General features: G+C 72.8%; 50 protein-coding genes (2 of these 50 only partly in view). 33 read left to right on the forward strand and 17 right to left on the reverse strand.

Annotated features, from left to right (window positions below):
- The 9 genes from Drose_RS13560 to Drose_RS13600 form a co-directional block, all read left to right on the forward strand.
- Nucleotides 1-144, forward strand: partial view of a PhpK family radical SAM P-methyltransferase gene (locus Drose_RS13560; RefSeq protein ID WP_260728537.1) — the final stretch only. The gene continues 1,488 nt to the left of window position 1, outside the view; the window shows 144 of its 1,632 coding nt (coding positions 1,489-1,632); its start codon lies beyond the left edge, outside the window; it ends in the stop codon at nt 142-144.
- A 107-nt stretch (nt 145-251) separates the two neighbouring features.
- Nucleotides 252-983: a GntR family transcriptional regulator gene (locus tag Drose_RS13565; protein WP_260728538.1), complete on the forward strand. Its 732-nt coding sequence runs from the start codon at nt 252-254 to the stop codon at nt 981-983.
- Between the two features lie 95 nt (nt 984-1,078).
- Nucleotides 1,079-1,876 carry a QueT transporter family protein gene (locus tag Drose_RS13570; protein WP_260728539.1) on the forward strand — a complete coding sequence of 266 codons (798 nt, stop codon included), beginning with the start codon at nt 1,079-1,081 and terminating at the stop codon, nt 1,874-1,876.
- Nucleotides 1,876-2,745 carry an energy-coupling factor ABC transporter ATP-binding protein gene (locus Drose_RS13575; RefSeq protein WP_260728540.1) on the forward strand — a complete coding sequence of 290 codons (870 nt, stop codon included), beginning with the start codon at nt 1,876-1,878 and terminating at the stop codon, nt 2,743-2,745. Before Drose_RS13570 ends, Drose_RS13575 begins: the two co-directional genes overlap by 1 nt.
- Nucleotides 2,742-3,578 (forward strand): energy-coupling factor ABC transporter ATP-binding protein, encoded by an 837-nt coding sequence (locus Drose_RS13580; protein ID WP_260728541.1) that lies wholly within the window; start codon nt 2,742-2,744, stop codon nt 3,576-3,578. Before Drose_RS13575 ends, Drose_RS13580 begins: the two co-directional genes overlap by 4 nt.
- Before the next feature lie 6 nt (nt 3,579-3,584).
- Nucleotides 3,585-4,367, forward strand: a complete 783-nt coding sequence (locus Drose_RS13585; protein ID WP_260728542.1) for an energy-coupling factor transporter transmembrane component T family protein — start codon at nt 3,585-3,587, stop codon at nt 4,365-4,367.
- Nucleotides 4,364-5,284, forward strand: a complete 921-nt coding sequence (locus Drose_RS13590; RefSeq protein ID WP_260728543.1) for a carbohydrate kinase family protein — start codon at nt 4,364-4,366, stop codon at nt 5,282-5,284. The genes Drose_RS13585 and Drose_RS13590 overlap by 4 nt, the downstream gene beginning before the upstream one ends.
- Nucleotides 5,268-6,362 carry an SIS domain-containing protein gene (locus Drose_RS13595; RefSeq protein ID WP_260728544.1) on the forward strand — a complete coding sequence of 365 codons (1,095 nt, stop codon included), beginning with the start codon at nt 5,268-5,270 and terminating at the stop codon, nt 6,360-6,362. The genes Drose_RS13590 and Drose_RS13595 overlap by 17 nt, the downstream gene beginning before the upstream one ends.
- Nucleotides 6,359-7,156 (forward strand): BtpA/SgcQ family protein, encoded by a 798-nt coding sequence (locus Drose_RS13600; RefSeq protein ID WP_260728545.1) that lies wholly within the window; start codon nt 6,359-6,361, stop codon nt 7,154-7,156. The genes Drose_RS13595 and Drose_RS13600 overlap by 4 nt, the downstream gene beginning before the upstream one ends.
- Before the next feature lie 142 nt (nt 7,157-7,298).
- Here Drose_RS13600 and Drose_RS13605 read toward each other — a convergent pair whose 3' ends face one another.
- Nucleotides 7,299-7,994, reverse strand: coding sequence for an AfsR/SARP family transcriptional regulator (locus Drose_RS13605; RefSeq protein WP_260728546.1), 696 nt, complete (start codon nt 7,992-7,994; stop codon nt 7,299-7,301).
- 235 nt (nt 7,995-8,229) lie between these two features.
- Between Drose_RS13605 and Drose_RS13610 the strand changes: the two genes are divergently transcribed.
- From Drose_RS13610 to Drose_RS13700, 19 genes are all read left to right on the forward strand, one after another.
- Nucleotides 8,230-10,152 carry a phage tail sheath family protein gene (locus tag Drose_RS13610; protein WP_260728547.1) on the forward strand — a complete coding sequence of 641 codons (1,923 nt, stop codon included), beginning with the start codon at nt 8,230-8,232 and terminating at the stop codon, nt 10,150-10,152.
- A 3-nt stretch (nt 10,153-10,155) separates the two neighbouring features.
- A complete protein-coding gene (locus Drose_RS13615; RefSeq protein WP_260728548.1) occupies nt 10,156-10,650 on the forward strand; it encodes a phage tail protein in 495 nt (164 codons plus the stop codon).
- A gap of 4 nt (nt 10,651-10,654) precedes the next feature.
- Complete coding sequence (locus tag Drose_RS13620; protein WP_260729989.1) at nt 10,655-11,437, forward strand: hypothetical protein; 783 nt, start codon at nt 10,655-10,657, stop codon at nt 11,435-11,437.
- A complete protein-coding gene (locus tag Drose_RS13625; RefSeq protein ID WP_260728549.1) occupies nt 11,434-12,285 on the forward strand; it encodes a hypothetical protein in 852 nt (283 codons plus the stop codon). The genes Drose_RS13620 and Drose_RS13625 overlap by 4 nt, the downstream gene beginning before the upstream one ends.
- Nucleotides 12,282-13,403 carry a DUF4255 domain-containing protein gene (locus Drose_RS13630; RefSeq protein WP_260728550.1) on the forward strand — a complete coding sequence of 374 codons (1,122 nt, stop codon included), beginning with the start codon at nt 12,282-12,284 and terminating at the stop codon, nt 13,401-13,403. The genes Drose_RS13625 and Drose_RS13630 overlap by 4 nt, the downstream gene beginning before the upstream one ends.
- The gene (locus tag Drose_RS13635) at nt 13,400-15,328 is read left to right on the forward strand and encodes an ATP-binding protein (protein ID WP_260728551.1); all 1,929 of its coding nucleotides are present in this window, start codon (nt 13,400-13,402) and stop codon (nt 15,326-15,328) included. Before Drose_RS13630 ends, Drose_RS13635 begins: the two co-directional genes overlap by 4 nt.
- The gene (locus Drose_RS13640) at nt 15,321-15,530 is read left to right on the forward strand and encodes a hypothetical protein (protein ID WP_260728552.1); all 210 of its coding nucleotides are present in this window, start codon (nt 15,321-15,323) and stop codon (nt 15,528-15,530) included. The genes Drose_RS13635 and Drose_RS13640 overlap by 8 nt, the downstream gene beginning before the upstream one ends.
- Nucleotides 15,530-16,180, forward strand: a complete 651-nt coding sequence (locus tag Drose_RS13645) for a hypothetical protein (protein WP_260728553.1) — start codon at nt 15,530-15,532, stop codon at nt 16,178-16,180. Before Drose_RS13640 ends, Drose_RS13645 begins: the two co-directional genes overlap by 1 nt.
- A 1-nt stretch (nt 16,181) precedes the next feature.
- On the forward strand, nt 16,182-16,448 hold the full coding sequence (locus tag Drose_RS13650; RefSeq protein WP_260728554.1) for a hypothetical protein: 267 nt from the start codon (nt 16,182-16,184) through the stop codon (nt 16,446-16,448).
- 5 nt (nt 16,449-16,453) lie between these two features.
- Nucleotides 16,454-17,542: a hypothetical protein gene (locus Drose_RS13655; protein ID WP_260728555.1), complete on the forward strand. Its 1,089-nt coding sequence runs from the start codon at nt 16,454-16,456 to the stop codon at nt 17,540-17,542.
- Complete coding sequence (locus Drose_RS13660) at nt 17,542-18,027, forward strand: phage baseplate assembly protein V (protein ID WP_260728556.1); 486 nt, start codon at nt 17,542-17,544, stop codon at nt 18,025-18,027. Before Drose_RS13655 ends, Drose_RS13660 begins: the two co-directional genes overlap by 1 nt.
- Nucleotides 18,024-18,356: a hypothetical protein gene (locus Drose_RS13665; RefSeq protein WP_260728557.1), complete on the forward strand. Its 333-nt coding sequence runs from the start codon at nt 18,024-18,026 to the stop codon at nt 18,354-18,356. The genes Drose_RS13660 and Drose_RS13665 overlap by 4 nt, the downstream gene beginning before the upstream one ends.
- Nucleotides 18,353-18,724 (forward strand): GPW/gp25 family protein, encoded by a 372-nt coding sequence (locus Drose_RS13670; protein ID WP_260728558.1) that lies wholly within the window; start codon nt 18,353-18,355, stop codon nt 18,722-18,724. Before Drose_RS13665 ends, Drose_RS13670 begins: the two co-directional genes overlap by 4 nt.
- Nucleotides 18,721-21,060, forward strand: coding sequence for a baseplate J/gp47 family protein (locus Drose_RS13675; protein ID WP_260728559.1), 2,340 nt, complete (start codon nt 18,721-18,723; stop codon nt 21,058-21,060). The genes Drose_RS13670 and Drose_RS13675 overlap by 4 nt, the downstream gene beginning before the upstream one ends.
- Nucleotides 21,057-23,573, forward strand: a complete 2,517-nt coding sequence (locus Drose_RS13680; protein ID WP_260728560.1) for a baseplate J/gp47 family protein — start codon at nt 21,057-21,059, stop codon at nt 23,571-23,573. Before Drose_RS13675 ends, Drose_RS13680 begins: the two co-directional genes overlap by 4 nt.
- The gene (locus tag Drose_RS13685; RefSeq protein WP_260728561.1) at nt 23,570-25,606 is read left to right on the forward strand and encodes a phage tail protein; all 2,037 of its coding nucleotides are present in this window, start codon (nt 23,570-23,572) and stop codon (nt 25,604-25,606) included. Before Drose_RS13680 ends, Drose_RS13685 begins: the two co-directional genes overlap by 4 nt.
- Nucleotides 25,603-28,098, forward strand: coding sequence for a DUF6519 domain-containing protein (locus tag Drose_RS13690; protein WP_260728562.1), 2,496 nt, complete (start codon nt 25,603-25,605; stop codon nt 28,096-28,098). Before Drose_RS13685 ends, Drose_RS13690 begins: the two co-directional genes overlap by 4 nt.
- 241 nt (nt 28,099-28,339) lie before the next feature.
- Entirely contained in the window at nt 28,340-33,052 is a 4,713-nt protein-coding gene (locus Drose_RS13695) for a hypothetical protein (RefSeq protein ID WP_260728563.1), read from the forward strand.
- Nucleotides 33,053-33,059: 7 nt separating this feature from the next.
- Nucleotides 33,060-34,532: an eCIS core domain-containing protein gene (locus tag Drose_RS13700; protein WP_260728564.1), complete on the forward strand. Its 1,473-nt coding sequence runs from the start codon at nt 33,060-33,062 to the stop codon at nt 34,530-34,532.
- 63 nt (nt 34,533-34,595) lie between these two features.
- On the opposite strand, the gene Drose_RS13705 is transcribed toward Drose_RS13700, so the two are convergent.
- From Drose_RS13705 to pdhA, 3 genes are read right to left on the reverse strand one after another with little or no spacing between them, the layout of a single operon-like run.
- Complete coding sequence (locus Drose_RS13705; RefSeq protein WP_260728565.1) at nt 34,596-35,912, reverse strand: dihydrolipoamide acetyltransferase family protein; 1,317 nt, start codon at nt 35,910-35,912, stop codon at nt 34,596-34,598.
- Complete coding sequence (locus tag Drose_RS13710; protein WP_260728566.1) at nt 35,905-36,915, reverse strand: alpha-ketoacid dehydrogenase subunit beta; 1,011 nt, start codon at nt 36,913-36,915, stop codon at nt 35,905-35,907. Before Drose_RS13710 ends, Drose_RS13705 begins: the two co-directional genes overlap by 8 nt.
- A complete protein-coding gene (gene pdhA / locus Drose_RS13715; RefSeq protein WP_260728567.1) occupies nt 36,912-38,102 on the reverse strand; it encodes a pyruvate dehydrogenase (acetyl-transferring) E1 component subunit alpha in 1,191 nt (396 codons plus the stop codon). The genes Drose_RS13710 and pdhA overlap by 4 nt, the downstream gene beginning before the upstream one ends.
- A 126-nt stretch (nt 38,103-38,228) precedes the next feature.
- Between pdhA and Drose_RS13720 the strand changes: the two genes are divergently transcribed.
- Entirely contained in the window at nt 38,229-38,705 is a 477-nt protein-coding gene (locus Drose_RS13720) for an Lrp/AsnC family transcriptional regulator (protein ID WP_260728568.1), read from the forward strand.
- A 33-nt stretch (nt 38,706-38,738) separates the two neighbouring features.
- Here the strand turns inward: Drose_RS13720 and Drose_RS13725 are convergent, their stop codons facing one another.
- From Drose_RS13725 to Drose_RS13735, 3 genes are all read right to left on the reverse strand, one after another.
- Complete coding sequence (locus Drose_RS13725) at nt 38,739-42,230, reverse strand: indolepyruvate ferredoxin oxidoreductase family protein (protein WP_260728569.1); 3,492 nt, start codon at nt 42,228-42,230, stop codon at nt 38,739-38,741.
- A gap of 270 nt (nt 42,231-42,500) precedes the next feature.
- Nucleotides 42,501-43,217, reverse strand: coding sequence for a DUF6069 family protein (locus Drose_RS13730; RefSeq protein WP_260728570.1), 717 nt, complete (start codon nt 43,215-43,217; stop codon nt 42,501-42,503).
- An 8-nt stretch (nt 43,218-43,225) separates the two neighbouring features.
- Nucleotides 43,226-44,224: an RNA polymerase subunit sigma-70 gene (locus Drose_RS13735; RefSeq protein WP_260728571.1), complete on the reverse strand. Its 999-nt coding sequence runs from the start codon at nt 44,222-44,224 to the stop codon at nt 43,226-43,228.
- Between the two features lie 311 nt (nt 44,225-44,535).
- Between Drose_RS13735 and Drose_RS13740 the strand changes: the two genes are divergently transcribed.
- The 3 genes from Drose_RS13740 to Drose_RS13750 all read left to right on the forward strand — a co-directional run bounded on the left by Drose_RS13740 (nt 44,536) and on the right by Drose_RS13750 (nt 47,148).
- Nucleotides 44,536-45,339, forward strand: a complete 804-nt coding sequence (locus Drose_RS13740; protein WP_260728572.1) for an ArsR/SmtB family transcription factor — start codon at nt 44,536-44,538, stop codon at nt 45,337-45,339.
- A gap of 52 nt (nt 45,340-45,391) precedes the next feature.
- On the forward strand, nt 45,392-46,000 hold the full coding sequence (locus tag Drose_RS13745; RefSeq protein ID WP_260728573.1) for a class I SAM-dependent methyltransferase: 609 nt from the start codon (nt 45,392-45,394) through the stop codon (nt 45,998-46,000).
- A 131-nt stretch (nt 46,001-46,131) separates the two neighbouring features.
- Complete coding sequence (locus Drose_RS13750) at nt 46,132-47,148, forward strand: YeiH family protein (RefSeq protein ID WP_260728574.1); 1,017 nt, start codon at nt 46,132-46,134, stop codon at nt 47,146-47,148.
- A gap of 126 nt (nt 47,149-47,274) precedes the next feature.
- On the opposite strand, the gene Drose_RS13755 is transcribed toward Drose_RS13750, so the two are convergent.
- The 8 genes from Drose_RS13755 to Drose_RS13790 all read right to left on the reverse strand — a co-directional run bounded on the left by Drose_RS13755 (nt 47,275) and on the right by Drose_RS13790 (nt 54,977).
- Nucleotides 47,275-48,135 carry a LysR family transcriptional regulator gene (locus Drose_RS13755; protein WP_260728575.1) on the reverse strand — a complete coding sequence of 287 codons (861 nt, stop codon included), beginning with the start codon at nt 48,133-48,135 and terminating at the stop codon, nt 47,275-47,277.
- A 180-nt stretch (nt 48,136-48,315) separates the two neighbouring features.
- Entirely contained in the window at nt 48,316-49,329 is a 1,014-nt protein-coding gene (locus Drose_RS13760) for an ABC transporter substrate-binding protein (RefSeq protein WP_260728576.1), read from the reverse strand.
- Between the two features lies 1 nt (nt 49,330).
- Nucleotides 49,331-50,110 (reverse strand): ABC transporter permease, encoded by a 780-nt coding sequence (locus Drose_RS13765; protein WP_260728577.1) that lies wholly within the window; start codon nt 50,108-50,110, stop codon nt 49,331-49,333.
- Nucleotides 50,107-50,835 carry an ABC transporter ATP-binding protein gene (locus tag Drose_RS13770; RefSeq protein WP_260728578.1) on the reverse strand — a complete coding sequence of 243 codons (729 nt, stop codon included), beginning with the start codon at nt 50,833-50,835 and terminating at the stop codon, nt 50,107-50,109. Before Drose_RS13770 ends, Drose_RS13765 begins: the two co-directional genes overlap by 4 nt.
- 127 nt (nt 50,836-50,962) lie before the next feature.
- Entirely contained in the window at nt 50,963-52,378 is a 1,416-nt protein-coding gene (locus Drose_RS13775) for an ABC transporter substrate-binding protein (RefSeq protein WP_260728579.1), read from the reverse strand.
- A 71-nt stretch (nt 52,379-52,449) separates the two neighbouring features.
- The gene (locus Drose_RS13780) at nt 52,450-53,391 is read right to left on the reverse strand and encodes a polysaccharide deacetylase family protein (RefSeq protein WP_260728580.1); all 942 of its coding nucleotides are present in this window, start codon (nt 53,389-53,391) and stop codon (nt 52,450-52,452) included.
- A 42-nt stretch (nt 53,392-53,433) separates the two neighbouring features.
- Nucleotides 53,434-54,171, reverse strand: coding sequence for an HpcH/HpaI aldolase/citrate lyase family protein (locus Drose_RS13785; RefSeq protein WP_260728581.1), 738 nt, complete (start codon nt 54,169-54,171; stop codon nt 53,434-53,436).
- On the reverse strand, nt 54,168-54,977 hold the full coding sequence (locus Drose_RS13790; protein WP_260728582.1) for an IclR family transcriptional regulator: 810 nt from the start codon (nt 54,975-54,977) through the stop codon (nt 54,168-54,170). The genes Drose_RS13785 and Drose_RS13790 overlap by 4 nt, the downstream gene beginning before the upstream one ends.
- A 452-nt stretch (nt 54,978-55,429) precedes the next feature.
- Here Drose_RS13790 and Drose_RS13795 point away from each other — a divergent pair, with 452 nt between their 5' ends.
- Nucleotides 55,430-55,951 carry a TetR/AcrR family transcriptional regulator gene (locus Drose_RS13795; protein WP_260728583.1) on the forward strand — a complete coding sequence of 174 codons (522 nt, stop codon included), beginning with the start codon at nt 55,430-55,432 and terminating at the stop codon, nt 55,949-55,951.
- Between the two features lie 224 nt (nt 55,952-56,175).
- Here the strand turns inward: Drose_RS13795 and Drose_RS13800 are convergent, their stop codons facing one another.
- On the reverse strand, nt 56,176-56,955 hold the full coding sequence (locus tag Drose_RS13800; protein ID WP_260728584.1) for a VOC family protein: 780 nt from the start codon (nt 56,953-56,955) through the stop codon (nt 56,176-56,178).
- Between the two features lie 537 nt (nt 56,956-57,492).
- On the reverse strand, nt 57,493-57,671 hold the end of the coding sequence (locus tag Drose_RS13805) for an SDR family NAD(P)-dependent oxidoreductase (protein WP_260728585.1). Its footprint extends 601 nt past the window's final position; 179 of the gene's 780 nt are visible here — the last part of the coding sequence; its start codon lies off the right edge, out of view; its stop codon occupies nt 57,493-57,495.

The raw sequence follows: 57,671 nt of genomic DNA on the forward strand, positions 1-57,671 counted from the left end.
GCCGTCCTGCGCACGGCGCAGCGGCTGATGAGCGAGCGCGACCACCGCAACGCCTCCCCGCAGACGTTGGGCAAGACGTTCGGCGAGCTGGAACGGCAGATCACCGCGCTGTCCCCGACGCCGGCGAAGTTCACCGTGGACTGAGTCGGCTCCGACCACGCCGGCCTCCACCGCGCCCCGCTCTGGTTAGACCAGATGGTTCATCTGGAGAGACCATTGACGGCCGTGGTACGTACCAATACGCTCCATCCATGACGGCCCCCGCTGACCCGCCAGGCAACCCGTCGCCCCTGTACGCCCAGATGGAGGAGGAGGTTCGCGACCGGATCGAGTCAGGCATATGGAGCCCGGGAACGACGCTCCCGTCAGAGCGTGATCTCTGTGAAGAGTTCGGCCTCAGCCGCGCCACGACCCGGATGGCGCTGGCTCGTCTGGAGCGGGCGGGTCTCGTGCGGCGCATCCCGCGGCGCGGCACGATCGTGCTCGAGAAGAAGGCCAGCCTGAAGGCGCTTTCGCTGCAAGGCTTCACCGCACAGGTGCTGGAGGCGGGATCCTCGCCCACCAGCAAGCTGCTGCACTTCCAGACCGTCGTGCCGACACCCGCCGTGGCCGACCAGTTGGGCATCCCGTCCGACCGGCTCGTCTACAGCCTGGAGCGGCTTCGACGAGTCGACGGCGTCCCGGTGGGCCTGCACCGCAGCTACCTGCCCATCGAGCTGGCCCCCGGGCTGGAGGAGCAGGATCTCGCGTCGAATTCGCTCTACACCGTGCTGTCCCGCAGGTACGGCATCGAGATTTCCGGCGCCCGCGAAACGCTCCAGTCCAGTCTCGCCACCAACTATGAATCCGCGTTGCTCGACGTGCCCGCCGGCGCACCGATGCTGCAGCTTTCGATCGTTCTCAGCGCGGCTGACGGGAGTCCCGTCGAGTTGGTTCGGGTGGCCCTGCGTGGTGACCGCGTGACCCTCACCTCGCAAATCTGAACAGTTCCAACACCCCTCCACCCCGTCATCAACTGCGCATGATCAGCCCCACCGGCGCGGTGGTGCTGCTGGCTGTCTCATAGAGAGGCACAGTTATGGGAACGGACCAGGTTCGTCAGATCGTCGAGGCGCTCGGTACCGGCACGATGAACGTCATCGGGGCCGTCGTTTTCGTCTTGGCGACGATCGTCTTCGTCATGGAGCTGGCCGGATACCGGCCCTACCTCAGGCGGCCGTTCGTCCGCCGCCACACGACCCGGTGGGACGCCATGGCACTGGTCAAGGTGGCGATCACCGCGGCGCTCTTCGGCGCCGGCTTGGCGATCTTCGCCGGCGTCGTGTTCGTGCCCGGAGTCGCGTACCTCCGGCCGGCCCAGGCCTTCACCACCGTGTTCGGCATCCTGTTCGGCTTGCCGGGTGCGTTGGGTGCCGGGCTCGGCAACTTCATCGGCGACATCTTCGCCGGAACCTTGACCCTCGGCTCCATCGCGGGCTTCATCGGCAACTTCATGTCCGCGTACGTGCCCTATCGGATCGTCCACGCCGCCCGCCAGGCCGATCTCTCCGCAGCCCGCGACTTCGTACGCTATGTGTGGGCGGTCATCGCGGGCGCCTTCGTCATCGCCTTCTACATTCCCTGGTGGCTCGCGGTGCTCGGCATCATCCCCAGTGAAGTCGCCTGGACCGCGGTCTTCGGCAACATCTGGCTCAACGGCCTGGTCACGCCGTTGATCCTCGGCACGATCCTGCTGCGCGTGCTGTTTCCCTACGTTCAGCGCTGGAACATGTACTGGGCGGACTCCGAGCGTGCGGATCCCGCGCTGCGCAGTGACGGCCGTGCTCGGCGCGGCGCCGGCGACACCCGGCCGGTGGCCACCGGGGAGGAAGCCTGATGCCGCTGCTCGAAATGTCGGACGTGACGTTCACCTACCGTGGCGCCCCGGAACCTTCGCTGCGTAACGTCACCCTGAACATCGAGATCGGCGACGTCGTCGGTCTTGCCGGCGCCAGCGGTGCCGGCAAGACCACCCTGTGCCTGACGATGGCCGGCCTCGTCCCCCACAGCACCGGCGGCGATCTCGACGGGACCGTCCGCCTCGGTGGACGAGACACCGAAGCCGGACACCTCGGTGACTACCTGTGCCCGGTCGACAGCGACCGTGCCCTGGTCGCCATGACGTTCCAGGATCCCGAGTCGCAGGTGATCGGCATGTCGGTGGAAGAGGATCTCGCCTTCGGCATGGAGAATCTCGGCCTGTCACGCGACGTGATGCGGGAGCGTCTCGATTGGGTCCTGGACTTCGTCGGGCTCGCCGACCTGCGCAGAACATTTCCCTTCGCCCTCTCCGGCGGGCAGAAGCAACGCGTGGCGATCGCGGCGGCCCTGGTCATGCAGCCACGACTGCTCATCCTCGACGAGCCCACCTCGGAGCTGGATCCACAGAGCCGGGCCGAGATATACGACCTCATCCACCAGATGTCCCAGCGCCTGGAGCTCGCCGTGGTGGTTGTCGACCATTCGCTGGAGGACCTGGCCACCACCGCCAACCGCCTGCTCGTCCTCGACCGCGGTGCGCTGGTCTGCCAAGGCGGCCCGGATGAGGTGCTGCGGCAGATACCGCTGCTCCAGCAGGTCGGCATCCGGCCGCCGGACGTCGCCGTGATCGGCGCCGCCTGCATCGAGGCGGGCCTGGTCGAACCGGCGGTCGGCACCTTGAGCGACGAGACTCGACTGGTGGACGCCTTGAGGACCCTTCCATGACCGTGATCCTGCGAACCTCGGGGCTCGTGCACCGCTACCCCGACGGTCGAGAAGCCCTCTCCGGGGTCGACGTCGAGATCCACCAGGGCGAGTTCGTCGCCATCGTGGGCCAGAACGGTTCCGGCAAGACCACCCTGGCCAAGCACTTCAACGGACTGCTACGGGCCACGGCCGGCACGGTCGAGGTCGCCGGCGAACTGGTGCGGCGGCAGAGCACAGTGGAGCTCGCCAGGGTGATCGGCTACTGCTACCAGAACCCTGACCACCAGATCTTCGCCCCGACCGTCCGCGACGAGGTGCGGTTCGGACCCGCTCACCTCGGTCTCGACGAGACCGAGATCGATCGCCGGACCGAGCAGATCCTCGCTCTCGTCGACCTGCTGGATCGCCAGGACGAGTACCCGTTCAACCTGGGCCGGGGAGAACGGCAGAAGTTGGCGGTGGCCTCGGTGCTCGCCATCGAGCCCTCCGTGCTGATCGTCGACGAGCCCACCACGGGTCTCGACTGGCGCGGCGGCGAGGCCATGATGGGCCTGGTCGACGAGCTCAACAGACGAAGCACCACGGTCATCGTGATCACCCACGACATGAACCTGGTGGCGGAGCACGCCCGCCGCGTCGTCGTGATGGCGGGCGGGCGCAAGGTCGGCGACGGCACCCCACAGGACGTCTTCGCGCAGGAGGAGGTGATGCGGCTGGCGCACCTGCGCCCGCCCCAGGCCTTCCGCATCTCCCAGGCCCTTCCACGGTTGTTCGCCTCGCCGACCATGTCCGCCCGCGAGGCGACCGGCCACCTTCCCGCGCGCATGCCGGGCCAACTCGGGAAACGGTAGGGGCACATGCAGTCGTTTCAACTGTACGAGCCGGGCAGCAGCTTCCTCTATCGCATGGATCCGCGGGTCAAACTCATCGCGGTCGCCGCGGTCTTCACGGTCAGCGTCCTGTTCCAGGACGCGAGATACCTGGCCCCCGTGTTCGTGTTCCTCCTCGGGGTGGCGGTGGCCGGCCGGGTCCCGCTCCGGAGGGTCGCCCTGCTGCTCAAGTCCCTCGCCGTCCTGGTAGCCATCTCGATGGTGATGTGGCCCCTGATCTATCGCCAGGGCGAGGTCGTCTTCGAGGTCGTCGGACTCGGGGTGACCGACGCGGGCCTCCGCTACGGCATGGGCATGTCGTTTCGCATCCTCGACATGGTCATCGCGCCGATCATCCTCTTCTTGACAACGCCGCAGTCCGACTTCGTCGCGGGACTCCGTCGGCTCGGACTGCCGTACCGCGCGGCCTTCGCCCTGGCCATGGCGTTCCGCTTCCTGCCAACTGTGGCGGGCGTGGGACAGACCATCGTCGAGGCCCAGCGCGCCCGCGGCATGGACCCCTCCGCCGGAGGCGTGCGGCAACGGATCCGCAACCACAGCCGAATCCTGGGTCCACTGGTCATCACCTCGCTGCGGATCGCTCAGCAGACGATCCTCGCCGTCGAGGCACGTGCCTTCAGCATCGGCCGGCCCAGGACCACGTTCAAGTCGCTGACGTTCCGCCCGGTGGACACCTTCGCTGTCGTCTTCCTCGTCGCAGTGGTGGTGGCCGCCGCGGCGCTTCGCTTGCAGGGGCGGGGAGTCCTGTGATCACCGTGGGATGCGTCGGCGGCCTGACGCTCGACTGGGTGCGTTCCACTGCTGGAACCAGTGGCCCCTTCGTCGGTGGGAACGCGCTCTACAGCGCGGTCGGGGCGTGGCTGACGGGGGCGCGGCCCTCGATCTGCGCGGTGGTCGGCGCTGACTTCCCGGCCGACGTACTCGGCCGGCTGGCCGATCACGGGTTCGACATCAGCGCGGTGCGCCAGGTTCCCGGCCCCTCGTTCCAGGTACTCCTCGACGATTCCGGACCACGGCGTCAGGTCTCCTACCTCCCGTCGTCCGGCCACAACGACACGCTGGACCCCGAGGTGGGGCAGTTGCGGGACGACTGGAACGCGGCCCATCTCGCCGCGATCCCGACGTCGAGCCAGGAGCGCCTCGCCGCCGGGCTGACGCGGCGAAGGATTCCGTACACCCTGGACACCATCGTGATCCCGGGCGAGATCGAGCCGGATGTCGACGCTCTGCTCGCCCTGGCGAGCCGCAGCGGCTGCTTCCTGCCCAGCCGGGAGGAGCTCGACCACCTGTGGCCGGATACGACGCCGAAGGACCAGGTGCTGCGGCTCGTGGCCGCGACCGGAACGCCGGCAGTGGTGACCTGCGGCGCTCTCGGATCCATCGGCTTCGACGGTCACCGGCTGGTCCACGTGCCGGCCTACCAGGGGACCGTCGTCGACACCACGGGAGCCGGTGACGCCTACAGCGGTGCCTACGCTGCCGCCCTCGCCCGTGGCGCGGACCTCGCCGAGGGGATGGCCGCCGCCGCCGCTGCCGCGTCGCTCGTCATCGAAGTGCACGGTGCGGATCAACTTCTCACCCCTGACCGCCAACAGACGGCCCGTCGTCGAGCAGAGTGTCTTCGCCAGATCACCACGGAGGAGAAGCCCTATGTCGTTGAACGCTGACAGCGTCGCTCACAGCCAGGAAGCCATACTGCGCCGGATGCGCGAAGAGATCACCGCCATCTGCGAGCGGGCACCCCAGGTGTGGGAGGAGTGCCTGCGTCACGCCGCCCGGAGCGCGATGACGCCGACCACCACCGTCCTGGCCGGCTGCGGGGACTCCTACTACGCCGGGCTGGCGATGCGGCCGGTGCTGGAGGCGCTCATCGAACATCCCGTCATTAGCTGGCCGGCCATGGACGTCGTGAGCTATCCCAGCCGCATCCTGAACGACGCCGATCTCGTGGCCGTCTCGGTATCAGGCAAGGTGGGCCGAACGATCGACGCCGTCGACCTGCACAACGCCCGAGGCGGGGCGACGTTCGCCGTCACGGCGTACCCTGACAGCGATCTGGCACGCACGGCGGACGCGGCGATCCCGACCGGGGTGCGCGGGACACCCGGACCGGTGCCGGGCACGGCGAACTACGTCGCCTCGCTGCTCGGGCTCCTGGCGTTTGGCGTGGTCCGCGGCGGCGCTCAGCGGCCAGGCGTCGAGGACGCGGTTCCCGCGGTGCTCGCCGAGCTGCCGTCGATCCTCGAACGGGCGACGGACTTCTTCGACGACGTGGTGACCTCGCTGTCCGAGCCGGTCTTCGCGGTCGGCAGTGGCCCCGACTGGGGCACGGCCAACTTCGCCGTGGCGAAGCTTCTGGAGGCGGCGGGCGCGGTCGGTGTTCCGCAGGACCTTGAGGAATGGGCGCACGAGCAGTACTTCGCCACCCGGGACGATCGAACAGTCCTGGTCATCGGACACGAAGAGGTGGCCGCACAGGCGGCACGCCAGGTCATCGACATGGCGACCGCCGTCGGGGGCCGCACGATCGCCATCGGCCAGGACTTCGGCGCTTCGGCGAAACACGCCTTCGACCTACCGGGCACTCCACCGGGTCTCTCGCCACTGGTCACCTGGCTGCCCGTGGCCGTGCTCGCCCTGACCTTCGCACAGCGGCACGGACGGGTGCCCTTCGGAATCGACCGGGCCGGGCGCATGGAGACCGTGGACAAGAACATCTACATCGCTGCCCCGAGCCGGGCATGAAGCACCTCACCGCGACGCGCGCCGGCAAACCCGTCGTTGCCATGATCCACCTGCCTCCGCTACCCGGGGCCGGGAACTACGACGGGCGTGCCGTCGACTCGATGGTGGAGCGGGCGACAAGCGAGGCGCGCCTTCTCCAGCAGTGCGGCTTCTCCTGGTTGCTGCTGCAGAACACCCACGACTACCCGTCACGGGCCACCGTGCCGACCGCGACGCTCGCGGCCATGTCCGCCATAGGCCAGGCCGTCGGCACGGTGTTCTCCGGCACGCTCGGGATCAACGTCCACAAGAACGACGGAGCCGGTGCCCTCGCGGTCGCGCATGCGGTCGGTGCCGCCTTCGTCCGCGTGAAAGTCCTTGTCGGGGCCTGGATCGGCCCGGAAGGGCTGCTGGAGGGCAATGCCGACCAGGTGCGGCGACTCCGGCGGGACCTGGGGTCGGACATCGAGGTCTGGGCCGACCTCGGGGAGCTGACGAGCGTGCCCCTGACCGCCGTACCCCTACAGGTCCAGGCGGACTGGGCAGCCCGGTTCGGATGCGCCGACCGCCTGATCGTCACGGAGGGCGATGTGCGGGGCTCGGCGGACGCGGTCCGGCAGGCACGCGCAGGGACTTCGGCACCGATCTTGATCGGAGGGCGGACGAGCCCCGAAACCGTCGCCGAGGCGCTGTCGGTCTCCGACGGTGTGATCGTCGGTAGCTGCCTGAGGACCGGCGGACGCACCACCGGCGATCTGGACGAGGCGCAAGCGCTCAAGTACCTGGCGGGCGCGCGGTCCGCCGTCCCTCGTTGACGCCCTGACGCCCTCGCACTCATCCCGTCGATCTTGCAGTTGTGGTGCCGAGACACTCCCGGAATGCCCGGCTTTGGTAGGCACCACAACTGCAAGATCGACGCGCGAGTTGCCTGGCGGGGTCACCGGTCGGGCCGGTGGTTCACCGACGGGTGAGCAGGCGGCCGATCTCGGGGGACGGGGCGATGCCCAGCTCCCGGTCGAGCAGGGTGGTCAGGTCGTAGTACGCGCGGACCGCCGCGGCACGGTTGCCGGCGGCCAGGTGGGCCGCGATCAGGCTGCGGTGCGCGCTCTCGCGCAGCGGCTCGTCCTGGATCGCGGCGAGCGCCACGTCGACCGCCTCGCTGTACCGGCCGGCCGTGGCCAGCCGCGCCGCCAGCAGCTCCAGGACGTGCAGTCGCAGCATCCGCCATCGGCCGCGCCAGCCGGCCACCCACTCGTCCGGCCAGTCCGGCAGCAGGTCCATCGTCAGCCAGTCCGGCAGCGGCGAGTGCCGGTCGAGGACCGGTTCGCCGGCCTGCATCCGGCGGACCGCGGCGAACGACTCCAGGACGTCCACCCGGATCCCGGCCTCCAGCGTCAGGTCGGTGCCCGTCACGTCCAAGACCCCGTCACTGACCCGGCGCAGCCGCCACAGCGCGGTGCGCAGGCAGCCGGTCGACCGGGACGGCACCGCGTCCGGCCACAGGGCGCCGGCGACGCGGGCGCGGGAGATCCGGCGGTTGCCGAGGGCGACAAAGGCGAGCAGCCGCTCGACCGCGACCGGGACGGGCAACCGGACCCCGTCACGGCGCAACGCGAATGATGACAGCAACTCCAGCCGCAGTTCAGCCCCCATGGAGCCACCCTGGCGCAGCCGCCGCGCCGGCGGTGTCGGGGTTCCGACCCAGTCGGGGGTATCAATGCGTGCTGTCGGCAACCGGACGATCTGCCCCACGGTGACTGCGCGGTGACGCCGCGGTGACGGTCGGCGCGCAGTGTGGTGCGCGTGCCGTCGGCGTGCCCAGGGCCCGCTGAGCTGCACGGAGCAGGCTGGAGGGAAGCCGATGCCGGTCCGGACCACATACCCAGGCGTGTACGTCCAGGAGGTGCCGTCAGGCGCCCGCACCATCGTCGGTGTCTCGACGTCCGTCACCGCGTTCGTCGGCGCGACCCGGCAGGGGCCGGTGAACCAGCCGACGAAGGTGCGCTCGATGGCCGAGTACGTGCGCACGTTCGGCCCCCTGTGGGACGCGGCGCACCCCGTCGGGCACGCCGTCAACCTGTTCTTCGCCAACGGCGGCGTCGAGGCGATCGTCGTGCGGGCCACCGGCGCCGGCGCGGCCGAGGCGACCGCCACGCTGCGCAACGCCACCCCGGCCGACGTCCTCGTCCTCTCCGCGAACGGGTCCGGCGCGTGGGCCAACCGGATCGGCAGCGTCGGCCTGGAGGCCGCCGTCGACCACGCCGGCACGGCGAACCCGGCCGACCTGTTCACCCTCGTGCTGCGCCAGCGGGCGGCGGACAGCGGCCCCGGCGGCTCGGTCGTCACCGCCGAGGAGACGTTCGCGAACCTCTCGATGGCGCCGAAGCATCCGCGGTACGTCGGCAAGGTGCTGCCCGCCTCGAAGCTGGCCCGGCTGACCGGCCCGGCGACCCCGGTCGCGGGCACCAGCCAGGCCACCTCGACCGGCAAGAACGCGCTGCCGGCCCAGGTGAGCCTCGGCGCGGACAACGGCGTCCTGCGCGTCGCCGTCGACCACGGGCCGGTCACCGACCTCACGATCGCGTCCGGCGCCGCCGCCGACGTCAGCCGGAACGCGGTCGTCACCGCGATCAACACCGCCGCGTCGGCCGCCGCGCTGCCGGTCACCGCGAGTCTGAACGGCAGCAACGTCCTGGTGCTCACCACGACCGGCACGGCCGGTGCCAACCGCTCGGTCGTGGTGCACACCGCGCCGTCCGGCGACGCGTCGGCGACGCTGACCCTGGGCCTCGCCGCCGGCGGCACCGAGGTCTCCGGCGCCGCCGGGCTGCGCCCGGTCCCGACAGCCGCGGGCGCCGAGCGGGGCTTCGGCGGCGGTACCGACGCCGACCCGGTCGCCGCCGACCTCGTCCCCGCCGGCGGCACCGGCGGCATCTACGCGCTCGGCGCGCTGGATCTCCCCCGGTTCAACCTGCTGTGCCTGCCGAGCCTGCCGGCGACCGACCCGGGCGACGCGTCCACGGCCGCCAACAGCGCCGCGCTGTCCACCGCCCTCGCGTACTGCCAGCGGGAACGGGCGTTCCTCATCGTCGACACCACCGACACCTGGCCGGTCGCGAACGCCAACGTCGGCCCGCTGGCCGCGCTCGGCGAGCACGGCGCGATCTACTACCCGCGGGTCACGATCGTCGAGCAGCCGCCTGGCGGGCTGCCGGTCACCGTCAGCCTGCCCGCCTCGGGCGCCGTCGCCGGCGTGCTGGCCCGCACCGACGCGGCCCGCGGCGTGTGGAAGGCCCCGGCCGGCCTGGACGCCGGGATCGCCGGCATCGCCGGGCTGTCGAAGCCGACCGACGACGGGCTCTCCGGCGACCTCAACCCGCGCGGCGTCAACGTGCTGCGGACGTTCCCCGGCGCGGGCAGCGTCGTCTGGGGCGCCCGCACGCTCAAGGGCGCCGACAGCCAGGCGTCCGAGCACAAGTACATCCCGGTCCGCCGGGTCACCGACTACATCGCCGGCTCGCTGTACCTCGGCACGCAGTTCGCCGTGTTCGAGCCGAACGACCCCGACCTGTGGGCCCAGCTACGGCTCGCCGTCGGCACCTTCATGCGCGGGCTGTTCCGGGCCGGCGCGTTCCAGCAGAGCCCGCTCAAGTCCGAGGCGGACAGCTTCTTCGTCGTCTGCGACGAGACCGTGAACCCCCAGTCCGAGATCGACCTCGGCCGGGTCAACGTCGTCGTCGGGTTCGCCCCGCTGAAACCGGCCGAGTTCGTCGTCATCACGATCACCCAGATCTCGAAGCTGGAGGGCTGAGCCATGGCGCAGTTCACCGTGAACGCCACCCGCTACGACCCTTACAAGACGTTCATGTTCCGGGTGAAGTGGGACGGGCAATACGTCGCCGGGCTGTCGAAGATGAGCGCCCTCAAGCGCTCCACCACGCCGGTCGTCCACCGCGACGGCGCCGACCCGTCCCGCGAGCGCAAGTCGCCCGGCGTCACCAAGTACGAGGCCGTCACGCTGGAGCGCGGGGTCACGCACGACACGGCGTTCGAGGCGTGGGCCAACCTCGTGCACTCGGTGGAGAACCCGGTCGCGCTCGCCCGGTTCCGCAAGGATCTCATCGTCGACGTGTTCAACGAGGCCGGCCAGAAGGTCCTGTCGTACACCCTCGAACGCTGCTGGGTCTCGGAGTTCCAGGCGCTGCCGGCGATGGACGCCGCGAACGCCGCCGTCGCGATCGAGTCGATCAAGGTCGAGCTGGAGAGCTGGAAGCGCGACACGTCCGTGACCGAGCCGGCCGAGGCGTGAACCGATGGCCGCGGCGACCCTGCCCGACCGGGCGACCCTGCCCGACCGGGCGACCCTGCCCGACCGGGCGGACCTGCTCGACCGGTCCGACCGGTCCGACCGGTCCGGGTGGTCCGGGTGGTCCGGGCGCGTGCCGCTGGCCGCGCTCGCCGCGGCCCTCGCCGCGCCGACCGAGCTGGAGCAGGCCACGCGGGTGCTGGCAGCGGCCGGACACCCGCCGGCCGGGCTGACCCTCGGCACCGGCGACCGGCTGCTGCTCGGCGTGCACCGGGCGCTGACCGGCCGGGATGTGACGGTCGCCGCGGCCTGCCCCGCCTGCGGGGCGCTCGGCGAGGTCGAACTGGCCGCCGACGCCCTGCCGCCACCGTCCCCGGTCGCGGGGCCACTGCGCCCGCCGACCTACGCGGACCTGGCCGGGCTGCCGCCCGGTGAACGCGGCGCGGCCGAACTCGTCCGCCGCTGCTCGGCGGGTCAGGGAGAGACAGACCTGGGGCACGCGGCCCCGGCCGAACCGACCCCGCCCGAACCGGCCCCGGCCGACTTGGCGGCGGTCGACGACTCCCTGTGCGGGCCGCTGGTCTTCGCCTGCCCCGAATGCGGCGAGCCGGTGCGCTGCCCGGTCGACGCGCAGACGCTCGCGCTGCGCGGGCTGCTGGAGCTTCTGCGCCGGTACGACCGGGAGGTCCACCTGCTGGCCAGCGCCTACCACTGGGATCTGGCGACGATCGAGGCGCTGCCGGACGACCGGCGCGGCCGCCTCGCCCGGCATGTTGAGGCGGAGCGGTGAATCCCCTCGCGGCGCTCGTCGCCCGGGCCCACCGGCCGGCCGCACGGCTCGGCGACGTCAGCGTGGCGGAGTATGGCCTGCCCGAGCCGGTCCCCGCCCTGCCGGCCGCTCCACCGGCCGTGCCGCCCGGCACGCCACCGGAGGCGGAGACCACCGCGCCGCCGGCGGCCGTCATGTCGACAGCGGACACCGGTTCGCCGTCGGCGGGCCTGCCGGACGTGCCCGTCGCGGAGGCCGCGCCCGGCCCGCCCGTCGAGGTCCCGGCGGTGACCACCCCACCGCCCGTGGACCTGGTGCTGCCCCGGCAGCCGCGACCCGGGCCCGTGCTCGGCGAGCCGCTGCCGATCGAGGCGGTCCCGGCCGAGCCGGCCACGGCACGGCCGCTGCCGGCACCGGGCGCCCACCCGGCCGAGCCGGTGATCGCCGAATTCCCCGCCCCGGTCGTGCTGCCGCCCGGGCCGGACGGGCACGAACCACCGGCCCGACCGGCGGCCGCCGAGGCTCCGCCGCGTCCGCTGGCGCGGGCCGAGACACCGGCCGGGACAGAAACCGCGCCGAGAGGGCCGGCCGAGCCGGCCGGGCCACCCGGGCCACCCGGGCCACCCGGGCCACCCGGGCCACCCGGAACGGTCGTCGGGCCGGCGCCGGCGGTGGCGTCGAACCTGACCGATCGGTCGACGCCAGCAGCACCGCCGGAGGCGCCCGCGCCGCAGGCCCCCGCCGTCACGACCGTCCGTATCGAGCAGATCGCCGTCGTCACCCCGCCCGCCCCGGCCGCCGCGCGCGATCCGTTCGGCTCGCTCGGCGCCCGCCGCGCCGGCCGGTCCCGCCACGGCGGTGCCCGATGAGCACGCCGGCCAACGCGATCCAGGTCGCCGACACCGTCCTCAAGCGGCTCGCCGAGGCCGGCATCGCCGACGCCGCCCTGCAGCCCAAGCCCGAGGTGACGATCGGCCCGCTCGACCGGGAGGCCGAGGGTCCGCGCCTCAACTGGTACCTGTACCGGATCTCCCCGCACCCCGGGTTCCGGGCCATGGAGCACCCCGGCACCGGCACCCGGACCGCGCTCGGCAAGCCGCCGCTGGCCCTCGTCCTGCACTACCTGCTGTCGGTGTACCCGGCCAGCCTCACCAGCACCGGCGACCAGGAGCTCGTCGCGCACGTCACCCTCGCCGCGGCGATGCGGCGGCTGCACGAGAGCGCGATCGTCGGGGCCGGGTCGCCGTTCCTGCCGGCCGCCGCGGTCCTCGTCGAACCGCTGCGGATCACCCTGCAGAACCTCGACCTCGAGGCGCTCACGAAGGTGTGGACCGCGGCGGCCCAGCCGCTGCGCCTGTCCGTCGGCTACGAGATCAGCCTGGTCGTCGTCGAGCAGCAGGCCACCCACCGCCCGGGCCCGCCGGTCGGCGCCGCCCGGGCCCTCGTCGGGCCGCTCGGCACCCGCCTGCTCGGCGCCGCACCCGCCCGCCTCGGCGGCGACCAGACCACCACCGTCCGGGTCGTCGGGGCCACCCCGGACACCGCCTACCGGCTCGCGGCCGAGGCCGGCGACCCGCCCGGCGCGCCCGCCGACGGCTGGCCGATGACGGTCGCCGGCCAGGACGCCGACGGAGTCCGGCTCCGGCTGCCCCGCCCCGACCTCGCGCCCGGCGTACGCCGGCTGGACGCGATCACCACCGTGGAAGGGATCCCGGCCGGGCGGGACAGCATCGGCCTGACCGTCGTGCCGATCGTGCTGTCGATCGCCGGCACCGCCACCGCCGGCGCGAGCGTCACCGCGACGACCGCGCACTGCGCCGCCGACACCGAGGTCTTCCTCGACGGGCGGCCGGTCACCCCCGGCGCGGTCGCGGCGACATCGGTGACGTTCACCGTGCCCGCCGCGACGGCGGCCGGGCCGCACACGCTGACCCTGCGCTCCCGGCGGGTCGCCGGGCCGGCGTTCCCGTTCGTGGTGGCGCCGTGACCCTCGACCTGACGGCCCCGCCGACCGCGCCCACGACCGACGCCGGCCTCGACTGCGCGCTCGCCGCCTGGCGGCTCGCGACCGGGACGTACCTGCGGCGACTGCGCGGGGCATGGCGCACCGCGCACACCGAGGACGCCGACGTGACCCGGCTGATCGCCGGGATCGACCCGCCCGGCCCGCCCGACCCGGAAGACGCCGAGGCGTTCCGCGGCCTGGCCCGCGCCGCCGGCACCACCGGCCGGCTCGGCCTGGTCGCCGCCGCGCTCGGGCTCGATGACGCCGCCGTGCTCACCGTCGCCGCCGCCTGGTGGGCCGACGCCGACCCGCAGTTCGGGGTCGCCCTCGGCTGCTGCCACGACGACGGCTCCCGCCGGTATCCGACCGCCGCGCTGGTCCGGCTGCTGCTCGCCGGCCTCGACGTCGCCGCACCGGCCGAACTCGCCGCCGCCGACCCGCTCGTGCACGGCGGCGCCGTGCTGCCGGCGCCCGGGCCGCACGCGCCGCTGCGCCTCACCACGGCCGCCCGGCGGTACCTGTCCGGGGCCGGACCGGCCGGCTGCCCGGACGTGCCCGGCGGTGCGCCGCACACCCTCGACCCCGTGCTGCTCGCCGGGCTCGGCCGCGCCGTGTCCGGGGGCGGCGCCGTGCTGGTGCGGGGCAGCGGCGCGCGGGCCGTCGCGCTCGCCGGGGTGCGGCACGCCGGCCGGACCCCGGTCGAGGACGCCACGGCCGGCGAGTACCGGTTCCTGTCCCGGCTGTGCGCCGCCGTCCCGGTCATCGACGCCGAGGAGGCCGCCACGCTCGGCTGGCACCCCGCCGACGGCCCGCTCGCCGCCTACGGACCCGCCGGCGGGCCGGGCGCCGCCGCCCTCCCGGCGATGCACGTCGTCGACCTGCCGGCCGTGCCGGTCGAGCGGCGGGCCGCCGCCTGGCGGGCCGCGTTCGAGCGGTACGGGCTGCCGGCCGAGGTCGCCGCGGAACTCGCCGCCCGGTTCGCGTTCGACGAGGACGAGATCGCCGACACCATGCACCGCGCGTTCACCCGCGCCCGGGTCGAGGGCCACCCACCCGGCCCCGACGACGTCTGGCACGCCGCCCGGCACCGCCCGGGCCGGGAGCTCACCCGGGTCGCCACCGCGGTCCGCCCGGTCTTCGCCCTCGACGATCTCGTCGTCCCGGCCGAGACGCGCCGGCAGCTCGACGAGCTCGTCAGCCACGTCCGGCTCGCCCACCAGGTCCTGGAACGCTGGGGCTTCACCGCGGTCCTGCCGCGCGGGCGGGGCGTCGTCGCCCTGCTCTACGGCCCGTCCGGCACCGGCAAGACGATGGCCGCCGAAGCGGTCGCGCACGCGCTCGGCCAGGACCTGTACCGCGTCGACCTGTCCGCGGTCGTCTCCAAGTACATCGGTGAGACCGAGAAGAACCTGGCGCTCGCTTTCGACGAGGCCGAACGGGCCGGGGCCGTGCTGCTGTTCGACGAGTGCGACGCGCTGTTCGGCAAGCGCACCGAGCAGCGCGACGCGCACGACCGGTGGGCCAACCTGGAGGTCAACTACCTGCTGCAGCGGGTCGAGACGTTCGCCGGCCTCGCCGTCCTCGCCACCAACAAGCGCACCGCCCTGGACGAGGCGTTCCTGCGCCGGCTGCGGTTCGCGATCCGGTTCGACCCGCCCGACGCGGCGCTGCGCGAACGGCTCTGGCGGCGGGCCTTCCCGCCCGGCGTGCCCCGTGCCGGCGTCGACCCGGCGGCGCTCGCCGACGCGGAACTGGCCGGCGGGCACATCGTGCAGGTGGCGCTGTCGGCCGCGTTCCTCGCCGCCGCGTCCGGCGACCCCGTCGGGCCGGCCCACCTGACCCGCGCGATGCGCCGCGAGTACGAGAAGCTCGGCAAGTCATGGGTGGGGGGTGACGGCCATGGCTGAACCGCCCCGGCACCGGACGCTCACCGTCGCGCCGCTCACCGTCGCGGTCGACGCGGTCCCCGACCCGCACCGGCTGCGGGCCGCCGTCGCCGACGCGCTCGCCGGCCGGCCACTCGGCGCCGGGCCCGAGGCGCAGGTCGGCCGGGCCGTCGCCGCCGCCGTGCGACAGTCCACCACCGACGACGCCGAGGGGAGCGCGTGATGCTGCTCAAGGGGATGCTGCTGTCGTTCTCCGACCCGGTCCTCGGGCTGGTCCCGACGATCGTCTTCTGCCAGTACAACCCGGTCGAGGTGACCCGCACGTTCACCGTCACCAATCCGGGCGGCGGCGGTGCGACCGCCGGCGGCACGGCTGGGGCCCCGGCCCGCACCGCGCCGCTGCCGGCCGGCGAGGAGTACACGCTCAAGCTGGAGTTCGACGCCACCGACGGCCTGGAGACCGGCGGCCCGCTGACCACCGCGCTCGGCATCTCGCCCCGCCTCGCCGCGCTGGAGATGCTCATGCAGCCGGTCGGTAGCTCGCTGCTCGGCGGGCTGGTCGGCGACCTGCTCGGCGCCGGCAAGCCGAAGGGCCACGCGATCCCGGTCGGCCGGCCGCCGCTGGTGTTCTTCGCCTGGGGCCCGGCCCGCATCACGCCCGTGCGGGTCAAGTCGATGGTGATTCGGGAGACCGCGTTCGACGCCCTGCTCAACCCGACCCACGCCACCGTCGACGTCGGGCTGACCGTGCTGCGCACCGCCGACCTGCCCAAGGACGAGAAGCTCGCCCGGCTGGCCGCCGACTACTACCGGGGCGCCCGGGAGGTCAAGTCGGTGCTGCAACTGCCGCAGATGCTGGAACTGGGAGGCTGACATGCCGTCGCGGTACACCGGACTGCCCACCATCACCGTGCCCACCCCGGACGGCGGCACCGTCACGATGGGCGCGCCCCGCATCGCATCGCCGCCCGATCGGGTCGCCGGCGTCTACGTCGTCCGCGACGGCACCCGACTCGACCTGCTGGCCCGCGCCGTCGTCGGGGACAGCACGGCGTGGTGGCGCATCGCCGACGCCAACGCCACCGGCGACGCCACCGACCTGGAGATCCCGGGCCGCCGCGTCGCGCTGCCCGGGGCGTGACCGCGATGGCGAACACCACCCTGCTGCTCGAGATCGACGGCACCGAGGTCGCCGCCGACGACCTGGAGCACATCGACGAGATCCAGGTCGAGGAGGCCACCTGGGAGGCCGACGCGGCCACCCTCTCGGCGAAGCTGGAACCCACCGACGACGGCGAGTGGGTCAGCCCGCTCGACGCGCTCGTGGTGCCCCGCACCGGCCTGGTCATCCAGGTCACCCGCGACGACGTGGTGTACCGCTTCGACGGCTACTCCACCGAGGCCACCTGGGAGATCGACGCCGAGGGCGCCTCGAAGCTCACCGTCAAGGCCATCGACCGCAGCCTCGACCTCGACGCCGAGGAGAAGGTCGTCGGCTGGCCCGGCGCCGGCGACTCGGCGATCGCGTCCGCCATCTTCGGCGCCCACGGCATGACGGCCCAGGTCACCGACACCCCCGCCGGGCCCGACCCGGACGTGCACGTCGCATTCCAGCGCGGCACCGACTGGGCGTTCCTGCGCGCCCTGGCCGGCAAGTGGGGCTACGTCACGTACCTCGACGCCGCCGAGGACGGCGTCACCGGCTACTTCGGCCCGCTCGACCCGACCGCCGACCCGCAGGCCGAACTGGCCCTCGGCTTCGGCGGCGACGCCTACAAGGTCAGCGTCGAAGGGCAGTTGACCGCCGGCCACCGGGTGAAGGTGAGCCGCGTCCCGCCGCTGTCGGACACCCCGGCGACCGGCGACTCGGCCGGCGACGCCGACGCGCAGGGCGCCGCACCGCTCGGCGGCGCCGTCACCGTCCTGCTCGCCCCGACCGACGTCGACGGCGAGGTCGACCCGCAGCGGGCCGCCGATGGGCTGGCCGGCCGCTCCGCGTACGGCGTCACCCTGACCGCCGAGATCGACACCGACCGGCTCGGCGTGCTGTTCCGGGCCCGCCGGCCGGTGCTCGTCAAGGGCCTCGGCAGCACGCTGTCCGGGCAGTACCTCGTGGAGAAGGTCCGCCACCAGGTCACCCTCGCCGCGCACCGGCAGCGGCTCACGCTGCGCCGCAACGCGCTCGGCGTCACCGGCGGCGAACCGTTCGGCGCGCTCGGGGGAGGCCTGTTCTGATGGAACGGTTTCCCGGCCGGTACGTCGGCACCGTCGTCGACAACGACGACCCGAAAGGGCTGTGCCGGATCAAGGCGACCGTCCCCGAGGTCCTCGGCGAGGAGACCAGCGGCTGGTGCCTGCCGTCGACGCCGTACGCCGGTGTCGGCGTCGGCCTCGCGCTGGTGCCGCCGGCCGGCGCGGTCGTGTTCGTCGAGTGGCCCGCCGGCGACCCTTCCCGCGTCCCGGTGTGGTCCGGCGCCGCGTGGGCCGACGGCACCGGCGTCGACGGCGCCGGCCCCGACCGAATCCTGCTGCTGACCCCGGCCGGCAACCGGCTGGAGATCCGCGACACCGCCGACGACGAGGCGATCGTGCTGACCGCCGCGTCCGGCGCCGAGGTCACCCTCGACACCACCGGCGTCTCGGTCGTGTTCGGTGGCCAGTCGATGACCATCACCGACGCGTCGATCTCGTTCAACAACGGCGCCCTGGAGATCTCATGACCGCCTATCTGCTGCACGAGGGGACCAGCATCCTGTGCCCGCACGGCGGCACCGGCGTCGTGGCGCCGGCGGCCGTGCCGGTGCGGGTCGGCGGCCGGCCGGTCCTGCTCGCCGACGCGACGGTGACGATCGCCGGCTGCGCGTTCACCGTCGCCGGCGCCCCGCAGCCCTGCGTCAGGGTCCGCTGGCAGGCCCCGGCCGCCCGGGTCACCGTCAACGGCATCGCGGTCCTGCTGTCCACGTCGGTCGGGCTGTGCGTCAACGGCCCCGGCGCCCCGCAGGGCACCGCCCAGCTCTCCGGCTACCAGACGAGAGTGAGCGGGCAGTGACCCCCGCCCGGCACCCGTACCGGCTGGCCGCCGCCCGCCGGCTCGACGACGCCGACCCGGCCCGCCACATCGCCGACCTGGTCCGCGTCGTCCTGCTCACCGCGCCCGGCGGCCGGCTGCACCGGCCCGACTTCGGCGCCGGCCTCGGCACCGACGTGCTGTTCGAGCCCGTCGGCGGGGCGCTCGGCGGCCTGGTCGAGCTGCGCGCCCGCGGCGCGCTCACCGACGCGCTCGGCGACCGGATCGTCGTCGACTCGCTCACCGTCGGCACCGAGGGCGAGAGCACCGTGACCGCCACCGTCGCCTACCGGCTGCGCGACGGCGGCACACCGGCCACCGTCACCGTCCGGGTGGAGGTGGCGCCGTGACCGCCCCGGTGCATCGTCCCGCGCTGCTGCTCGACCCGGCCACCGGCGTGCACGGCCTGCGCGCCGCCGGCGCCCGCACCGAGGCCGGCGTGCGCCGCGTCGACGTCTGGCTCTACACCACACCACCGGCCGACCTCGCCGCGGCGAACCGCTGGCGGTTCACGGCCCCGCCCGGCGGCCGGCCGGTCCTCGTCGCCGCGGCCACGGCCGACGGCGACCGGATCGTGCTCACCCTGGCCGGCGACCCCGACCCCGGCCGGTACCGGCTCGACGTGCTGCCCGGTCCCACCACCCCGTTCGACCCGCTGCGCACCTGGCTGCCCGTCCGGCTGCGGCCCGACTGCGACGACGGCGCGAGCTGGCTGCCGGCCGCCGACCCGCCGCCCGTCCCGCGACCGTCGCCGGTCCACGACTACCTCGCCCGCGACTGGGCCGCGCTGCGCCAGGCGCTGGTCGAGTTCCTGCAACGCGAGGACCCCGATGCCGACCTGTCGCCGGCCGATCCCGACATCGCCGTCGCCGAGCTCTTCGCCCACGTCGGCGACCTGCTGCACTACCGGCTCGACAGGCAGGCCACCGAGGCGTATCTGGAGACCGCCCGGCGGCGCACCTCGGTCCGGCGGCACACCCGGCTCGTCGACTACCGGCTCGGCGAGGCCGTCGCCGCCCGCACCCGTGTCCTCGTCCAGCCGCCGCCGGGGGCCGCGCCGCTCGCCGTGCCGGCCGGCGCGGTGGCCGCCGACGCACCCGGATCGCCCCTGGCCTACACCGTCGAGGCCGCCCTGACCGTGCGGCCCGAGCTCGGTGAGATCCCCCTCTACGACTGGAGCGGCGACGCCGACGAGCTGCCCACCGGCGCCACCGAATGTGTCCTCGTCCGGCCCGCCCCCGCCGACCCGCTCGGTGACGGCTGGCTCGCCGCCGGAGACCTGCTCGCGTTCGAGGTCGTCGACGCCGGCGACACCGCCCGGCAGCGCGCCTGGGCGGCCCGGACACAGACCTGGCCGGCCGGGGGCGTCGCCGGACCGGCGTTTCGGGACCCGCTGCCCAGCCGGCCCGCGCACGTGGTCCGGCTGACCGCGGTCACCCCGATCACCGACCCGCTCGGCCCGGGACTGCCGCTGTACGCCGTGCGGTGGGCCGCCGCCGAGGCGCTGCCCCGCCCGTACCCCGTGACCGTCGACGAACGCGCCGGCGCGCCCGAGGTGACGGTGGCCCGCGCCAACCTCGTGTCCGCCCACCACGGCCGGCTCGCCGCCGGGCCGGCCGCCCTCGCCGCGATCCGGCCCGGCGACTACCGCCTCGACGCGGCCACCGCCGCGCCGGTCGCCCGCCGGGCCGACGGCCGCCCCTACCGGCTCGACGTCGACGTGACCCTGCCGTCGGGCGGCACCGTCCAACCGGACCTCGTCCCGTCGCTCGTCGAGGTCGCCGATCCGGTCCTCGCCTGCGTGCTGGAGACCGAGGACGGCGAGCCGCCGCTGCTGCGCTTCCGCACCGGCGCGACCGGCCTGCTCCCGCCCGGCGGCAGCACCGTCCGGGCCGCGTACGAGGTCGGCGGCGGCACGGCCGGCAACCTGCCCGCGAACGCGCTGCGGGTGCTCGAGCACAACACCGCCGGCCCCGGCCTCCCGCCCGCCTGGCAGCCGCTCGCCGCCGCCCGCAACCCGGTCCCGGCCGCCGGCGGCGCCGACCCGGAACCGCTCGACCAGGCCCGCCGCGACGCGCCCGAGGCGTACGCGGCCAACCCACGCCGGGCCGTCACCCCGGCCGACCACGCCGCCTACACCGGCGGGCAGCCCGGTGTGCAGCGCGCCGCCGCCACCCGCGAGTGGTCGGGCTCCTGGCCGGTGATCCGCACCGCCGTCGACCTCACGGTGGACACCGCGGAGCCGGCCGAGCGGCGCCTGGAGCTGCTCCGCTCCGCCGTCGACGACGTGCGGATGCTCGGCACCGAGGTCGCCGTCGTCGCCGGTACCCCGGTCGGCCTGTACCTCGGGCTCACCGTCTGCGCGCTGCCCACCGTCGACACCGACACGCTGCGCGGGCAGGTCCTCGCCCTGCTGCGCCCCGGCACCGCGCGCCGGCCCGGCTTCTTCCACCCGGACCGGATGACCCTTGGTGCCCCCGTGTACGTGTCCGCGGTCGTCGCCGCCGTGGCCGCGCTGCCCGGCGTCGACCGGGTCGAGGTGACCCAGGCCCGCCGGACGACCGACCCGCCGGACGTCCGGCTCGACGTGTTGACCGTCGGGCCCGGCGAGGTACCGGTGCTGGACGACGACCCCGCCCAACCCGCGCGGGGCCGGCTCGACGTGAACGTGGGAGGCGGACGTTGACCTTCGATCCACCCGTGGTGCCGCCCGGCCTGACCCGGCTGCGCCGCCGGCTCGCCACCTACGACGACTTCGTCGCGGACCTCGTCCGCACCGTCGAGCGGACCACCGTGGCCGGCGGGCCGCTGGGCCGGCGGTGGGACGTCGAGGGCGACCCGCGGGCGATGAAGCTGGTGCGGCTCTGGGCCTACGTGGCCGAGGGCGTCGCCGCGTACACCGAGCTGACCGCCGGCGAGGCGTACCTGCCGACCGCGCAGGACTGGACCGACCTGCGCCGCATCGCCGCGCTCGTCGGCTACCGGCCCGCCCGGCCGGTCGCCGCGCAGGGCTGGGTCATGGTCGACACCGACCGGGGTGCCGCCCCACTCGTCCCGGCCGGCACCCGCGTCCAGGCCCCCGGCACCCCTACCCGGCCGGCCCAGGTCTTCGAGGTCGCCGAGGACACCCAGTTGCACGCCGACTGGGCCGGTCTCACCGCCACCCCGGTCCCGGTTCCCGCCGCGCCGGCCGGGCGGACCCTGCGGTTCCTCCAGGACCCCGGGTTCCGGGTCGGCGACCGGGTGCTGTTCGTCGAGGAGCTCGCGCCGACCGGGGCCGGCGCACCGCCGCCGTGGAGCCCCGACTGGTCGGCCTGGTGGATCTGGCTGCTGTGGTGGTGGTACCTCTACCAGGCCGCGCTGAACGCCCCCGCCACCCCGCTCGCCGTCGCCCGGGTCGCCAAGCGGGTCGCCGACCTCGGCACCGTCGTGGTCACGTTCGACCGGGAGCTCGGCCCGCTGCTCAGCGACCCGAGCCGGGTCTACGCCGCCTACCGGGTCGTCGCCGCGGCCGGCTCCGCCCGCCGGCAGTCCACCACCGTCCGGATCCCGGCGACCGGCACGCCCAGCGCCACCAGCGACCGGATCCAGCTCGGCGGCTTCTACACCGGGCCGACCAACCTGGAGAGCGCCGCCGTCGTGCTCGACTCCCAGCTCGACGAGCTGTCGCCGGGCCAGCGGGTCGCCGTCGTCGACTGGGGCGTCAGCCGGACCGCGTCCGCCACCACCGACCAGCCGGCCTGCGACGTGGCCGAGCCGGCCGTTCACTCGCGGCTCGACTGGGAGGTCGCGCCCGGCTCCACCGTCCCCGCCTCACACCTGCGCTTCGGCGGCACGCTCGCCCCGCTCGCCCGCGCCGACCTCACCGGCCGCCCGGTCCGGGTCTACGTCGTCGGGCCCCGTATCCCGGCCCAGCACTACGAGCTGCCCACGACCGTCACCGGCGCCCCGGCCCGGTTGCGGCTCTATCCGGCCCCGGCCCACCCGGTCGAGCGGATCGCCCTGCGCGGTCCCGCCGGCACGTGGGACGTGCTCACCTGCGCGCCGGCGCCGGCGTCGGCGCAGGAGCTGCCGCCACCCGGCGACGGCCCGCCACCGCCCCGGGGGCTCATCGTCGACCTGGTCGGCGCAGCGCTGCCGCTGGCCGCCGACCGGGCCCCGGCCAGCGCCAACCTGGTCCGGGTCCGGCACGGCGCCACCACGGTCAGCACCCTCGGCAGCGGCGACGCGAGCCGGCCCGGCCAGCGGTTCCCGGTGCCGAAGGCACCCGTCGCCGCCGACGTCGGGCCGGACGGCACCCCGGCCAGCACCCTGGAGCTGCGGGTCGCCGGACTCGCCTGGGCCGAGCGGCCCACGCTGTACGGCGCCGGCCCCAGCGACGCGTTCACCACCGTCCTCGGCCCCGACGGCGCGCAGACCGTCGTCACCGGCGACGGCACCCAGGGCAACCGGCTGGCGACCGGGCGGAACACCGTCGCCGCCACCTACCGCGTCGGCGGCGGTACGGCCGGCGAGCTGCCCGCCGGCGCGATCACGTCCCTGCTGGGCAGCGTCCACGGGGTCAAGGGCGTCGTCGGCGCCGGACCGACCAGCGGCGGCGCCGACCAGGACGACCCGCGCCGGCTGCGCACGCTCGCCCCCGGGAGGTCCCGCGCCGGCGACCGGGCCGTCTCCCGCGCCGACCTGGCCGACCTGGCCCGCGGCTTCCCCGGCGTCTCCCACGCGGCGGCCTGGCGCGGCGCCGGCCCGGCCGGGTGCGCCTGCGCGGGCACCGGCGAGCACGTCGCGTTCCTGCGGCTCGGGGTCGCCGGGCCGCGCCCGCCCACCGCCGCGGAGATCACGGCGCTCGCCGCCTACCTGGACGGCCGCCGGGACGTCACCGTGCCGTTGTGCGTGGCTGCCGGGACCGTCACCGCGCTGAGGCTGACCGTCCAGGTCGTCCCGGATCCGCGGGCCCGGCCGGGCGCCGTCACCGCCGCCGTCACCGCGCTGCTCACCGCCCCGGGCGGACCGCTCGACCCGCTCGACCGCCTGCTCGGCGTGCCCCTCGATCGGTCCGACGTGATGGTCCACGTGCACGCGGTGCCCGGCGTCACGGGCGTGCCGGCGCTCACCCTCGACGGCACGCCCGCGGCCGTCAAGCGGTACCAGCTCGTCGCGCTGGCGCCGAACCCCGACGTCACGGCGGTGACCCCATGACGATCGCCCGCTGGCTGCCGCCGGTCGTGCGAGCCGAGCCCGAGCCCGGCGCGCCCCGCCTGCTGGACGTGCTGCTCGCCGCCGTCGACGGGCAGGTCGCCGCGCTGCACGAGGACCTCGACCGGCTCTGGGACGACCTGTTCGTAGAGTCGTGCGCCGACTGGGCCGTGCCGTACCTCGGTGCGCTGCTCGGCCTGCCGCCCGACGCCGGCCGCCGCGAGGTCGCCTACGCGGTCGCGCTGCGCCGGCGCAAGGGCACCCCGGCCGCGCTGGAGGACTTCGGCTTCGTCGTCACCGGGCTCACCGTGCGCGTTCTCGAAGGCTGGCAGACGACCGTCTGGGCACAGCGGCCCGGCCACCCGCCGCCGCTGCGCACCGCCGTCGCCGCGCCCGGCGACCGGGTCGCCCGCGCCCGCTTCGGCGGCCCGTTCGAGACCGGCCGGCGGATCTTCACCCCCGGCCGGCGATGGCACCCGCGGGCGGTCACCGCCGTCGTGTGGCCGTGGCAGGTGCGCACGCTCACCGACACCGCCGCCGTGCCGCTCACCCCGCCCGGCCGGTTCGCGCTCGACCCGCTCGGCGGCGAGGCGCCGCTGTACCTGCGGCCCCGCCGCCCCCGGATCGCCGCCGAGGCCGGCGCTCCGGCCACCGCCGCCGAGACCCGCGTCGGCGACGAGACCGACGCGCCGGTCCGCGCCACCTACCGGGTCCTGGAGGCGCTCGGACCGGTCGAGTACGGCCCGCCGCTCGCCCTCGCCGCCGGGCACCCGCTCGCCCAGGCCGGCGCACTGATCGCCCTGACCGTGCAGAGCGGTCCGGTCCCGGCGTCCGCGATCCGGTACGGTGCCGTGCCGGCGACCGGGGTGCTGCCCGCCCCGCCCGCCGCCGGCCAGGTGCTCGTCGACCCGGACCGCGGCCACGTCCAGCTCGGCGCCGGCCTCGCCGGTCCGGTCCGGGCCACCTGGTGCCGTGCCTTCACCGGTCCGTTCGGCGCGCTCGCCAGCCGCGCCGAGGAACACCCCGGCGCGCGGGTCGTGGTCGTCGTCAACCCGGCCTCCGCCACCGCCGTGCCCACCCTGGCCGCCGCGTTCGCGACCGCCCGTACCCTGTCGGCCGGGCTCGACCCGGCCGGCAGCCGGGACGGCGTGCCCGACGTCGAGATCCGCCTGGAGACCTCCGACCGGCTGGCCGCGCCGCCCCCGCAGGCGTTCACGCCGGCTGTGCCGCGCTGGCGGATCGTCGCGCCCGCCCTGGTCACCCCGACGATCGTCGGCGACCTCGGCCTCGACCTGCCCGACGGCCGGGTCGAGCTCGCCGGGTTCCTGCACGCCGGCGCACTGCGGCTCGGCGACCGGCTCGCCGAGGTCACCGTCGACGGCGTCACCCAGGACCCGGCCGCCGGTGGCATCGCCGTCGCCGCGACCGCGTGGCGGCTCGCGCTGACCGTCCGGCGCAGCGTCGTCGGTCCGCTGCGCGCCGACCTGGGCGCGCTGCCGGTCACCGTCACCGACAGCGTCGTCGACGGCCGGCGCCGCCGGGCCCGGCCGTGCGGCGGCGACCCGCAGGCCGCCCCGCCGGTCGCCGCGGTCGACCGCACCAGCCGCTTCGCCCCGGCCCTCGTCACCACCGCCGTGACGTTCCTCGGCCCGGTCGTCGCCGAGTCCGTCGCCGCCGCCGACACGATCTTCGCCGACGGGCTCGACGTGGTACAGCAGCAGGAAGGCGGCGCGAGGTACTGCTACCTGCGGCCACCGGCGAGCGGCCCGGCCCGCTGGCCGGTCACCTACGCCAGCGGCCCGCACCCGCCGCCCCGGTTCGTCGCCGACGGCTTCGGCGCGGCCGGCTACGCCGCGCTGGACTACACCGACGCCGGACACCCGCTGCTCGCCGCCGCCGGCGACGGGGGCGAGGTCGGCGCCCACCATGCCGCCGGCCGGGCGGCACTGATCCGGCGCTTCGCCGGACGCATCGACGAGTTCGTACCGCTGGGGCTGCGCGCGTCGGTGGTCGTGGCCGATTGGGAGGAACGTTGACCGGCGACTACACGAAGGTGCCGCTGCGCCGCGACGACCGGTGGACCGGTGCCCGGCTGCAACAGGGCCGGGTCCTCGTCGAGCACGAGTGGAACCTGAACCTCGACGCCACCGCCCGCGCGCTGGCCGACACCGCCCGGGACCTGGTCGGGCCGGCCGGCGTCCCGCAGGGCAGCACCGCGTTCGCCGTCGGCGTCGTGACCACGCCCGGCCTCGACCTGGAGATCGCCGCCGGCCGGATCTGGGTCGACGGGCTCGCCGCGTTCGCCCCGGCCACGTTCCGCTACTCCCAGCAGGAGCGGATCAGCCCGGCCCTGCCGGCGGGCGGGCGCGTCCTGGTGTACCTGGAGGTGTTCCAGGAGCATGTCCAGCCGGCCGAGGACTGGGCCGCACTCGTGGACCCGGCGCTGCACCCGGTCGACTCGGCCGCCCGCACGCGGGTCGGCTGGCGGGTGCGGGCCGTGCCGACCACGCAGACGAGCTGCGGGCCGGCGATGACCGGCGCGGGACTCGTCGCGCTGTCCACCGGCCGGCTCAGCATCGACCGCACCGCGCCGGCGCCGTCCACGGGCGGCTGCGCGCCGCCCGGCGACCCGCGCGGCACCGTGCCCGACGGGCTGTTCCGGGTCGAGGCCCTCGACGCCGGTACCGCCGGTACCGCCCGGTTCGCCTGGTCGTTCGAGAACGGCGCGGCCGCCGTGCCGGTGCGGACGGTCGCCGCCGACACGGTGACGCTGGCGATCACCGGCGGGGTCGCGTTCGCCCGTGACGAACTCGTCGAGGTCTCCTGGGCCGCCCGCCGGCAGGACCGGGTCAATCACGGCCAGTTGTACCGGATCACCGACGTCACGCCGGGAGCCGGCGGCGACGTGCTCCGGCTCAGCCGCGCCGTCACCGCCCCCGCCGGGGCCGCCGGCCTCGTCGTGCGCCGCTGGGACGGCGAGACGGCCGGCGCCGCGGCCCAGGTGCAGGCGTTGCGCGGCACGCAGAACCTCGGCGTGGTCTTCACCGCCGGTGCCGGCAGCTACGCCGTGGGGGACTGGTGGGGCGCCGCGCTGCGGCCGGAGGCCGACCCGGCCGTCGAGCGGCGGGTCAGCGCGTCACCCGACGGGGTGCCCCGTGCGTTCGTCCCCCTCGCGCTGGTCAACCTCGACACGAAGGTCGTGGAGAGCGACTGCCGGCCCAAGTTCCGCCCGCTCACCGAGATCCGCGACCGGTCGACCTGCACGGTCACCGCGTTTCCCGGCGACGACCTGCAGGCCGCCGTCAACGCGCTGCCGGCCGCCGGTGGCGAGCTGTGCCTCGCCGCCGGGGAGTATCCGGTGCACGCCACCGTCCAGATCAAGCGGCCCCGGGTCACGGTCACCGGCGTCGGGCCGGCGACGGTCATCCGGTCGGTCGGCGGCGAGTGCGCGCTGCGGTTCGACGGCTGCGCCGACGCCCGGATCAGCGACGTGCAGGTCGTCGGCGGGCCGCCCGGCGGTGTCAACCGCGACGGCGCCGTCACCGCCGTCGACTGTGCCGACGTGACCGTGGCCGGCACCGTGCTGAGCTGCCTCGACGCGGCCGAGCCGCAGGCCGCCGCGCTCGCCGCCCGCAACTGCCTGCGGGTCCGGGTCACCGGCAACCAGGTCGCCGTCGGCGCGTGGCAGACCGGCGTGCTCGTCACCGGCGGGCTCGACGTCCTCGTGCGGGACAACACCGTCCGGTACGTCTCGGCGAAACAGGCCGGCGTGGACAGCCTCCCCCGGGAGATGTTCGCGGTCGTGCTCGCCGCGACGATCCGCCTGGTGCCGGCGGCCCAGTTGCAGCCGGCCGTCCTGGCGTTCGCGCAGGAGTTCGATCGGCGCTCCGCCACCCTCATCGGCCAGTACGGCACGCGGCGGCGGGCGTCGGTGGTCTTCGCGCGGTACGTCACCGGTCCCACCCGCCCGGCCGACATCCCCGAGTCGTGGTGGACCGGCCTGCGCGACGCGCTCGCCGGCTACCTCGCCGGCGGGGCCGGGATCACCGCGGCCGGCGCCGTCAACTCGATCCGGGTGCTCGACAACGTGGTGCACGACTGCGCCCAGGGCATCCACGTCGGCTACTCCGGCGGCCAGGGCCGGGCCGTGCAGGTGCGCGGGAACACGGTGCGGGTCATGGTGCCCTTCGACCACCGCCGCGACCGGCACGCCGTCGCGGTCAGCAACGCCCACTCCACGTGGATCACCGACACGTTCGCCGAGCTGGCACTGACCGGCCGGCGGCTGACCAAGCTCAGCACGCCGGTCGACGGCGTCAGCCTCTACGGCCAGCTCGGCCCGTGCGCGCTGGTCCGGCAGAACAGCTTCCTCGGCTTCACCACCGGCGTGCGGTGCGCGCAGAGCGCCGCCGCGCCGAACGTGAACAACCGGGCCTGGGTGGTCGCCGAGACCGTGGCGTCGGGCGGCACCGCGCTCGTCACCGTGCTGCCCGTCGTGGTCGAGAACATCTTCCCGAAGCCGGCGTGAGGCGGTCGAGTCAGGTGTCCGACCGAACACTCCCGAACGGGCCGGCGATGGCGTACCGTCAACGACGCACACGGTTCCGCGTGGTTGCGTTCGGGCTTGATCTAGGCGTCGTCCGTCGTCATCGTCGGCTGCGTTTGTCTGAAGGGTTCGATTCCCTACGCCGTGGCAACAGCGGTGAAGCCGCGTCCGCAAGGGCGCGGCTTCATCCATGCCGGGCGTCCGCTCGGCGACCGCTTCGTCCATGCGGGTCGGCTCGGTGGTCAGCTCGGCGACCGCGGAGCACCGCGTGCCCGGCGAGCTGACCACCGAGCCGGCCCGCGCGCCGGCCAAGCCCGCCGCGGCGAAGCGACCACGCGGCGGCACCGCCGTGCGGACCCAGCAGCCCCGGGGCGCCGGCGCCCAGGTGCTGGCCAAGTCGCCGGCCGGCAACGGACCCGTGCCGGTCGCCGCGGTCGGCAACACCACCGCCGAGGTTCTGCTCGACCTGCGACGCATCCTCGGCGGCGTCCCCGGCATCGACCGGGTCGCCGTCCTGCTCGTCGACGGGCGCACCGCGCAGGTGTTCGGCTGGCCCGACAAGCCGCTCACCCCCCGCCTGCGGCTCATCCCCGGCAAGGCCGAGATCGGCTCGGCCGCCATCGCCATCCAGGTCCCCGGCGCCGGCTTGCAGTTGCACCCGCTCGTGCGCCGCCCCGACGGCCGGCTGTACTTCGCCAGCGACCTCGTCGTCGGGGCCAGCAGCGGCGATCTCAACGCCGCGTTCAGCCCGGACGACCTGGCCACCATCGTGCGGGTCGTCGCCGGCCACACCGACCTCGTCACCGTGTTCCCCGGCCTGCCGTCGGGCCAGGCCGCCGCGCCACCGCCACCGGACAACGCCGACGTCCCGGAGATCTTCAAGCCCCGCAACCCGACGCTCGCCGCCGGGCTGCCCGAGTACCCGGCGGACCTGCAACCGCTCACCCCGCTCGTCACCGCGACGAACAGCACCGGCAGTTTTCTCATGCACCTCGACAAGACCACCGGCACCCGCAACACCCTCGACGCGGTCACCAACATCCTGCAGCCGGTCACGTTCCGCTGGGAGGTCGTGCAGCTACACCCGGACGCCAAGGCACAGGACAGGCTCGCCGCGCTCATCGCCGCCTACCGGGCGGAGGCCGCCGCCACCCGCGACGTCGAGAGGATCGACGGCGTCCGCGCCGGGTTCGAACGGCGCGTCCGCCACGCCGAGGAGGACCGCCAGGTCCTTCTCGGCGAACACCCCGAGGAACAGGGCTACGTCGAACGGGCCGTCCGGCAGCTCGGCGCCGAGATGCTGTACGAGTCCCGGCTCACCCTCGCCGTCGCCGGTGAGATCGCGCTGACCGTCATCCGGGCGCTGCTGCCCGGCGCGGGCATGCCGAGCGTCGACGACATCATCGACATCCCGTTCCGCCAGGAGGGGCTGTACCTGGTGCGCGGGCTGGCCACCCCGCAGCCCGGCGACACGCCGCAGACCACCCGGGCCACCTCCGTCGTCGGCACGTTCGTGGAGGTCCGCGACCTCGACGCCCTCGCCCGCAACGCGATGCCGAGCCAGCAGCGGCAGCGCGACATGTTCACCGACGAGGCCGACAAGCTGGAGCTGCGCATCGGCACCGCGCGGGCGCGCCTCGCCGACCCGGCCACCCCGCCGGAGGAGGTGAAGCTGCTCGGCGAGCAGCTTCCGCAGGCCGAGCTGCGCCTCGCGTACCTGCGGGCGAAGGCCGACGCGGCCGGTGACCCGCGCGCCGACCGCAAGGTCGACCGCGACGAGGCCGTCCGCAAGCTCGCCGAGCTGGAGCAGCGGGCCGCCACGAACGCCAAGGGCGACCCGCAGGAGGAGCGGGCGATCGCCGCCCAGAAGGCCGAGGTCGAGCGGCTCACCGGGCAGCTCGGCCGGCTCGACGCGGCCAAGGGCGACGCCTGGACCACCGTGACCCCGATGGACGCCGTCCTCGTCGACGACGCGACCGGTTCGCCGACGGACCTGCTGTTCACCGTCACGACCCGCACGTACGTCACCCGCTCGCCGATCGTCGAGATCGCCGACGTCACCGCCGCCGAGGGGCGCACCGCCTCCGGCAGCGGCGCCACCCTGCCCGAGGCGTGGGCCGCCGCACTGGCGGACCTGCGGCGCAACCTCGGCCGCGGCCGCGGCTACCTCAACTACCGGCCGCCCAAGCCCTACGACGGCTACCAGGTCGACGTGCCCAACCCGATGCGGCTGCAGATCGGGTTCACCGACCAGCTCGTCGAGACCGTCGACGACACCGCCAACGTGGCGACGATCGCCGCGCTCATCGCCGTGCCGTTCACCGGCGGGGCGTCCCTCGCGATCCTCGCCCCGCTCGGCGTCGTCGGCGCCGCGACCAGCGCCTACCGGATCTTCGACCGTTCCGCCTACGGCAACCTCAGCCTCGACGCCCAGGCGGTCAGCGACCTGCTGAACATCGCCTCGCTCGGGATCGGCCGGATCAGGCCCGCGGGGCAGTTCGCCACCCGCAGCCAGATCATCTTCAGCCGCGCCGGCCGGATCGGCGCGCGGCTGCTCGACGAGGGCGGCTACGTGGTGCTGACCTACCAGACCTGGCAGGCGTTCACCACCCCGAGCGGGAGCCTCGACCCGCGCGTCGACCAGGAGCGGCGGCTGGTCGCGCTCCTGCAGTTCCTCCAGGCGGGCGCGGTGCCGGTGGCCAGCCACCTGTGGCCGGCCGGCCATCCGCCGACGGACCTGCCGACCCACCCGGCGGCGCCGGACGCGCCCGTACCGAAGCCGGGCGACGCCGCGACGCCGGCCGCGCCGGTACCGAAGCCGGGCGAGGCCACCGCGCCGGCCGCACCCGGGCCGAAGCCGCCACCGGAGCCGCGCCTGCCGGTGCCCGCGCCGGAACTGCGGGCCGAGCTGCCGCCCGGCCTCGACGTCGACGTCCTGCGCGACTCGGGGCTGCACGGCGACACCGTCCGCGTGCACTACACCCTGGACCGGCTGGGCCTCGTCGCCAGCGTCCACATCCTGGCCGGCCCGTCGGCCGGCCCGTCCCAGGTCGCGCTGCACGCCGAGACCGCGCGGCTGATGCTGCGGTACCAGGGGATCTCCGGCCTCGCGCGGGTGCTGGCCGACCGGGTGACCAACCTCGTCGCGCCGGGCAAGGCCGCACCACCGCCCGGCTCCCTGGCCTGGGAGGCGATGCTGGAGGTTCGCAAACTCCCGGCGATCATCGAGTACCGCGTGCGGACGCTCGCCCTGAGCGCCGCCCCGGACGTCGTCGACCGCGCGCGGGCCGACCTGGAGTACCTGCGTGCGCAGCTCGACCGCCACCGGTCCACCCTGGACCGCTGGGACCTGGAGCGGGGTGCGGGGTTCGTCGCCGCCGAGGGCTCCCATCACGACGCGGCGATCGCGGCCGGCTACCCGTCCCTCGCCGGCGCGCCCGGCCACTACTACGAGCCGGCGCCCGGCGGCGGATACACGCTGCACCAGCGCGCCGACAGCACCGCCCCGCCCAAGCGCCTCGCCAAGGAGGTGATCGGCGGCAAGGAGACGTGGGTGCTCAAGGACCATGTCACCCCGGCGGCACTGGCCGCCGCGCTGCGCCCCGACCTCCACGACAAACTGCTCAGCCAGGTGACCGCGCACGAGGCGGTGCTGCTGGAGGCATACCTCGGCCCGGCGGCCCTGCCCCGCGCGATCGAGAAGCCCACCCGGGGATACCTCAAGGACCTCGCGGCGATCGCGGTGCAGCTCAACACGCTGGCCGGCGATCAGCAGGTGGCGAAGGGCCTCCATCGGCTCACCACCGGCGGGCCGGCGCCGCGCGGCCAGCTCACCGTCGCCGAGCTGCTCCGTGGCCTCGACCCGGCCGACATCGGCCGGTTCCTGACCGTCGTCGCCCACGACCGGTTCCCGGTCTACCAGACCACGTGGGTGGAGCAGACCGTCGCGCACCCGGAGCTGCTGACCTTCCTGGAGTCGGCCGGCGGGGTCGACCGCTTCAACGCCATGCGGTCCGACAGCAAGCTGGTCAACGGCTTCGTCGCGATGCTGCCCGGGCGGACCGGGCCGGAGGTGCTCGCCCTCGCCGGCCAGATCGAGGCCGCCGCCGGGCCGGCGGCCAAGCTCACCGTCGTCGGGAAGGGACCGCCGCCGCCACCACTGCCCCTGCACCCGGAGCTGCGGCTGGACCAGGCGGCCATCGACGCGCGGGTCGCCGACGCCCAGACGTGGGTCAAGGACCACGCCGAGGACCCGAAGAACCTCGCCTCGAAGCTGCCGTTCCGTGGCACGGCCGACGAGGTCCGCGCCTACGCCGAGGTGCTGGCCCGCATCGACGACGTCCGCCGGCGACCGGCGGACTACCAGCGGTTCGACCACGCCGAGCGGCTGCTCATGCTCGACCGGTTCGAGGTGATGCTGCGGCGGTACTCGTTCAAGGTCCAGTGGGTCAACAACTGGCGCGGGGCGCTCAGCGAACTGCTGTTCATCCCGGTCGACCGCCAGCAGGCCGGGAAGGTCCAGATCAAGCACCCGGTGAAGGGGCACTCCATCCTGGACTATTCGCTGTCCGCCGGCAACGGCGCGCCGATGAAACCGGGCCTGCGGCCGGACGGCTCACCCGCCTACACCCGGTGGGTCGAGCAGAAGTCCGACCTCATCACCGCGCCCGCCGGGCGGACCGACGTCTACGGCTACGCGGTGGAGCGGGCCAAGCAGTACGCCAAGGACGCCGCGGAGGACTACAAGTCGCTGCGGCACAACGCCGGCCACGTCGACGACGTCATCTTCCTCGAGTTCGTCCGCCCGGCCGGCAACCGGGCGACCGAGACGGCGATGCTCCAGGCGCTGTTCGACCACGACCAGCCGGTGCAGGCCGTCCGCTTCGCCACCGGCCCCTGGATCGCCCGTGAGGCGTGGCTCAAGAGGAACCCGTGAGGAGTCCATGATGTCGTACGAGTACGAGGCCGTCCCCGACCGGATCACCGGCGAGCCGCTGGACCCGATGACCGCGCGGGAGCTCGGCGACCGGTTCGGTCAGGACTTCTCCACCGTGCGGGTGCACACGGGCCCGGACACCGGCCGGTCCGCCGCGTACACGGTGGGGGAGGACATCGTGTTCGCCCCCGGCCGGTACGCGCCGCGCACCGCCGAGGGCCGGCGGCTGATCACCCACGAGCTGGCCCACGTGGTCCAGCAGCGCACCGAAGGTCCACATCGGACGGATCAGTGGACGGGCCCGGACGGGGTCCGGGCCGCGCCGGTCGATGACGCCGACGAGGCGTACGCCCATCGGGCCGCCGCGCAGGTCGCGGCCGGACGGCGCCCCGAACCGCCGGCGGCCGGCCGCCGTGCCGGGCCCCGCGCACAGCGGTCGCCGGACGTGCCGGCGGCGCCCCGGCGCGAGGACGTCGCCCAGGAGCTGCCCGAGCTGCAGTTCCGGCTGGCGACCGCCCGCGCCCGGGAGGAGGCCACCAGGACCTCCGGCCCCGACGTGCCCGTACTCGAGGAGGAACTCGCCTGGAAGAGTCAGCTCGCCGCCGAGCCGGACGTCACCAAGCAGCGGATCATCTTCCTGCGCGCCCGGCTCCGGCAACTGCGGCAGCGGCTGCGGGCTGCCGCGCCGGCGGAGCGTGAGGGGCTGCGCGACGAGGTCCACGCCCACGAGACCGCGCTCGGCCGGGCGCTCGACGAGAACGTCGCCCGGCTCGGCACGTACGCGCTGCGACTGCGGGCCCTGCTGGGGACGTCCGGCGACCCGGGGCTGACGACGCTCCTCGCCACGGTCGAGACGGAGCTGCTCGACAACCAGGCCGACCTGGCGTACCTGCGCCGTGTCTTCAAGCCCGCCACCGCGCCGGCGGTCGCCGAGAAGTACCGCAAGGAGGTCCGGCCGCTGCCCGGTGGCGGCTGCATGACGGCCGTCTACAAGGGACTGGAGTCGCTCTACACCCCGCAGACCTCGGCCGACGTGAAGCAGCAGGTCCAGACCGACGCGGCCCGGGTGCTGCGGGAGACGAAGCAGGACACCAACACCTGCGACCGCATCATGGAGACCCTCCGCTCCCGGGGCCTGGCCGGCTCGGTCAACCAGGTCCGCTTCGACCAGCGCCGCGGCGCCTGGGTCCCGACCGTCGAGAAGACGGTGCTCAACCTGGTCAGCGCCGACTATCCCGGCTGGTACTTCTTCGGCCTCTCCGTCTCCGGCGCCTACCACTCGGTGATCCTCGCGGTCGACAACGCCGACGGCGGCACCCCGAAGATCTACTGGATGGACCAGTTCTCGAAAGGCTTCACGAAGGACGTCACCGGCCGGCTCGACGCCGCGATCAAGGAGTACCGCCCCGGCTACGGCTACGCGGACTGCAAGGTCTGGGCGCTGCTGCCCACCCCGGACACGGTCCTCCCGATCCCGTAGCCGCGACCCGCAGCCGTTGGCCGGGCCCGGTCACGCGCGCCCGGCATGACCCGGCCCGCGGCGTCAGAGGTCGCCGAGGGCGGTGATCGGGGCTTCGACGCAGTCCGCGACGTATCGGAGGAAGCCGCCGGCGGTGCCGCCATCACACGCACGATGGTCGAAGGCGAGCGTGAGCTGACTCACCTTGCGCACCGCCAGCGCACCGTCGACGACCCACGGCTTGTCGATGATGCGCCCCATGCCCAGGATTCCGACCTCGGGATGGTTGATGATGGCCGCGGAGCCGTCGACGCCGAACACGCCATAGTTGTTGACGGTGAAGGTCCCGCCGGTGAGCCCCGCGGGGGCGAGCAGGCCGGCCCGGGCGGCGGCGGTGCGGTCCGCGACGGCCGCGGCGAGGTCGCGGGTGCTCATCCGGTGCGCGTCGTGGACCACGGGAACGATCAGACCTCTGTCGGTCTGCGCGGCGAAGCCGAGGTGCACGGCCGCCGGCAGTACCAACTCGTCGCCCTCGATCCGCCCGTTGAGCTCCGGGAAGCGTCGCAGTGCCAGCACCGTGAACCGCGCGAGCAGCGCGAGCACACCGACGGGCCGCCGCGGGTCACCGGCGTTCAGCCGGGAACGCGCGGTCAGCAACTCGGTGACGTCGACGTCGACCCATACGGTGGCCTCGGGAATTTCCCGGCGGGACCGGCTGAGCTTGTCGGCGGTCGCCTTACGCAGGCCTCGAATGGGGATGCGTCGCTCACCCTCGCCCGGCGCCACGGCCTCACGCGCCACGGCCTCAGGAACGTGGCTGTCCGCGCCGGCGCGGGCTGTCAGCGCGAGTTCGACGTCTCGACGCCGCACGAGGCCGCCCGACCCGGTTCCGCGGATCGCGGCCAGATCGAGCCCGGCGTCACGAGCGAGCTTGCGCACGATCGGGTTGATGACCCGGACCGGTCCAGATCCATGGGCGCCGGCGGGCTGCGGTGCCGCGACGAGCGCCGGGTTGCCCGTTCGCGCCGGCCCGCGTCCTCCACGTCGGCGGCCCGGCGAGGAGGCCGGCGTTCCGTACCCGATGAGGACGTTGCCACTGGCTTCGCCGGGATCCCGGGCCGTCACGATGCCGGGTTCACGGAAGCCCTCCCGGCCTCCGCCGGACCCGGCCGCGGTCACCGTGATCAGCGGCGCGCCGACGGCGACCACGTCACCCGGCTCGGCGTGCAGCGTCGAGACGACGCCCGCGAACGGGATCGGTACCTCCACGGCGGCCTTGGCCGTCTCCACCTCGACGACGTTCTGGTCCACCACGACGCTGTCACCGACCTGGACGTGCCAGGCCACGATCTCCGCCTCGCCGAGGCCTTCGCCGAGGTCTGGCAGCCGGAACTCAGGCATCGTCGCCCCACTGCAGTCGGCTGACGGCGTCGAGGATGCGGTCGACGCCCGGAAGGTGGTGCTCCTCGAGCCGGGGCGGGGGATAGGGGATGTCGTATCCGGCGACGCGCAGGACGGGTGCCTCCAGGTGGTGGAAGCACTGTTCCATCAGGCGGGCGGCCACCTCGGCGCCATAGCCGCAGAAGCCCGATGCCTCGTGGATGACGACGGCTCGGCCGGTCCGGCGCACGGATGCGGTCACGGTCGCGTCGTCGAACGGGGACAGGCTGCGCAGGTCGACGACCTCGATGTCCCAGCCTTCGTCGACCGCCACCTCCGCCGCCTCCAGCGCCGTGCCGACCAGGCCGCCGTAGCTGATGAGCGTCACGTCCTTGCCGGGGCGGCGGATCACCGCCTGGTCGAGCCGCGGTCCACCGGTTCGCAGCGCCGTGGTCTCTTTCGACCAGTACCGTCGCTTGGGCTCCAGGAAGATCACCGGGTCCGGGCAGTCGATCGACTGCCGCAACAGGCGATAGGCGTCGGCCGGGGTTCCCGGTGTCACGACCCGCAGTCCCGGAGTGTGGGTGTAGTAGACCTCGGACGAGTCGCAGTGGTGCTCCACGCCGCCGATGCCGCCACCGTAGGGGATCCGCACGACCACGGGCAGCGCGATCCGCCCCCGGGTCCGGTTCCGCAGCTTCGCCAGATGGCTGATCATCTGCTCGAAGGCGGGGTACGCGAACGCGTCGAACTGCATCTCGACGACCGGAACGAGGCCGTTCATGGCCATCCCGATCGCGGTACCGACGATGCCCGACTCGGCGAGCGGCGTGTCGAACACCCGCCGCTCACCGAACCGCTCGGCCAGTCCGTCGGTGATGCGGAAGACGCCGCCGAGCGTGCCGACGTCCTCGCCGAAGACCAGCACCCGGTCGTCGTCCGCCAGCGCGTCGGCCAGCGCCTGGTTGAGGGCCCGCGCCATGGTGACCTCGACGCTGGCCGCGGGGGCCGACGTGCCCGTCATGCGTGTTCCGCCGACAGTTCCAGTTCGGCCAGCACCGCGGCGCGCTGCGCGGCCAGCGCCGCGGTGGGCTCGGCGTAGACGTGGTCGAACAGTTCACCCGGATCCGTCGGCGCGTCCGCGTTCATCCGCTCGCGCAACGCCGCGGCCCGGCGCTCCGACGTCTCGTTGAGATCGGTCACCGTCGCGTCGTCGATGACGCCGGCGGTGCGCAGATAGCGTTCGAGGCGGATGATCGGGTCACGAGCGAGCCACACCCGCACCTCCTCGCTGTCGCGGTAGCGGGTCGCGTCGTCGGCGTTGGTGTGCGCTTCGACGCGATACGTGAGAGCCTCGATCAGCACGGGACCGCTGCCGGCGGCGGCGTCGATGGCCGCGCGCACGGTGGCGTACACCGCGGCGGCGTCGTTCCCGTCGATCCGCAGGGACGGAACTCCGTAGCCGATTCCCTTGTGCGCCAACGACGGCGCGGCGGTCTGCTTGGCCAGCGGAACGCTGATGGCATACCCGTTGTTCTGTATGAAGAAGACCACCGGGGTCTTCCATACCGCGGCGAAGTTCAGGGCCTCGTGCACGTCGCCCTCGCTCGTCGCGCCGTCGCCCAGGAACACCAGCGCGACCGTGTCCTCGCCCTTCACCCGGGCGGCGTGCGCCAGGCCGACGGCGTGCAGCGTGTTGGTGGCCAGCGGCGTGCACTGCGGCGCGACGCGGTGCAGGTACGGGTCGTAGCCGCAGTGCCAGTCGCCGCGCAGGAGCGTGAGGACCTCGACCGGATCCACCGAGCGCGTCACCAGGGCGACCGAGTCCCGGTAGGTCGGGAAGAGCCAGTCCTGCTCGCGCATCGCCAGCACGGCGCCGACCTCGCACGCCTCCTGCCCGCGCGAGGAGGGGTACACCGCCAGCCGGCCCTGTTTGGTCAGGGCGGTCGCCTGCGTGTCGAACCGGCGGCCCAGCACCATGCCCCGATAGAGGTCCAGCAGGATGTCGGACCCGGGGAGGGCGAGATCGGTTTGTCCGGTGGGGACGCCGTCGGCATCGATCAATGCCAGCGGATGAGCGCTCGGCAGCAACGCGGCGTGATCGGTGTGGTGACCACGTCCCTGCCGAGTCGTCCGGGCTCGGATCGGCCGGGCACGACTTTCGGGCGCCAATGGACTCACGAGGCCTCCTTCCGCGGCAGAAGTGACCATGAGTGTCGACCTGACCAGGCCATATGTCCAGCCGTTGTGCGTAACTGAAGACAGATGGCTCGCCAGCGGCTAATCTCTGTCCGCATGGCTGCTCTGGGGCCCCCACAAACGCCTTTCGATGGACGAATGGTCGCGCTCGACGAGACCGACGAGCGGATCGTCGACGCGCTGCGCGCCGACGGGCGGCTGTCCATGCGCGCGCTCGCCGAGCGCCTGCACATCTCGCGAGCGAACGTGTACACCCGAGTGGAGCGCCTGCATCGCACCGGCGTGATCACCGGATACCGGGCGATCGTGGATCCGTACCGCCGCGGGTACGGCGTTTCGGCCTACGTGTACCTCAAGATCAGCCAACACTCGTGGAAGGTCGTGCGGCAACGCGTGCTCGACATCCCCGAGGTGGAGCACGGCGCACTGGTGTCCGGCGACAACGACATCGTCCTGCTGGTGCGTGCCCGCGACACCATCGCGCTGCGCGACCTGGTCCTGACGCGTCTGCAGGGCATGCCGGACGTGCTCTCCACGCAGACGGTGCTGATCTTCGACGAACTGCCGCACGGCCACTCCGTCGAGACCGCCGAGCCAAACCGCGCTGACGGCTGACCGGGGCCCGCGGGTGAGCGTGGCGGCGTGGCACTACTCCGGGGCCACCGCCGGTGACGGCTGTCGGAGACGCGCGAGCAGTTCCCGGCGGCGCTCGTCGTACGTGGTGACAGCGCGGAGCTTGACGTCCTCGAAGCCGCGGACGATCCCGGGCAGCGCGGCCAGCTCGGCGACCACGTCGTACGACGCCGGGGTGAGCGTGGTGACGAGCCGCTCGATGTCCGCGAGGTAGTCGGCGACCAGCCGGCGCTCGACGACGCGCACCTCGGCCCGCCCGAACGGGTCCAGGCCGGTGCCGCGCAGCCGCTTCATCCCGCTCAGGACGCGCAGCACCGGGCGCGAGTGCGGGCCGAAGCGCAGCTTGCGCCGGACGCCGAGCGCCCGCAGCGACGGCGGGTGCAGCATCCACGAGGCCCGGGCCCCGGTGCCGAACGCCTCCTCGACCGCGGCGCCGATCTCGGCGTCGAGGGCCAGCCGGGCGACCTCGTACTCGTCCTTGTACGCCATCAGCGTGAACGCGTGCTCGGCGACCGCGGCGGTCAGCTCGCCGCCGGTGCCCAGCCGATCCTCGGCCCGGCGGGTCAGCTCGACCAGGTCCTCGTACCGGCGGGCGTAGCGGGCGTCCTGGTAGCGGACCAGCTCCGCGCGGCGCAGCGCGACGGTCCGCGCCAGCTCCGAGCCCGGGACCGCCCGGACCGTGGTGCTCGGCTCCGGCGTTGGCGCGGGCGCCCGGCGGCCGACCAGCCGGTCGACGGCGGCCGGGTCGACGACCAACTGCCGGCCGCGGCGGAACGCCTGCACGTTGGCCTCGACGGCGACCCCGTTGAGCCGGATCGCCTCCTCGACGACCGCGGCGCTCAGGCCGAGCTCGCCACGCTGGTGGGCGATGCCGATGAGCAGCAGGTTCGCGTACTGCTCGCCGCCGAAGAGCGCCTCGGCGTACGCGCGCGCGTCGAGGGTGGTCAGCGCGCCCGGCGCCACCCGCTCGGCGATCGCGCCGACGGTCTCGGCGACGTCGGGAAACGCGACGCTGCGGTCGGTCGCCATCCGGCCGGTCGGCACCGCCGAGGTGGACACGATCGCGGAGGTGCCCGGGCCGAGCACGGCCAGGTTGGGCGGCTCGACGGCGACCAGCAGGTCACAGCCGAGGAACAGGTCGCACTCGCCCTCGCCGAGCTTGTTGCCCGCGGTGATCGGCTCCGGCGCGATCCGGATGTCGGAGACGACCGCGCCGCCCTTCTGGGCGAGGCCGGTCTGGTCGAGGGTGCTCACCGAGTGGCCCGCCAGGTACGCCGCGGTGGCGAGCACCTGGCTGGTGGTGACGATGCCGTTGCCGCCGATGCCCATCAGCCGGATGCCGCGGGTGGCGGTGCCCGGGACGGTGACCGGCTCGGGCAGGTCGTGCTCGCCGAGGGTGTCCCGGTGCCCGGCCGGCGGGCGTCCCTGCCCCGGCGTCACCGTCATGAACGCCGGGCAGTCGCCGGCCAGGCAGGACAGGTCGGTGTTGCAGGAGCTCTGGTGCACCGCGGTCTTGGTGCCGAACTCGGTCTCCACCGGGTGCAACGAGAGGCAGTTCGACTTCTGGCCGCAGTCGCCGCAGCCCTCGCAGATCCGCTCGTTGATGAAGACCGCTTGCTGCGGCCGGGGCGCCTTGCCGCGCTTGCGCTTGCGGCGCAGTTCGGTGGCGCACTCCTGGTCGTGCAGCAGCACCGTGGTGCCCGGCGTCGCGGCGAGGATCCGCTCGGCCTCGGCGATCCGGTCGCGTCCCAGCACCCGGACGTCGCGCGGCAGGCCGAGCCGCCTGGTCCGGCGCACGTCGTCGGTGGTGACCACCACCCGGGCCACGCCCTCGGCCTTGAGCAGCGCCACCAGCCGCGGGATGGGGAGCTGCCCGACCGCGTGCTGGCCGCCGGTCATCGCGACGGTGGAGTTGTAGAGCACCCGGAAGGTGATGTTGCGCCCGGAGGCGATCGCGGCCCGGATGGCCAGGCTCCCCGAGTGGTGGAAGGTGCCGTCACCGAGGTTCTGCACCAGGTGTCCGGGCTCCACGAACGGCGCCATGCCGAGCCATTGGGCGCCCTCGCCGCCCATCTGGGTCAGGCCGAGCACGTGGCCGACCTGCTCCTCTTCCATCAGCAGCACCATCGCGTGGCAGCCGATACCGGCGCCGACGGGCGAGTCGCCGCGACCGCGCGCGGAGGTGTTGTGCGGGCAGCCCGAGCAGAAGAACGGGGTGCGCCGCACCATCGGCAGTCGGCGCCGCTGCGAGCTGAGCCGCTCGTCCCGGGCGCGCAGCCAGCCGGCCGCGCCGGGGACGCCGTGCGTCGCCAGCCGCCGGGCCAGGCCGAGGGTGACCAGGTCGGCGTCCAGCTCGCCGTACGACGGGAAGAGCTCGCGCCCGTCCTCGTCGGTCTTGCCCGTGATCAGCGGCGCGGACGGGCTGCCGTAGAGGGCCTCGCGGATCGCGGCCTCGAGGAACGAGCGCTTCTCCTCGATCACCACGATCTCGTCGAGGCCCTCGGCGAACGCGCGCACCGTCTCGGCCGGCAGCGGCCAGACCAGCCGTACCTGGAGGATCCGGATGCCGGCGGCGGCGAGCGCCAGCTCGTCAAGGCCCAGCGCGGCCAGTGCCTGGAGCAGGTCGCGGTAGGTCTTGCCCGGCGCGACCAGGCCGATCCGGTCGCCGGCGTGCCGGTGGGTGACCGGGTTGAGGTCGTTGGCGACCGCGTACTCCTCGGCCAAGCGCATCCGCACAGTGACGAAGTCGCGCTCAAGCGGGCCGAGCCCCGGCGGCAGCAGCCGGGCGGACGGGACGTGCTTGCCGGAGCCGGGCGGCAGTACCGGCGTCACCGGGTCGGCGCCGAGGTCGACCACGCCGGAGCCGTCCGCGACCGCGGTCACGATCTTGAGCGCGGTCCACAGGCCGGCGGCCCGGGACATCGCCACCGCGTGCGCGCCGAGGGTGAGGATCTCGCCGGGGTCGGCCGGGTAGAACGTCGGCATCGCCAGGTCGGCCAGGGCCCGCTCCGATGCGCACGGCACGCTCGACGACTTCGCCGCCGGGTCGTCCCCGACCAGCGCCACCGCGCCGCCGTTCGGGTCGGTGCCCATCAGGTTCGCGTGCCGGAGCGCGTCGGTGGCCCGGTCCAGGCCCGGCGCCTTGCCGTACCAGTAGCCGACCACGCCGTCGACGCGCGTGGGCAGCTCGTGGATGAGCTGGCTTCCCTGCACCGCGGTCGCGGCCAGCTCCTCGTTGAGTCCGGGCTCGAAGACCACGTCGTGCTCGTCGAGGAGGCGGGCCTGGCGGCCGAGCTCGAGGTCGTAGCCCGCCAGTGGCGAGCCCTCGTACCCGCTGATGTAGGTGCCCACCCGATGCCCGGCGGTGCGGTCGCGCCGGGCCTGGTCCAGAGGAAGCCGGGCGAGTGCCTGAATGCCGGTCAGGTGCACCCGTCCCGGCCGGTCGGCGTACCGGGCGGCGATCGGGTCCGGGGCGAGGTCCGGCACCGGATCGACGGTTGCGGTCACGACATCTCCTCTGCGCGATCTGTGGACGTAGACGCCGCGTTACGATACCGATGCCGCGACAGATCGGTCCTCTCCTGATCATTCGGCGCACTCGACCGGATGTGACCTGGGTCATGCGAACCGGCCGGTCAGCCCGGACCAGCTCGGTAGCGTCTGGCGCCATGGCGGCGCAGGCTCAGCCTTCCACGTCACAAACGGCGCTCCCGGCCCCGCCGGCTTGAGCCTGACGCCGGCCAAGAAAGGAACCTGCCGCACGCCCTCGCGGGGTCGTCAACCGGACCGGGTGCGGAGGTTCCGCGCCAGGACGGGGATCATCACCGCCGCAGGGACGAGGTGAAGCCCGAGGAGGGCGGTGGTGGTGGCGGTGCTCGCCCCGGAGAGCAGGGGCGGGATCAACGAGATCGCGGTCAGCGACACCGCCGTCCACACGAATCGCTCGGCGGGGCGGGCGCTCCAACGCAGGAGAGCGACGGCGATGACGATGCCCACGACCGAGAAGAAGCCGGTCACCACGGCGAACCCGGGCAACGGGATCGTCTCGCCACCATCGGGGATCTCGAAGTCGACGCCAACGGCCCGGGCAAGCGCGGCGGCGAGGGTGGTGGCCACCATCGCCGCGAGCGTGGCGATGAAGCCGGTGCCGGCGAGCCCGCGGAGTCGGTGGGTGCGGCTGGTCCGGCCCGATGCCGGGCCTGCGCCGCCCCCGGTGTCACGCATGCTGTTCATGTCGTTGCTCCGTTCGGTCGTGTGACGGTCCTGGCCTGGAGTGACGATGCGCACCGTCGCAGTGCGACGGCCGGGGTTGCGCAGGGCGCGGACGCCGGTGCCGCGGAGCCAGAACCCGGCGTCGCGTCCGAGGACCGGCCCGGGCCCGCCGTCGCGCAGCTCGAGCTGCACCCGCCCGCGGGTGACGACGCCGAACGCGTCGCGCCACTCGGCCGCGACCACCCCGACACGCGCGCCGGCGCGCAGCGTGAGCGTCCGCACCGGGACTACTACTCCGTGCCGTCCGCCGGCAGGCGCTCCGGCAGCCCGAGCCGCGGGAACTGGTCGTCGTGGAAGATGGTGATCTCGGTGATCGCCCCGCCGGTGACGCGCAGGACGTCGATCGTCAGCGGCAGGTACGCGCGCTCCCGCTCGCGCCAGTGGTAGAAGGCGATGGCGGGCTGCCGGTTCACCGCGGTGGGGACGGCGCGCAGCCCCGTCATGCCCTCGAAGCCGTCGTCGACCCAGTTGGCCACCACCGCGTCGCGGCCGACGTACAGGCCCGGTGTCGGCGGCATCGAGCACCGGACGTCGTCGCGCAGCATCGCGGCGAGCCGGTCGACGTCCGTGGCCACGCTGGCGTCGGTGAAACGCCGTACCAGCTCTCGGGTCCCGGCGTCCTCCTCGCCGCCGGTCCAGTCCTGCCGCTCGGCGGGCAGGTGCTCCCGCATGCCGGCGCGGGCCCGCTGCAGTGCGCTGTTCACGGAGTTGACGGAGTCCCCGAGCAGTTCCGCGACGTCCTTCGCCGGCCAGCCGAGCACGTCCCGCAGGATCAGCACGGCCCGCGGGCGCGGCGCGAGGTGCTGGACCGCGACCAGGTACGCCAGCTCGATCGTCTCCCGCGCGAGGGCGACGGTCTCCGGCTCGTCCCCGTCGCCCGCGGGCAGCTCGTCGAGCAGCCGGTCCGGGTAGGGTTGCAGCCACAGCACCTCGCCGCCGGTCGCCTGCTCCGGGCGGACCTTGGCGAGCAGGTCCAGGCAGGCGTTGGTGGCGATCCGGTAGAGCCACGCCCGGAACGTCGACCGCCCCTCGAAGGTCTCCCGCCGCCGCCAGGCACGGAGGAACGTCTCCTGCACGGTGTCCTCGGCGTCCTCGAACGACCCGAGCATCCGGTAGCAGTGCACGTGCAGCTCCCGCCGGTGCCGCTCCGCCAGTCCCGAGAACGCCCGCTCGTCGACCTCGCCCAGACCGCTCACGCCCAACTCCTCCAGCGGTGTGTCCGCACGCATCACGTCATCCTTCCGCCTCGTCGTGTGTCCCGTCGGAGGTATGACGGGTGCGGGCGCGACAACTCATCACCAGGGTCTGTCAACCCCGGTGGTGCGGTACGGGACGGTGACGCACGGTCGTGCGGGTGGCGCCTGGTCGCGCCCGGTCGCCGCTGGACCGGCACGGCGCGTTCCGTGCCGCTCGGCCCCATGGTCAGGGGAGAGATCTGGCTGTCGGGGCAGCCGCATCTTTCCCATGGTCATGAATCGTTGACATGCAGCCGTTCGGCTGCCTATCGTAAAGGCAGCCGAACGGCTGCGTATCGTGGAAGATGGACGTGACGGTGATGGACGAGGTGTTCCGGGCGCTGGCCGACCCGAGCCGCCGGCGGCTGCTCGACAGCCTGAACAAGCGGTCCGGGCAGACCCTGCGCGAACTGTGCGCCGGACTCGACATGGCCCGCCAGTCGGTCAGCAAGCACCTGGCGGTGCTGGAGGAGGCCGGACTGGTCGTCACCGTGCGCCGCGGCCGGGAGAAGCTGCACTACCTCAACGCCGCGCCGGTCAACGCGATCGCCGATCGGTGGATCAGCCAGTACGACCGTGACCGGGTCCGCGTGCTCGCGGACCTCAAGACCGCCCTGGAGGAAACCCCGATGGACCAGCCCCGCTTCGTGTACGTCACCTACATCGGCACCACGCCCGAGCGGCTGTGGCAGGCGCTGACCGAGCCCGCCTTCACCAAGCGCTACTGGGACACGACCTTCACCACCGAGTGGACCGCCGGCTCCCCGATGACCTGGGACAACCACGGCGTCGTGCTGACCGACCCGGAGCAGGTGGTGGTCGAGTCCGACCCGTTCCGCCGCCTGGCCTACACCTGGCACAGCTTCACCCCGGAGCTGGCCGAGCGGTTCGGCTGGGATGCCGGGTTCCTCGCCACCATCGCGGCCGAGCCCCGGTCCACCGTCACCTTCGACATCGAGCCGACCGGCGACGGCGTGGTCAAGCTGACCGTGGTGCACGACGGGTTCGCTCCCGGCAGCACCATCGCGGAGATGGTCAGCGGCGGCTGGCCCAACGTCATCGCCAGCCTGAAGACGCTGCTGGAGACCGGCGACCCGCTGCCCGTCTGAGCGGGCCGGCCCCGGCCCGCTCAGACGATCCGAGAGCCCATACAGTCGCGCGGTGGACATGGAGCGGGTCCGGCGGGCATATGCGTCCGTCGCGGAACTCTACATCGAGCTGTTCGGTACAAGGCAGCAGGTACACGCCGACGACCTCGCCTTCATCGGGCGGCATCTGGCGGGCCGACCCGGCACGGTGCTCGATCTGGGCTGTGGGCCCGGCCATATCACCGACTACCTTCGCTCGCTGGGCGTCAGCGCAACGGGAATCGACATGGTCCCCGAGTTCGTCGCCCATGCGCAGGCAACCCACCCGAGCGGCAGGTATCACCTCGGGTCGATCGAAGAGCTTGCCGTCGCCGACCGCTCCGTCGCCGGCATTCTCGCCTGGTACTCGTTGATCCATCTACCGCCGCGGGACCTCGACGGCGTGCTCGCCGAGTTCCGGCGCGTGATGGCCCCGGCCGGAGCGCTGGTGCTCGGTCTCTTCGACGGTGACGAGGTCGCCGCCTTCGACCACAAGGTCGTGACCGCCTATCGCTGGCCCGTTGACGAGTTCTCCGAGCGCCTGCGGCGGGCCGGCTTCACGGAAGTCGAGCGCCTGCGGCGGCCCAGCGAAGGCACCCATCGGCCACACGCCGCCATCGCGGCGATCGCGACCGCCGGGTGAGCCGAGACTGACTGTGCTGGATCCCGGGTGCGGCGGGTGGCGGACGGCCCGGTCGCTCATGCACTGACCGTATGAGCTGATGTGCCACCGGCGGCTACCGGGGGACCCCGGTTTCGGGCAGTGTCGCCAGCATGATCCAATCCGCTCCGTCGGTGCGTCGCACCGGCAGTTCATCGCTGCTCCCGGGACTGGTTGTGGTCGTGGTCGGCGTCGCCGGCGCGATGGCGATCAACCTCGCGTTCGGCGCGGTGAGCCCGCTCATGGCCGCGCTGGCGCTCGGCGCCATCCTGGGCAACTGCGGGATCTCCACCGTCACGCTCGCCCCCGGGCTGGCGTTCGCCGCCCGGCGGCTGCTGCGGGTCGGGATCGTGCTGCTCGGTGTGCAACTCGCCGTCCCGGACGTCCTCAAGCTGGGTCTTCCGGTGCTGCTGCTGGTGCTCGTGACGGTGATCGTCACCTTCTTCAGCACGCAATGGTTCGGCCGGCGGTTGGGGCTCAGCCGCGATCGCACCCTGCTGGTCGCCACCGGCTTCTCCATCTGCGGCGCGGCCGCGGTAGCGGCGGTGGACGGGGTCACCGACAGTGACGAGGAGGACGTCATGACGGCGATCTCCCTGGTCACCCTGTACGGCTGCCTCGCCATGGTCGCGCTGCCCTTCGCGCAGACCTTCCTGAACCTGCCGGAGGAGAGCGTCGGCATCTGGGCCGGTGCCAGCGTGCACGAGGTGGCGCAGGTGGTGGCGACCGCGGAGGTGGTCGGTTCGGCGGCGCTCGCCACCGCGGTCGTGGTCAAGCTGACCCGCGTGGTGCTGCTCGCCCCGCTCATCGCCGGGATCAGTTTCTGGCGGCGGCGGACCGCGCAGGCGGCGGGCAGCAAGAAGCCGCCATTGGTCCCGCTCTTCGTCGGTGGCTTTCTCGCGATGATGGCGCTGCGCAGCCTGCACCTGGTGCCGGACGATCTGCTGGCGCCGCTCAAGACGGCCCAGACGGTGCTGTTCACCGCCGCGTTGTTCGGTATGGGTGCCTCGGTCCGGCTCCGTGCCCTGCTCCGCACCGGCTGGTCGGGCTTGGCCGTCGGCCTGCTCTCCACCGCCCTGATCACCCTGATCTCCCTGGCCGGAGTGCTGGCCGTAAACCTCTTCAACTAGGTCCCCACCCGGCCTCATCCCGCGTTGATCTTGCAGTTGTGGTGCCTGACAAGCCGGACATTCAGGGAGTGTCTCGGCACCACAACTGCAAGATCAACGCTGAGTGAGGCGCGGGGTGGGAGTGGGTTACGGGCGGGACGTCATTGCGAGGCGGACGAGTCCTGCTGCCGGGTCGGGGAGTCGGGGTTTGCGCCGCCACACGGCGCGCAACGGCCGCCGCAGGTCGAGGTCTCCGATGGGAACCTCGAAGAGGCGGCCCTCGCGCAGCTCGGCGGCGACCGCGAGGGCGCTGAGAACGGCCGGGGCGACACCGGCCTCGACCGCCACCTTCACCGCGGCGTTCGAGGACAGCTCCAGCACGGGCGCGGCGATCGCGCCCCGCTCGGCCAGCGCGCGCTCCAGGGCAAGACGAGTGCCGGAGCCGGGCTCACGTACCACCAGCGGCGTCGCGGCCAGGTCCGCGACATCGAGGGGCTCACGCCGCCGCGCCCATGGATGCTGAGGTGCGACCACCACCGCAAGGCGGTCCTGGGCGACGCGCTTGGTCGCGAGCCCTTGCGGCACGCACGGCGACTCGATGAATCCGACGTCGATATCGCCCGCACGAACCAGATCACCGACGCGTCGTGAGTTGACCACCCGGAGGCCGACCTCAACTTCGGGCATGGTGCGGCGGAGGCTCGAAAGCCAAGCGGGCATGAGATACTCGGCGACGGTCATGCTGGCCGCCACCTGCAGAGACGCGTTGCGCTGCTGGCGAAGGGCGCGCACGCCCAGCAGCAGATCGTTCGACGCCGCCAACGCCGCACGGGCCCAGTCGACAACGACCTGTCCCTGCGGTGTGAGGCGCGAACCCGACGTCGATCGCTGCAACAACGGGACGCCGAGCTCGCGCTCCAGGGTGTCGAGCCGTCGACTCGCGGACGCCTGAGTAATGGCCTGCAACTTCGCGGCCTTTCCGAGGCTGCCCTGCTCCGCGACGAGCAACAGCAGTTCGAGGCTAGCCAGATCGGGCCAACGCGTGGCACTCATGCACTCACCGTGTGGAGTCTGTGGACATACTGGGCAACCATGCCCTGCGAGCTGCTCGGTGCGAACGGCGTCGAGTCCGGCAAGGCGTGTGGCCCCGGCCGACGCCGGGGCCACACCATCTTATGTTGTTCGTCGCTATGAACCTGTGACGCTCGGGAACGACGCGTCGGACAGGGCCGGGTTCTTCTTGATGAGCCCCATCCGCAGCATGGTGTCCGCGGTCTCGGCGTAGCCTTCGAACTTGGTGTTGAACTTGATGCCCTGTTCGGTCAGCTCGACGAGGATCTTCTCCTTGGTCGCCTGCACGGCCTTGATGCCGGCCAGCCGCGCGGCAGCGGCCTGCGGGTCATTGTTGATCATTGCGGTGCCGCGTTCGATCGCTTCCACGAGGGTGGCATACAGCTTCGGGTTGTTCTTGTGGAAGGCCTCGCTGAACGCGAAGGCTCCCAGCGGGACGGGGGCGCCCAGCAGCTTGTCGCCGCCGATCACCTCGTGGGCTCCCTTCGCCAGATCCTGCTGAAGGAATGGAGGTGTAGCCATGTGCGCCTGCACCTCCCGCTGCGTGAGTGCCGTCACCGCGTCCGGGTGGGGCATCATGCGGAACATGCCGTTGACCTTCTTCCAGTCGCCGAGCTCGCGCATCGCGGCGCCGAGCAGCGCGATGGAGCCAACGGCGTAGGGGCCGGGGGTGGCGATCTGGTCACCGGGCTGGAAGTCGGCAAGGGAGCGGTATTTCTCGTCCATCGCCACCAGCGCGATGTGTGCGGTCACGAGCGCCCCGCCGAAACGTACGGGTAAGCCCTTCTCGCGGGCGATGAGCACGGGCGAGACGCCGACCGAAACCAGGTCTGCCTGACCGGAGGCGAGAGCGGTGAGGCTGTCCCCTCCGGCTGAGAGCTGGACGTGCTCGACCTTCAGGTCGGGGTGTTCCTGTGTCAAGAGGTCCAGGCCGAGCAGCAGGCCGTAGTAGATCGTTCCGAAGTTCGTGACCACCTTCACGGTGTTGGTCTCGCCGTTGCTTCCGGTGGAGCCGGTCGATGTCGAGCCGCACGCGGCGAGCAGCGCGACGACGGTGGCGGCCGCCGCGTACCGGAGGCCGGTCATGCCGCGCCGGCGCGTCGGCGGGGCGACGTTGCAGGACGTCTTCATTTCAGTTCACCATTCCCCACTTTTTGACCGTTCGCGTTTCGATGGTGTTGAGGATTCCGTATTCCACGACGAGGCCCACGAGAACAATCGTGAGTAGTCCGGCGAACACCCCGCCGGTGTTGAATTCCGAGCGGTCCAGGTAGATCTGCCAGCCGATGCCTCCCTGACCGCCCGCGGCGCCGTAAACGAGCTCGGCGGCGACGGCGGTACGCCAGGCGAAGGCCCATCCGATACGCAGGCCGGAGAGCAAGTGCGGCAATGCCGCTGGGAAGAAAATGCTTGCGATCAGGCGCGGCCCGCGCAGCCCGAGGTTGCGTCCCACGTCGACGAGGACCGGCCGGATGGTGGAGAACCCGGCGTAGGCGTTGAGGGACATGGCCCAAACCACCGAGAACACGATCACCAGGATCATCGAGCGCTCGCTGAAGCCGAACCACAACAGCGCGAGCGGGAGGATCGCGATCGCCGGCAACGGGTTGAAGAGGCCCACGAGGGTCTGCAGGACCTCACGTCCGCCGGGGATGATGAAACATCCGGCCGTCATCACGATGGCGATCAGGATGCCCAGCCCGACGCCACGCACCAGCAGTGACAGTGATGCGAGCAAGCTCTGCCACAGGGATCCGTCGAGCGCCCGCTCCCACAGCACTTCGACGGCGCTGGAGAATGGCGGGAGCACGATGGGGCTGATTCCGGCGATTCGCGGGATGAGCTCCCAGGCCAGGATCACCACGGCCACCACGGTGACGCGGACGGCCGTCTTCTGGATCGGCTTGTTCATACCGCGCTCGCCTCCAGCTTCGTACGCAGCTCACCGGCGAACTCGGTGCCCTCGGGGCTGTCGACCCGCCCCTGGAAGGCGTTGGTGTAGATGCCTTCGAACACGCCCTGCGGGGTCATGAGCCCGATCCGGTCACCGAGGTAGACGGCCTCCTCGATCGAGTGTGTGACGAACACGAGGGTCATGTTCATCTCCCGTTGCAGGCGCAGCACCTCGGCCTGCAGGGACGCGCGCGTCATGGCGTCGAGGGCGCCGAAGGGCTCGTCCATGAGGACGATCCGGGGGCGTACCGCGAGCGCGCGGGCGATCGCTACGCGCTGTTGCATGCCACCGGATAACTGGGACGGAAACTTGTCGGCCGCGGCTGACAGGTGCACCATCTGCAGCGCGTCAAGAGCCCGTTGGCGAACACTGCCGGCGCCTTTCGAGCCGGCCTTCTTGATGGCGAATTCCACGTTCTGCACGGCGGTGCGCCACGGCAGCAACTGGTCGAAGTTCTGGAACACCATCATTCGGTCGGGGCCGGGTGCGGTTGCCTTCTTCCCGTCGAGCAGGATCTGTCCGCTGCGCAGTTCCTGGAAACCGGCCAGGGAGCGCAGCAGTGTGGACTTTCCGCACCCGGAACGGCCGATGAGGATGAAGGCCTCACCCTGGTCGACGTCGAAGGAGACGTTGTTGACGATCACGGGGTTCTTGGGCCCGTAGGCGATGGAGGCGTTGCGCACCGTGAGAGTGGCCTGCCTCGTTTCGGTTCCGCCGGATGCGGGAGGGTGCCCGGCGGGGTGCGCAGGTGGTGCGCTCATGGTCTCTGCCTTTCGGGGACGCCTGCCGGGGGCGCAGGCGGTCGCATGGTCAGGAACTCTGGTCGGCCGCGGTAGCAGCGCTCAGGTCGAGATAGCCCAACGCGTTCGTGGTCACGCCCTGTACGCCCGGCTTCCAGCCGTAGCAGGCTTTCGCGCTGTACAGCGGGATGAACGGGACGTTCTCGTGCAAGGTGACCTCGGCGCCGGACTGCGCCGCGGCGCGGGCCGGCCCCCCGGGGAGCTGGGCTGCTCGGTCGATGAGGGCGTCGAGGCCGGCATCGGCGAAGCCGGACGCGTTGAACGGGCCATCGGACCGATGGTCACGTTGCAGCGCCACGTTCTGCGCGGGTCGCACGCCCATGCCCTGAAACGCGACGTCCCATTCGGTGTCGAGGTACACGAACGGCCACCACGGCGGGTCCTCGTAGAACCGCACGTCGAGGCTGATCCCCAGCTCGGCGAGTGCCTCGGTCACGTAGGCACTGACCTTCGGCAGCGGCGCGACCTTCGTGGACACGCCGCGCAGCACGAGACCTTCGCCGACGCCGGCCTCCTTCAGGAGCGTCCTGGCGGTCTCCACGTCGTAGGCGTACGGGGTTATCGCCGGGTTCGGCGTGCTGGACAACACCGATCGGGTGAGCGGGGCCGCCTTGTCGCCGAAGAGCATGCGGGTCAGCTCGACACGGTCGAGGGCGTGCGTGACCGCTTTGCGCACCCGCAGATCCGCGAGTGGGCCCGCCTGCGTGTTCAGGACGAGGGCGGCGCGACGGGTGGAGGCGACCGTGCGGTACTCGAGCAGGCCCTCTTCGGCCAGGGCGCCGGCGGCGAGCATCGGGACGTTCTCGATGACGTCGACGTTGCCGCTCCGGATGGCGGCGAGCTTGGCTTCGGCGCTGGACGCCCAGATCACCCTGATCTCATCGACGGCCGGCTGGCCGGGCACGTAGTAGTCGTCGAACGCTTCGAGGCGGATGTACTCCCCGCGCTTCCACTCGGCGAGCCGGAAGGGGCCGGCCCCGCAGGGCTGGTCGGCGACGTCATCGACGATGCAGGTACGCCAGGCCAGGTAGTGCAGGAAGTCGGGGAACGGACGGTCGAACTCGAAGACGACGCCATGATCGCCGTCGGCTCGGATGGCTGTCAGACCCTGGTAGTCGCGGCCGAAGAGGGTGTCAAAGCGACCGGAGAAGAAGCGCTGGAAGTTCCAGATCACGAGTTCGGGGGTGAGGAGCCGGCCGGAGTGCAGCCGGACCCCTTCGCGCAGCGTGAACCGGAACGTCCGGTAGCCCTCGTCATGGCTCCACTCGGTGGCGAGGCTGGGCAGCAGTTCCCCGTCCTCGTTCATCCGCACGAGCCCGGGGGCGATATTGGCCAGCACGCTCCACGGGGTGGAGCCGTCGGCGAACCGGCTGTTGGGATTCAGGCTCAGGATGCCATGGTTGATGAGCAGCGTAAGCGATGTCATGGTGCACTCCTCCGAAAACGACGACATGGATCGACGGCCGGCCTTGCCGTGCCGCTGTACGGGCACGTTCATCAACCGCCCTGGAATTCGCCGGAGGTGAATCCGGTCCCGGTGGCAACCGGTGGGAACTGTTTGCGCCACCACCGGGCGATCTGTTCCCTGGTGGCGATCCAGACGTCAGCGCGTGACTGCGCGGCGGTGATGAAGCTCTCCAAGGCGCTGGCACGGGCGGCCTGGCCGGCAAGTCTGGGATGCACACCCACGGACATCATCCGGGGCACGTCGTCACCTTCGGCCAGCAGATAGTCCAGCGCCTTCGTGCAGTACTCCTCGAAGTCGCTGGGGCTGGTCATCTGGCCGTAGGCGAAGTGGGTGTCGTTGTAGGCCATCGTGTACGGCACCACGAGGTGCGCGTTGTCGTTGACCTTCACGTAATAGGGAATGTCGTCGTTGTAGGCGTCGGAGTCGTAGATGAACCCGCCCTCCTCGACGAGCAGGCGGCGCGTGTTCAGCGACGGCATCCAGCGGCTGTACCAGCCGACGGGGCGACGCCCCGTCACGCGCTCGAACGTCTCGACGGCTTTGGCGATGAGCGCACGTTCGTCGTCCTCCTTCAGGTGCCACGCCTCGGCCCACCGATACCCGTGCGAGCACAGCTCGTGGCCGGATGCGTTCAGCCACTGCGCCACCTCGGGAGTGCGTTCGAGCGCGGCGGCGGCGGCGAACGCCGTGACCCGGATGCCGAGCCGGTCGAACATGCGCATCAGCCGATGGATGCCGGCGCGGCTGCCGTACTCGTAGATCGATTCGACGCCCAGGTCGCGGTAGCGGGGATCGATCGCGCGGGGGACCTCGCTGAGGCCCTCGTTCTGGCGGTCCCCGGCCCACCAGGACCGTTCGCTGCCCTCCTCGATGTTGACGGCGATGTTCAGCGCCACCCGTGCTCCGCCCGGCCAGGAGCCCTTGGGCTGGTGGCGGCCATAGCCGACGTAGTCGCGGTCCGGCAGGGTCATGATGTCGGGCCTTTCGTTCGACGATGACCGAGGTTTCGGTGATCAGCGGGTGGTGTAGATCTCGGTGATGACGGGCAGGTGCGCGGCGTGCAGGGCGTGTTTGCCTCGGAAACCGAGCGCACGGGTGGCCTGGGCGCGGTGGCGCAGGGTGGCCAGGTCCTGCTCCACCGCGTGCGTGGAATCGTGTGGTGGTTGGAGACCGGCCGCGGCGGACGCGAAGACGGCCTGGATCTGGGCGGCCACGATCGCCGGGGACAGTTCGGCGCCCTGTGGCTCCAGACCGAGGTCCCTCGTCAGGTCGCCCACCCCCACGCACAGGCACCGAAGACGCGGGGACGCGGTGGCGATCTCGTTCATGCGCAGCACGCCGCGCGCGGTCTCGATCGTGGCCATGATCTCGGTGTGCCCGATCGGCAGGCCGCGAGCCGCCTCCAGCGCTGCCAGCCGGCTGTCGAGCGCGACGACATCGGCGGCGGACTCGACCTTCGGCAAGTTGATCCCGGTCAGGGAGGGGCCGACGATCGCGTCGAGTTCGCGCGTCAGGCAACCGGCGTCGACGGAATGCACGCGCACGTAGACGACGCGTCCACCCTGCTCGTTGCCGAGCAGGTCACCGGTGGCGCGGAGGGCGTCGTCCTTCGCCGCGGCGGGCACGGTGTCCTCGAGGTCGAGGATGTAGGCGTCGGCTTGCCCGAGGGCGACCCGCTCGGCGGCGTCGCGGGCGTGCCCGGGGATCATGAGCATCGCGATGAGCAGGGGCTGCCCGGCGACGGTGTTCATGCCTCGACCAGTGTCTGATCGAGTGCGGTTGTGGCCCAGCGCTCGTATCGATCCCCGACGTAGCCGAGCTCGGCGGCCATGCGGGCCGCGCATTTGAGACCGACGCGAGCGTGTTTGCGGCGCTGGTCGGCGTTCCAGCGCTCAGCGGGTCCGATGGCGCCGAGCGAGCCGACGATGCCGTACGGGCCGAACACCGGGACCGCCAGGGCGCCGACCCCCTGGTTCGGGTCGTGCTCGGTGCTGAGATAGCCGTTCGCCTCGATGAACACGAGTTGGCGGGTGACGTTCTCGCGGACCTCCGGCGCAAGCTCGGCGAGCAACCGGGCACGCAGAGCTTCGTCCACCCATGCCAGGATCACCTTGCCGGACGTGCCGTGGGTGAGCGGGATCGTCTCGCCGAGCGGGATGCGACCGCGCATGATCTGTGGGCTCTCCAGACCCAGGATGCAGATGCGCTGGGAGCCGACCACGCGGTGGAAGCTGACGGTTTCGTCGGTGGCCTGCAGCAGCACGTTCAGTTCGCGGGAGGCGAGCCGGCCGATGATGTCGTCGACCCCCGCCTTGGAGGCGAGCTGGATGAGCGCCGCGCCCGCCACGTAGCCCTCCGGGCCCTTCTCCACCCAGCGCCGAGAGGCAAGGGTCTTGAGCAGGCGCGAGACAGCGCTCTTGTCGATCCCGGTGGCAGCGGCGATGGCCATGACCCCCATCGGCTGATCACTGTTCGCAATCGACTCGACGATCGTCAGTAACCGATCGGGAAGACTCAACTCTTGCCTCTCATCTGGTGAGAGGTCGGCTCGCTCCATGAGAGGGATGCTAGGTGAGGCCGAAGTGCGTGACAAGGGGTCGCGCATTGCCCGGGCCGTGGGCCGGCGGGAGCACCGTGCGGGACAGGGGCGCCCGAGCTGGGGTGACGTGCCGCCCGTGGGACGGGCCGTCACTGTGGCAACGCGCTCGGTCGCCGGGTGGATGGCGTCACTGCGCTCCATCCGGGACAACGGTTCGCGGCGCTTCCACGCATACCTGATGCGCCGGGTCCGCAAGTACTGCCGGTGACTCCGGGAATATCGGCTGATCCGTAAGTCTTGAGGATTCCCCCTCAGACGACATCGACCCCGAGTGCTAGGCTCTAGTTCTAGTATCAGGTCGAATCGGAGATGGGAAGACGGGGAAGGTGTTGCAAATCACAGGGCCTCCGGCGCCGGAAACGCTACGGCAAAACCAAGCCGCGCGCAGGCACCGAATCATCCGGACAGCGTTGCGCGCACTCGCGGATAGCGACTACGAGCAGGTCAAGATCTCCGATGTCGCGCGCGACTCGGGAGTCGCGCTGGGCACCCTCTATCGATACTTCGCCTCGAAGGAGCACCTGTTCGCGGCGGTCTTCGTCGAATGGCAGAAGGCGCTCAAGACGAAGCTGGAAAAGTCCGCCCCAGCAGGCGAGACGGAAGCTGACCGGCTGCGGGAGATCTTCTACCGCTCGATCCGCGCGTTCCAGGTGCAGCCGCAGTTCTTCCGGGTGCTGATGATGATGGAGACGACGACCGACACCTATGCGGCCGAGGTCTACAGCCATGCCATGGGCTCGCAGTACACGCAAACTCTGCAGCTTGCCTTCGACGACCCGATCGATGCGAACCGCAGAGCGATCATCATTACCATCGAGTCGGTGCTCGTCACGCAGTTGCGGAGCTGGGTCATGAACCGGTCGTCGATCAACGACGTCTTCCGGAGCGTGGACGACGCCATCAGATTGATCTACCGGGGCCGCGAAGCTTAAGGATCTGCGGGGTTGTTCAAGCCCGCGACGGCATGATCGCCGGCACCCTGTGCCGATGCCGGTGATGGAACGAGACCTCTGCTGTGTCAGGGGATCCGTCCAAGGATCCTCCGAGAGCCGAGGTCTCGTTGCAATCGGAGTCTGCCGTGCCGGTCACCGTCCTGCCGGGGTCGAGTCTCGACCCGACCCCTTGCCGGCGTGCCGCACCGTAGCGGCTCAGAACGTCAGTCCGTGGTGACCATGTGATCGACCATCCAGACCGGCGTGCGCGTCAGCGGATCCTCGGGCAGCGGATCGGCCTCGACCTTCTTGCTGGCGATGTCATCGACCGAGAGGGCTGCGGGCCCGAACATCACGTGGGCGACGCCGGGGAGGGGACCCTGCCCCCAGAGCTCAGGATCGCCGGGCAGACCGGCCGCGTCGCGCAGCAGCAATCCGCGCGACGGTCCCCACGACAGGCGGGCCCACCCCGGGCCCTCCTCGACGACGTTGCCACGCAGCACGTCGACGAAAAGATTCTTGGCCCGGCCAAGCGATTCGACACTCAGGCCGATCCAGCTCACGCCGTGCTGTGGCCCGAGCCGCTCCGGGAAGTCCGCCGGACGCCTGGCGCCGATCTTCATCCGATCCATCGCCTCTTCGTCGATCTGGGCGATCTGGATGAGCGTGCCCACGCCGGCCAGCTTCGGGTGCAGGAAGGCTTCCTGCCAGAAGTCCATGTTGGTCCGACCGCCGAGGATGGAGATGCCGAGGCCGCCCACCTCCTCCAATGCTCTGTCGAGCGAGGGGACCTTGAACGTGATGTGGTGCGCACCGGGACCGTTACGGTCGATGAAACGACGCATGAAGCCGGCGACACTGTCGCCGGGGGAGATGAACTCCAGGTGCATGTTGTCGCGATACGTCAGTTGGTAGGGCCAGAATTCCCCGGCGCCGCCACCGTGGCTCCACCGTCCGCCCAACTCGACGGCAAAGCGCGGATACGCGTCGGCCCACTGCGCCACCCCGATGGCGAGGTGGTCGAGCTTGAATGGCGTGGACATTAGTTGCCGCCCCCCGCCGGGCTGCTGGGCGATCGAGGCGCACGCCGGCCCAAATTGCTCGAACGGCTATTTTTGAATTCTAGTTTAGTCATGGTTGCCTATCGCTAGACGCGGTTGCCGTGTCCGAGACACCGGATCGATTCAAAGGTTTCCTGCAAGATCCGCATCGGCAAGGCCTGATCGACACTACTGTATTCTTGTTCTACAGCAGCGTGGGGTCACGCTGCTGTACCTGGATGCCGTGGGCTCGTCACCGACGGTGGCCGAGTTCCGAGCCGCGCCGCGGCGACGTCACATGCGGACGCCGACCGCGCCGGGCCGGCTCGTGTTGAGCTGCGTGCGCGCCTCGGGCCGGGGTCGCGTCGGCGGCCGCGCAGCCCGGCGCGGTTCCACGCGCGGCCGCTCCGACGAGCGGGCCGGGCGTGGAATCGCGCCGCGAGTGGGCTGCCCGCCACGCCGCGAACGGCGGGCGCCGAGCTGGGGCCGACCGGCCGCGAATCAGCGCTGGCCCGCGGTCACGGGCAGTTCGACGCCCGTGATGCGGGCGCCCCCGGGCCCGGCGAAGAACAGCACCGCGGCGGCGATGTCCTCCGGGTCGACGTGGCTGCGGAGCGCGGCCGTCTTCGCGAGCCGCCGAGAGACCTCCTCCACGGACTCTCCGGTGCGCTCGGCCACGC

This window comes from Dactylosporangium roseum (assembly GCF_025264685.1).
GTDB lineage: Bacteria > Actinomycetota > Actinomycetes > Mycobacteriales > Micromonosporaceae > Dactylosporangium > Dactylosporangium roseum.

Bases quoted from the DNA above. Each gene is read 5' to 3' on its own strand.
- Drose_RS13565 (WP_260728538.1), top strand. From the start codon at position 252: ATGACGGCCCCCGCTGACCCGCCAGGCAACCCGTCGCCCCTGTACGCC.
- Drose_RS13720 (WP_260728568.1), top strand. From the start codon at position 38,229: ATGGTCGCGCTCGACGAGACCGACGAGCGGATCGTCGACGCGCTGCGC.
- Drose_RS13640 (WP_260728552.1), top strand. From the start codon at position 15,321: ATGGCTGAACCGCCCCGGCACCGGACGCTCACCGTCGCGCCGCTCACC.
- Drose_RS13645 (WP_260728553.1), top strand. From the start codon at position 15,530: ATGCTGCTCAAGGGGATGCTGCTGTCGTTCTCCGACCCGGTCCTCGGG.
- Drose_RS13760 (WP_260728576.1), bottom strand. From the start codon at position 49,329: ATGAAGACGTCCTGCAACGTCGCCCCGCCGACGCGCCGGCGCGGCATG.
- Drose_RS13790 (WP_260728582.1), bottom strand. From the start codon at position 54,977: ATGGAGCGAGCCGACCTCTCACCAGATGAGAGGCAAGAGTTGAGTCTT.
- Drose_RS13775 (WP_260728579.1), bottom strand. From the start codon at position 52,378: ATGACATCGCTTACGCTGCTCATCAACCATGGCATCCTGAGCCTGAAT.
- Drose_RS13785 (WP_260728581.1), bottom strand. From the start codon at position 54,171: ATGAACACCGTCGCCGGGCAGCCCCTGCTCATCGCGATGCTCATGATC.
- Drose_RS13580 (WP_260728541.1), top strand. From the start codon at position 2,742: ATGACCGTGATCCTGCGAACCTCGGGGCTCGTGCACCGCTACCCCGAC.
- Drose_RS13780 (WP_260728580.1), bottom strand. From the start codon at position 53,391: ATGACCCTGCCGGACCGCGACTACGTCGGCTATGGCCGCCACCAGCCC.
- Drose_RS13665 (WP_260728557.1), top strand. From the start codon at position 18,024: ATGACCGCCTATCTGCTGCACGAGGGGACCAGCATCCTGTGCCCGCAC.
- Drose_RS13750 (WP_260728574.1), top strand. From the start codon at position 46,132: ATGATCCAATCCGCTCCGTCGGTGCGTCGCACCGGCAGTTCATCGCTG.
- Drose_RS13600 (WP_260728545.1), top strand. From the start codon at position 6,359: ATGAAGCACCTCACCGCGACGCGCGCCGGCAAACCCGTCGTTGCCATG.
- Drose_RS13735 (WP_260728571.1), bottom strand. From the start codon at position 44,224: ATGCGTGCGGACACACCGCTGGAGGAGTTGGGCGTGAGCGGTCTGGGC.
- Drose_RS13615 (WP_260728548.1), top strand. From the start codon at position 10,156: ATGGCGCAGTTCACCGTGAACGCCACCCGCTACGACCCTTACAAGACG.
- Drose_RS13620 (WP_260729989.1), top strand. From the start codon at position 10,655: ATGGCCGCGGCGACCCTGCCCGACCGGGCGACCCTGCCCGACCGGGCG.
- Drose_RS13595 (WP_260728544.1), top strand. From the start codon at position 5,268: ATGTCGTTGAACGCTGACAGCGTCGCTCACAGCCAGGAAGCCATACTG.
- Drose_RS13705 (WP_260728565.1), bottom strand. From the start codon at position 35,912: ATGCCTGAGTTCCGGCTGCCAGACCTCGGCGAAGGCCTCGGCGAGGCG.
- Drose_RS13650 (WP_260728554.1), top strand. From the start codon at position 16,182: ATGCCGTCGCGGTACACCGGACTGCCCACCATCACCGTGCCCACCCCG.
- Drose_RS13575 (WP_260728540.1), top strand. From the start codon at position 1,876: ATGCCGCTGCTCGAAATGTCGGACGTGACGTTCACCTACCGTGGCGCC.
- Drose_RS13700 (WP_260728564.1), top strand. From the start codon at position 33,060: ATGATGTCGTACGAGTACGAGGCCGTCCCCGACCGGATCACCGGCGAG.
- Drose_RS13685 (WP_260728561.1), top strand. From the start codon at position 23,570: ATGACGATCGCCCGCTGGCTGCCGCCGGTCGTGCGAGCCGAGCCCGAG.
- Drose_RS13605 (WP_260728546.1), bottom strand. From the start codon at position 7,994: ATGGGGGCTGAACTGCGGCTGGAGTTGCTGTCATCATTCGCGTTGCGC.
- Drose_RS13630 (WP_260728550.1), top strand. From the start codon at position 12,282: ATGAGCACGCCGGCCAACGCGATCCAGGTCGCCGACACCGTCCTCAAG.
- Drose_RS13710 (WP_260728566.1), bottom strand. From the start codon at position 36,915: ATGACGGGCACGTCGGCCCCCGCGGCCAGCGTCGAGGTCACCATGGCG.
- Drose_RS13765 (WP_260728577.1), bottom strand. From the start codon at position 50,110: ATGAACAAGCCGATCCAGAAGACGGCCGTCCGCGTCACCGTGGTGGCC.
- pdhA (WP_260728567.1), bottom strand. From the start codon at position 38,102: ATGGTCACTTCTGCCGCGGAAGGAGGCCTCGTGAGTCCATTGGCGCCC.
- Drose_RS13660 (WP_260728556.1), top strand. From the start codon at position 17,542: ATGGAACGGTTTCCCGGCCGGTACGTCGGCACCGTCGTCGACAACGAC.
- Drose_RS13570 (WP_260728539.1), top strand. From the start codon at position 1,079: ATGGGAACGGACCAGGTTCGTCAGATCGTCGAGGCGCTCGGTACCGGC.
- Drose_RS13655 (WP_260728555.1), top strand. From the start codon at position 16,454: ATGGCGAACACCACCCTGCTGCTCGAGATCGACGGCACCGAGGTCGCC.
- Drose_RS13585 (WP_260728542.1), top strand. From the start codon at position 3,585: ATGCAGTCGTTTCAACTGTACGAGCCGGGCAGCAGCTTCCTCTATCGC.
- Drose_RS13695 (WP_260728563.1), top strand. From the start codon at position 28,340: ATGCGGGTCGGCTCGGTGGTCAGCTCGGCGACCGCGGAGCACCGCGTG.
- Drose_RS13740 (WP_260728572.1), top strand. From the start codon at position 44,536: ATGGACGTGACGGTGATGGACGAGGTGTTCCGGGCGCTGGCCGACCCG.